This window comes from Bacillus cereus group sp. BfR-BA-01523, from assembly GCF_022662615.1.
Taxonomy (GTDB): Bacteria; Bacillota; Bacilli; order Bacillales; family Bacillaceae_G; genus Bacillus_A; species Bacillus_A mycoides.
In genome coordinates this window covers 631,378-687,914 of record NZ_JAKUDX010000003.1, presented here as the reverse complement: position 1 = coordinate 687,914, position 56,537 = coordinate 631,378, and the positions used below count along the sequence as shown (strand labels likewise).

Sequence of the window (56,537 nt, the reverse complement as noted above, 5' to 3'; positions counted from 1 at the left end):
ATAATGGATAACAATCAAATGCCAAACATGATGCCGATAATGGATAACAATCAAATGCCAAATATAATGCCGATAATGGATAACAATCAAATGCCGAACATGATGCCGATAATGGATAACAATCAAATGCCAAACATGATGCCGATAATGGATAACAACCAAATGCCAAACATGATGCCATATCAACAGCCAATGATGCCGCCATATCCGCCGTATCAGCAACAAAATCCATACAATCAAATGCCGTATCAACAAATGGCGCCGCAATATACTTCTATGCCAAATCCAAATATGATGCCAATGGATAATAATATGCCGCCACTCGTGCAAGGTGAAGAAGATTGTGGATGCGGAGGAGAAAGTAGGTTATATAGTCCGCAACCGGGTGGACCACAATATGCTAATCCTTTATATTATCAACCAACTCAGCCAGCATATGCACCACAGCCAGGAACGATGTATTATCAGCCGGACCCACCAAACGTATTTGGAGAACCAGTTTCAGAAGAAGAGGACGAAGAGGAAGTTTAAAAAAAGGTGGGGTTATTCCCGCCTTTTTTGTATTCGTGATAGTCAGGAATATGGTGAATTTACATTAAGTGCTAGAAAATTCCTAGTGAAATATTAACAGTGTAAAAAACCTCTCTGTTACTCATCATAAGGGGGAGCTTTTCGAAAGAGAAGTTCATTCTAACAGAGGGGGTTTTTGTATTGAATACGAAAGTAAAAGTTATTGCTGCTTCTTTGTTAGTTACCAGTGCATTAGCTGCATGTGGTACACCAAAAGATAATAATGCGATGGATGGACGTAACTACAATTACGAGCGCACATCTTATAATGATACACACCAGTATCGTGATAATGTAGCGCGTAACGATCGTTCTACAGATTATGTAACATATAGAAACGGTCGTAACGATACAGGATATAATAATTATTACCGTGATGTAAATTACAATGGGCAAATTGCTAATCCACATCCAACTCGTAATATTACAATGAACAATTCATACATTAACAATGATGGTAAAACTGCGGAGAAAATTACGAATCGTGTGAAACGTATGAATAACGTAGACCGAGTTTCTACAGTTGTATATGGGAACGATGTAGCGATTGCGGTAAAACCACGTAATACAGCGACGAATGAAACAGCGATGGCGAACGAAATTCGTCAAGCTGTTGTGAATGAAGTTGGAAATAGAAACGTATATGTTTCTGTAAGAAATGACATGTTTACTCGTGTCGATGCAATGAGTACGCGTTTACGTAACGGCACAGCTACAAACGATTTTAATCGTGACATAACAAATATGTTCCGAGACATTCGTTACGGTCTGACTGGTACTATGCGATAACAAATTAAAGAGGAAGGGCTAGCCCTTCCTCTTTATTCATCGTCGTCTTGTAAACGTCGTTTTTTTATAAAATAACTAACGGAGTAAGACGCTAAAAAGCATATGAAGAGAATACCACCTGTTAAAATAGCTTCAAATAGAGGTCTTTCTGGACTGAAAATGATATAAATAATAGCCATGATAATTCCTACAATAAGAGAGCGTAAAATAATTTTGTAATAAGGAGTTAACTTTATTTCATTTTCGCTTTCTTCTACATCGATAGAAACGCTTAACTGTAAATAACTAAGTACAATACTTGTAAGAATAAATAATAACCACAATGGAGATTTCGTAATTTGATCCATTCCTTTTGTGAATCCGATATAGCCTAAAATTCCGATTATACCAATTGATTGAAAAAGAAAGGCAATACGTATGTTTTTTAACATTTGAAGTATGAGGCGTTCATCTTTAATTTTTTTCAAGGCATTCATCCCCTGTTTATATTTATAACATTAATTGTAACATATATATTACATTAATCAATTTATAATTTACATAAATTTCAATTGGTTGAAAGAGGAAGAAAAATATATTTAGAAATATATTGCGCTTCTACCTTGTTAATGTTATATTAGCAAAGCGATGAGCTAATTTACGTAAGTCGAGAGATATGCTTAAGTGCTAAACACGCGAATGTGGTCGCCTGGTCTTTCGCCGTAAACGCATCAGACGCCTGCTTTGCAGGCGTCTTTCATTTTATATAAAAGTAAATGATACATGCAGATGAGGATTAACCCTTATCTGCATTTTTTATTTTCCTTAGAAATTTAATGCTATTGTTTATATGGATAAAACCCCCATTTCCGGAAAAGCTACAAATGAAAGTATGATTTTGCCTAGAAGAGGTGAACGGAAATGAAATGGATGCTAATTGCAGTGCAAGCTTTCGTTGTGATGTTTTGCTTAGCTTATGGATCCGATGTGAGGGCAGAAGTAGTAGAAAAAGAACCTCAAGTTACAATTTTATTAGAGCGCATGTATGTTGATGGAGAAGTAAGTGAGGAAATACTGACAGAAAAAGTAGCGGATTTAGAAAAGTTTTTGCAGCAATATAAAGAATGGCAACTTGTTGATCGTGATGATGTGCAAATCGTATTACAAAGGAAAGTTGATGATATTTCTCCTTTACTGAAAACGAGCGGTTATTTTGGTGTTTCAGAGGAAGGGATATTGCAAATTTTTAAAGGGGTACCGAAAAGTGATAACGCGATCCATTCCTTCTTTCAAATTGATATGAAAAAGCTTGAGAGTTATGAGCGAGCAAAACTAAAGCGTGGTATTCGTATTAAGTCAAAAGAAGGATTCGTGAAGACAATCGAAAAAATGAAGCAATACGCAGTGCAAAATAAGAAAAAAAGCAGCTCAGGGTGAGCTGCTTTTTTTCTTATTTATTCTTAGCTAAAATCTCTTTTGCGATTTCATCAATTAGCATATCTTTTCCGATTGGATTGAATGCTTTCGTATTGAAGATTTCATTCGATACTTCATATACGTGATTGTTTTTTACTGCTTTATTATCTTTCCAAACCGCACTGTTTTTATAGTCTTCGTACACTTTATCAGCTTCTCCGCCGAAGTTTACAATAAACATTTGATCAGGCTGGAATGCAACAAGACCTTCTAGTGATACTTGTGCCATCGTTTGTTTTAAATCTGTACCTTTTGTTGCTGGAAGCTTTAAGTCGTTAAAGATGATGTCACCGTATCCGAAGCTACCGTATACACGGAAGTTTTGTGGTGTTACTGCAACGAACATAAAGTTCTCATCTTTTGTTTTTTCTTTAATTTTTTTAGATAAAGAGTCTGCTTTTTTATCGTAATCTGCAATCCATTTGTCGGCTTTCTTTTCTTCGCCAAATAGTTTACCTACTTCTTTAAACTTACCGCGCCAGTCTTCTAGATTTGTTTCTAGAACAACTGTCGGTGCCACTTTTTCTAGTTGATCATAAATTTTCAATTGACGATTGTTTAAAATAATTAAGTCTGGTTTTAAAGCGGTAACAGCCTCTAAATCAACTTTAGGTGCCCAGTACCAGCCGACTGCCTTTACCCCGTCTAGCTTGTCCGTTAAGTGATTTTGGATTTTATCTTTATATGTGTTTGCTGTGCCAACAGGTTTATGTCCAAGGATTAATAATTCCTCTGTTGATCCAGATAAATCAACAATTCTCTTTGGATTAGCTGGAATTGTTGCTTCCCCTTTAGCATGTTTTACAACTTTTGTTTTCGGTTGTTCTTTTGCTTTTGCTTCTTCTTTTTGAGAAGAACAGCCAACGATAGAAAGAACAACTAGCATAATAGTAAATAAAATAAATAGCTTTTGTTTCATCCTGATGTAACCCCTTTAATTAATATTGATAATCATTATCGACTTCTGTATATTAATGTTCTTTTTGTATTTATGTCAATAGAAAAAAACGGAAATTGTAAACGGGGAACATTTGTTGGGGCAGTCTCGCTTTTCTATTGTTAAATATGTTAAAATGGAATACATGATTTGAGAGGGAGAGATCGTATTTTGTTTGAATATGTTACAGGTTACGTGGAGTATGTAGGACCGGAATATGTCGTAATTGACCATAATGGAATTGGTTATCAAATTTTCACACCAAATCCGTATGTATTTCAAAGAAGTAAGCAAGAAATCCGTGTCTATACATATCATTATGTGAGAGAAGATATTATGGCACTTTACGGGTTTAAAACACGTGAAGAGCGTTTATTATTTACAAAATTGTTAGGTGTATCGGGGATTGGACCAAAAGGTGCTCTTGCAATTTTAGCTTCTGGTCAAACCGGACAGGTCGTTCAAGCGATTGAACATGAAGATGAGAAGTTCTTAGTGAAGTTCCCAGGCGTCGGAAAGAAAACAGCGCGCCAAATGATTTTAGATTTAAAAGGAAAACTAGCAGATGTTGTACCAGATGCGTTTGTTGATTTGTTCTCAGATACTGAAAGTTTTGATACGAAGAAAGGTTCATCAGTTGAACTTGATGAAGCACTGGAAGCACTGCGTGCACTTGGCTATGCAGAACGAGAAGTCTCTCGCGTTGTACCAGAGTTATTAAAAGAATCACTAACGACGGATCAATATATTAAAAAGGCACTTAGTCTTTTACTAAATGGTAAGAGGTGAGTATAATGGACGAACGTCTCCTTTCAGGGGAATCTGGATACGAAGATGCGGATTTAGAGTATTCATTACGGCCACAGACGCTCCGTCAGTATATTGGCCAAGATAAAGCGAAACATAATTTAGAAGTGTTTATTGAAGCGGCGAAAATGCGTGAAGAAACGTTAGATCACGTACTTTTATATGGCCCACCTGGACTTGGTAAAACGACGCTTGCGAATATTATTGCCAATGAAATGGGTGTTAACATTCGAACGACGTCAGGTCCTGCAATTGAAAGACCAGGAGATTTAGCGGCTGTATTAACAGCACTTCAGCCTGGGGATGTATTATTTATTGATGAAATTCATCGTTTGCATAGATCTATTGAAGAAGTGTTATACCCAGCGATGGAAGACTTTTGCCTTGATATCGTTATTGGGAAAGGACCGTCAGCTCGCTCTGTACGTCTAGATTTACCTCCATTTACGCTAGTTGGGGCAACGACGCGTGCAGGTGCATTATCAGCACCACTTCGTGACCGTTTCGGTGTACTTTCACGATTAGAGTACTATACAGTAGATCAGCTTTCTGCGATTGTAGAACGTACAGCAGAAGTGTTTGAAGTTGAAATAGATTCGTTAGCTGCATTAGAAATTGCAAGACGTGCTCGTGGTACACCTCGTATTGCGAATCGTCTATTACGACGTGTACGTGACTTCGCACAAGTTCGCAGTGACGGAACGATTGCGATGGAAATTACACAAATGGCGTTAGAACTATTACAAGTAGATAAATTAGGACTTGATCATATCGACCATAAATTACTGCTTGGTATTATTGAAAAGTTCCGCGGTGGTCCAGTTGGATTAGAAACTGTTTCAGCAACGATTGGGGAAGAATCTCATACGATTGAAGATGTGTATGAGCCGTATTTATTACAAATTGGCTTTTTACAAAGAACGCCAAGAGGCCGGATCGTAACACCGCTCGCATATGAGCATTTCGGAATGGAGATGCCAAAAGTATGACGGAGATGCCAAAGCTGCTTATTACAGCTGGTATTTTGCTCATTGTTGTTGGATTAGCTTGGAAGTTCATAGGAAGGCTTCCAGGCGATATTTTTGTGAAAAAAGGTAACGTTACCTTTTATTTTCCTATCATTACATGTATTGTGTTAAGTATTGTATTATCTTTTATTATGTATATAATAAATCGATTTAAATAAGAAATAGGTGGATACAGTTATGGATATTAATCTGTTTGATTTTCATTTACCAGAAGAACTTATTGCACAAATCCCATTAGAAGATCGTGAAACATCAAGATTAATGGTGTTAGATCGTGAAACAGGCGATATTGAGCATAAACATTTTACAGACATTCTTTCTTACTTACATGAGGGGGATTGCTTAGTTTTAAATGAAACGAAAGTTATGCCTGCTCGTTTGCACGGTGTGAAAGAAGATACAGGCGCGCACATTGAAGTACTTCTTCTAAAACAAGAAGAAGGCGATAAGTGGGAAACGCTTATAAAGCCAGCGAAGCGTGTAAAAGAAGGAACTGTCATCTCTTTTGGTGAAGGAAAGTTAAAAGCAACTTGCATTGGAACAGCAGATCAAGGTGGGCGTCAACTTGAGTTTTCATATGACGGCATCTTTTATGAAATTTTAGACGAGCTTGGAGAAATGCCACTTCCTCCGTATATTAAAGAGACGCTAGAAGATCGCGATCGTTATCAAACGGTATATGCGAAGGAAATCGGTTCAGCAGCAGCACCGACGGCTGGCCTTCACTTTACAGAAGAGTTACTTGAGAAATTGAAGCAAAAAGGCGTCGGGTTAGCATTCATTACACTCCATGTAGGACTTGGAACTTTTAGACCAGTTTCTGCAGATACTATTGAAGAGCATCATATGCACGCAGAGTATTACCATATGTCTGAAGAGACTGCGGCGTTATTAAACCGCGTGAAAGAGAGTGGCGGCCGTATTATTACTGTAGGTACGACATCAACTCGTACGTTAGAAACGATTGCGACAGATAATAGTGGTAAGCTTTGCGCAGCTTCTGGCTGGACAGATATTTTTATGTACCCAGGATATGAATTTAAAGCAATTGATGGTTTAATTACAAACTTCCATTTGCCGAAATCAACATTAATTATGCTTGTAAGTGCATTTTCAAATAGAGATAATGTACTTCATGCTTATAATGAAGCAGTAAAAGAAAAATATCGTTTCTTTAGTTTCGGTGATGCGATGTTCGTTGCATCTCACGCTAAAATGAGAAACAAATAAAAGGAGTAAATTATGACAGCAATTCGTTATGAATTTATTAAAACTTGTAAACAAACGGGTGCGCGTTTAGGTCGAGTGCACACGCCACACGGCTCATTTGATACACCGACATTTATGCCAGTTGGTACACTTGCAACAGTTAAAACAATGTCACCAGAAGAATTAAAAGCAATGGATTCTGGCATTATTTTAAGCAATACGTATCATTTATGGCTACGTCCAGGCCACGAAATTATTCGTGAAGCAGGTGGCTTGCATAAGTTTATGAACTGGGATCGTGCAATCTTAACGGATTCAGGTGGATTCCAAGTATTTAGCTTAAGTGATTTCCGACGTATTGAAGAGGAAGGCGTTCATTTCCGCAATCACTTAAATGGCGATAAATTATTCTTATCTCCAGAAAAAGCGATGGAAATCCAAAATGCATTAGGTTCAGATATCATGATGGCATTTGATGAGTGTCCACCGTTCCCAGCTACTTTTGAATACATGAAAAAGTCGGTAGAGCGTACAAGCCGCTGGGCAGAGCGTTGCCTAAAGGCGCATGAACGTCCACAAGATCAAGGTTTATTCGGTATTGTACAGGGCGGGGAGTTTGAAGAGCTTCGTCGTCAAAGTGCGAAAGATCTTGTTTCAATGGACTTCCCTGGCTATGCTATAGGCGGTCTATCTGTTGGTGAACCGAAGGATATTATGAATCGTGTTCTTGAGTTTACAACACCACTTCTTCCTGATGATAAACCACGTTACTTAATGGGTGTAGGTTCTCCTGACTCGTTAATTGATGGTGCGATTCGCGGTGTTGATATGTTTGACTGTGTACTTCCGACTCGTATCGCTCGAAATGGTACATGTATGACAAGTGAAGGCCGCTTAGTTGTGAAAAACGCGAAATTCGCTAGAGACTTCGGGCCGCTTGATCCGAACTGTGATTGCTACACATGTAAAAACTATTCTCGTGCGTACATTCGTCACTTAATGAAATGTGATGAAACGTTCGGAATTCGTTTAACGTCTTATCACAACCTTCATTTTCTGTTAAACTTAATGGAGCAGGTGAGACAAGCTATTCGTGAAGACCGTCTTGGCGATTTCCGCGAAGAGTTCTTTGAACAGTATGGCTTTAATAAACCGAATGCTAAAAACTTCTAATACATAATTTAAAAGGAGGAACACAAGATGAATGCAGGTATGATGAATATCGTTATGATTGTTGCGATGTTTGCGATTTTCTATTTCTTATTAATTCGCCCACAACAAAAGCGTCAAAAAGCAGTTGCTCAAATGCAAAATGAAATCAAAAAAGGTGATGCTATCGTAACAATCGGTGGTTTACACGCTACAATCGAATCAGTGGATGAAACAAAAATTGTTGTTAAATCTGGTGGTGCACACTTAACTTTCGATCGCAATGCGATTCGTGAAGTTGTGAAAAACTAATGATGAAGGCCCTGCATGAAATGTGCAGGGCCTTTTTTTTAACTATTTTGTTTTGACATATTTACACCGAAAATACCTCCGAGTGTACTCGCACCCATTAATGCTAATTGGTAGAGTAACTGTGAGTTCGATAAAGTTTGAGAGAAGCCTAAATAGTTAACGAGAAAGACGAGAATAGCGAATGTAAGGCCTGTTGTGAAACCTACTAGCCATCCTTTTCCTTGTGCCTTTTTACCAGCAATAAATCCAGACATAAGCATAGATAGAAGGGCTATTATAAAAATAATAATTACTAATGTCCCTTCATTAATATTCGTAAATTTTAATAAAAGAGCCATGATCATACTTGTAATAGATGCGAGGATTAATAAGGTAATAATACCGAAGCCGATTGCGCTCGATAATTTTTTCGTTCCATCCATTATGCATTCCCCCTTTTTAATACAAGCATATTTTCATTTTGTTTAAGTTAGACTAGTTTCTTTTTTGTAGGGGAGCCTATAAGTAAAAAAAGGGGATGTAGAAATGGAATGGGTATCAATAATCGGACGAACAATGCTTTTGTATATAATCATTTTAATTATTTTTCGTCTTATGGGTAAACGTGAAATTGGAGAATTAAGTGTATTAGATTTAGTTGTATTCATTATGCTCGGTGAAATGGCTGTAGTGGCAATCGAAAATACAGATAAATCACTTTGGCATCAATTAGTTCCAATGACTTTTCTTATGTGTATACAAATCATTTTGTCGGTCATTTCTTTAAAGTTTCAGCGTTTTCGGCATTTAATAGAAGGGGAGCCTGCGATTCTTGTGAATGCAGGTAAAATTGATGAAAAAAAGATGCGGAAGCAGCGATATAACATAGATGATTTATTGATGCAGCTACGTGAGCAAGGAATCGGAGATGTGCGTGATGTAGAATACGCTATTTTAGAACCATCTGGAAAGTTATCTGTCTTTCAAAAACAAAAAAGTAAAAAGAGCAAAAATGATACACCAATTTTTACACTCCCACTAATTATTGATGGAGAAATTCAATACAATCATTTGCAAATGATCGAACATACAGATGGGTGGCTCGTTGAGAAAATGAATAACTTAGGTTATAAAGATGTGAAACGGATTTTATATTGTAGTTTTCAAAATGGACAGTTTTTCGTTGATTTGAAAGAAAATTAGAGGCTTACCATTTTGAATGGCAAGCCTGCTTACTTCAAAAATGAAAGTTTCCGAATGATAGGGAGACGACTTAATTCTTCTTTTCGAATGAGTTTGAAAACGAAGAGGAGAACGATATAAACGATTGTTGTTAAAGTGATTTCCCATAATGTTTGTATGCCAAGTGAATGAGAAAAAACGATATACTTATGAAGATAAAAACCGAAGGTACCAGCAATCCCGATAGCAATTCCGCCGAAAATATAGTCTTTTGCATAAATGGTAAATGCAATTTTCTTTAAAACAGTGGCGTAGTGAAGGAATGTTACGGTTACTATATTTGCTGCGATGGCGAGGGCAACCCCCATCATTTGGAACTCTGGGCGTGAAGCGAGTACAAAGATAACGATTAATTTTACGATAGCGCCAATGAATGTGTTCATCATAGCAGCGCGTGCTAAGTTTAAAGCTTGCAACACAGACGTAAGGGGACTTTGGAAATAATGAAATAAAAAGCAAGGTGCAAGAAGCTGGATGAACGCGGCCGCGTTGTCTGATCCGTACATGAGAGTTAAAACTGGAGAAGCAAATACATATAATATAACGACTGACCATCCGCCAGTTATTAAGGAAATTCGAAGTGCTTGTTGTAATCGGTGTTCCACTAATTTGTGTTGTCTCTTTGCCATTGCCTCGCTAATTGATGGGACGAGTGCTGTAGAAAGAGCGTATGTAATAAAGGCTGGCAGTGATAGAAGCGGGAACGCATATCCGTTTAATATACCGTATTGCTGAGTTGCGACAGAAGCAGCAACGCCGGCGATCGCTAAGCTTTGCATAACGACGATAGGTTCAAAGAAATAAGAAACGGAACCAATTAAACGGCTTCCTGTAGTTGGTAAAGCAATGTCCATAAGGGAATAAAACGTATTTTTGCTCTCCTTTACAGTAGTGAAAAATCCAGAGCGTATAGATAAATGTTTTTCGCGTTGGAATAAAGTAAGTAAAAATAATAAAGATGCAACTTCACCTAGAACAGCTGATAGCATGGCACCGGCTGCAGCATATTCTACGCCGTAAGGTAAAAATAACCGAATGCATACAGCGATAATTGTAATGCGGACAACTTGTTCTATGACTTGAGCGTAAGCGCTCGGCTTCATGTTTTGTTTCCCTTGGAAATAACCACGTAAAACGGAAGAAACTGCAATAACGGGGACGACAGGTAAAATAGCCATTAATGGATAGTAAGTTCTTTCATCTGTTAATAATGTTTTTGCTAAAATAGGTGTGAGTAGCATAATCCCAATTGTTAAAATGATGCTAATAATGGATGTAACGGCTAGCGAGACAGTTAATATTTTTTTAACTCTTTGTTTATCGTTCACTGCTTCCGCTTCTGCTACAAATTTTGCGATTGCAACAGGAAGGCCAATTTGTGTTAGTGTAATTGCTAAAATGAAGGTGGGGACAGCCATCATATAAAGGCCAACGCCTTCTTCGCCTAAAATACGTGCCATTACAATGCGGTTAATAAATCCAAGGATTTTTGTAATAAAGCCAGCTATCATTAAAATAAATGCACCTTTTAAAAAGCTTTGTCTCGTCATACTCTTCTCCTACCTTCTCAAAATCAATGGAATGATTTACAATAATTTATATGCACGTATGAGACAAGAATGACAAGCATTTAAGAGAGTGAAGTATGAATGGTACTCTTGAAAGAAGTTATTACTGTCCATTAGAGCGGGATTAAAAGCGACTTTTTGTGCTGAAATAAGAAGGAGATGTTATATATGTTGGATAATGAGGCTTTGGTAGAATCATACCGCGGACAGTTACAAGTCGTTTTAGAAAGTAAAGTAGAAGAGTTTCACATGTTTGGCTATGACCGAGTGACAGATAATGATATTTGGAAGTTTCTCAAGGTGAAAAAGTGGAAAAAGATAGACAGTGATGTTAGGTTGTATGCATTAGTAAATGATGTATTAAGAGTAAGTACTAATGAATATATGAATTATTTAACTGTTGAAGCATATCAGGCGCCACTTTGGTCGTTTGATGAATATGAAAATAAATAACCGACTGTAATTGGTTTGTTCTTCCTTTTGCAGTATAATGATAGGTATTGATAAAGAGGAATTAATTATGTCTAAGATTATATATAAAGGAGGTAGTGAAGAGAAAAAATAAATAATGAAAGTGTAGGTATTGTGAAAAGCTTACCGACACAGCTAGTGATGAACTAGCGGAAATACATGTATTTTATAGAAAGTAAGTCTACTAACTAGGCGTATGCACACGTGCGAAAATGAATCGTAAGAGATTTATTGAAAGTGTTAGTAGCAGAAAGAGGGTACATATGGCAAAGCGTGGTACAAGAATTGCCGCCTTTTTCCTCATCGTTTTATTAATTGGTGGAGTAATTGGTGCGGCAGGAAAAGACATAGCAAAAGGAATTAGTCTAGGACTAGACCTTCGCGGTGGTTTTGAAATTCTGTATGAAGTAAAACCAGCCAAAAAAGGTGATAAAATCGATCGTGATGCACTTGTAAGTACAGTAGGTGCTCTTGAAAATCGTGTCAATGTTCTTGGTGTAAGTGAGCCGAACATTCAAATCGAAGGGGAAGATCGAATTCGTGTACAGCTTGCTGGTGTACAAGATCAGCAAAAAGCACGTGAAATGTTATCAACACAAGCGAAACTAACATTCCGTGATGTGGATGATAACCTTCTTATGGACGGAACGGATTTAAAAGGCGGCGGAGCGAAGCAAACATTTGATGAGCAAGGCCGTGCGAGCGTAGGTCTTACACTAAAAAGCGCTGAAAAATTCCGTGAAGTAACTGAAAAGATTTCAAAAATGCCACCACCAACGAATTTAATGGTAATTTGGCTTGATTTTGAAGAAGGAAAAGATTCATATAAAGCAGAATCTGCAAAACCGAATCCGAAGTTTTTATCAGCAGCAACAGTAAGCCAAGTATTTAACCAAGCTGAAGTATCTATCGTAGGTGGAAACTTTACAGTTGAAAGTGCGAAAGAGCTTTCATCTTTATTAAATGCAGGTGCACTTCCTGTTGATTTAAAAGAAATGTATTCAACATCTGTTGGAGCGAAATTTGGTCAACAAGCATTAGAGCAAACGATTTTCGCTAGTGCGATCGGTATTGCTATTATCTTCTTATTCATGCTTGTATTCTACCGTTTACCAGGACTTGTAGCGGTTATTATGTTAGGTTTATACATTTTCGTTACATTACTTGTCTTTAACTGGATGCATGCAGTTCTTACGTTACCGGGTATTGCGGCATTAGTGCTCGGGGTTGGTATCGCAGTTGATGCGAATATCATTACGTACGAGAGATTGAAGGAAGAGCTTAAAATTGGTAAGTCGATGATGTCAGCATTCCGTGCTGGTAACCATCGTTCATTAGCGACAATTTTAGATGCGAACATTACAACAATTGCAGCAGCTGGTGTATTATTCGCTTACGGTAATAGCTCTGTAAAAGGATTCGCAACAAGTTTAATCGTAAGTATTTTAGTTGGTTTCATTACGAACGTATTCGGTACTCGTTTCTTACTAGGTTTACTTGTAAAGAGCCGTTACTTTGATAAGAAACTATCTTACTTTGGTGTTAAGGAAAAGGATATTATTCCATTAACAAAAGGTGTAGTACATCCACCGACGAGATTTGATCGTATTAACTTCGTAAATATCGGTCATAAATTTTTCTTATTCTCAATTGTAGTTGTAATTGCTGGGGCAATTATATTACCGATTTTCAAAATGAATCTTGGTATTGACTTTGCAAGTGGTACACGTATCGACTTGCAATCAAAACAAGCAACTACTGTTTCTAATGTTCATAAAGATTTGAAAGAATTGAACATCGATGTGAAGGAAGAAGATATTGTACCGACCGGAGATGACAATAAAGGTTTCGCAGTTCGTACAGTAGGTGTTCTATCGAAAGATGAAATTGCGAAAACAAAAACATTCTTCCACGATAAATACGGTACAGATCCGAATGTAAGTACAGTTTCGCCGACAATCGGTAAAGAGATTGCACGAAATGCATTTATCGCAGTACTAATTGCTTCTGCAGTAATCGTTTTATACGTAAGTATTCGTTTCCGTCTTACGTACGCAGTATCTGCAGTAATCGCATTATTACATGATGCATTCGTTATGATTGTTGTATTTAGTCTTTTCCAGATAGAGGTAGACTTAACGTTTATCGCTGCGGTATTAACGATTATTGGTTACTCTATCAATGACTCGATTGTTACGTTTGATAGAAACCGTGAGTTATACAAACAGAAAAAACGAGTTCGCGACATAAAAGATTTAGAAGAAATCGTAAACTCAAGTATTCGTCAAACAATTGGTCGTTCAATTAATACAGTGTTAACAGTGTTATTCCCAGTAATCACACTACTTATTTTCGGTAGTGAATCACTGCGTAACTTCTCACTTGCATTATTAATTGGATTAGTTGTAGGTACGTACTCTTCTATTTTCGTTGCTTCTCAAATTTGGTTAATGCTTGAAAACCGTCGTTTGAAAAAGGGAAAAAACAAGAAGAAGGTTGAGAAAGAAGAACCTGAACCGCAAGTATAAAAAGATGATGTCTCATTATGGGGCATCTCTTTTTTCGTTTGTGGATACAATAAGATAGCAACTTTTGAAAGAATGAAATGGAATAAAGTGGTGATGTTATCGCTGATTTTGTTAAAATAAAGTGAAACTTTAATAAGTGGGGGTTTTGTTCATCCCTACTTATTATTAGCCCTCACCAATCGGGCTTTTACGGGCAGTTGATCTCCCACCTAACTTCCTTGTATTTGCCGGATTTTGAGGTGGGGGGCTTACTGCTCGCAAATAGCGGGATAAAAAGATAGGTTAAGAAAAGAAGGGATTTCAATTATGGAAAAAGATGAACGTTTTAAACAGGCCGAGTTTGGTGCTATTGTCGGAATCGTTGGTAATATTATATTAGCGATTGTAAAAGCCGCAATTGGTTATATTGGAAACAGTAAGGCACTTTTAGCGGATGCAGTGCATTCTGGATCAGATGTAATTGGCTCGTTAGCTGTACTTTTTGGATTACGAGCGGCAAAGCAACCGCCTGATGAAGATCATCCGTATGGTCATGGTAAAGCGGAATCGATTTCAGCGATTATTGTTGCGGTATTATTATTTATTGTTGGAATAGAGATAGCGATTTCGTCTATAAAAGCTTTTTCACAAGATTTGGAACCACCAAAAGGAATTACGATTTTTGCAGTTATTCTTTCGATTGTAGTGAAAGAAGGGATGTTTCAGTATAAATATCGATTAGGGAAGAGGATAAATAGTGCTGCAATTATTGCAAATGCATATGAACATCGTTCGGATGTGTTTTCTTCAATTGCAGCTTTAATCGGCATTTGTGCAGCTATTATCGGCGGTAAGTTAGGTATAGATTGGCTTGTATATGCCGATCCAATTGCGGGATTATTTGTTTCAATTCTCGTTGCTAAGATGGCGTGGAGTATTGGAGCAGAAGCTATTCATGCAACGCTCGATCATGTTCTGCATGAAGAAGATGTTTTTCCGCTTAGGGAGGCAGTTTTTCAAGTGGAAGGTGTGAAAAAAATTGGCTCTTTATATGCAAGAGAACATGGCCACTATGTTATTGTCGATATTAAAGTATCTGTAGATCCATATATCACTGTAGAAGAAGGTCACCGCATCGGAAAACATGTAAAAGAAAAACTTATGAAACAAGATAACGTACAAAACGTTTTTGTACATATTAATCCGTATTCCCCAAATTAAACATAACGGATATTTAATTATATAGATATCGAATCGTAGTTTGCATTATATTGTCACCCCTTAATCTGTCTTGTATAATGGATAGGTTAAGGGGTGATTTCGTGTTACAACCGAAGACGCGTTGGAAAGAAAAAGAATATAATGAGGAACTAGTGAGTGAATTAGCAAATAAATTGCAACTATCACCTCTTGTGACTTCATTATTTCTTGGCAGAGGCTTAAATACAGAAGATAAGATTGTAGACTTTTTAAATACAGCAGATCAAGAATTTCATGATCCATTTTTACTTGAAGGAATGGATCGGACTGTAGAACGTGTGAAAAAAGCTATTGAAAATGGAGAACAGATATTAATATTTGGCGATTACGATGCGGACGGAGTAAGTAGTACGACTGTGTTATATCTTGCTCTCAAAGAATTAGGTGCAGAAGTAGAGTTTTATATTCCAAATCGTTTTACTGAAGGCTATGGACCGAATGAAGAAGCGTTTCGTTGGGCGCACAGTGCAGGGTTCTCACTAATTATTACTGTCGATACTGGTATCGCAGCGGTACATGAAGCGAAGGTAGCGAAGGAACTTGGAATAGATCTTATTATTACAGATCATCATGAGCCATCACCAGAATTACCAGAGGCACTTGCGATTATTCACCCGAAATTAGAAGGCGGTGTTTATCCGTTTCATTATTTAGCGGGTGTTGGTGTTGCATTTAAAGTTGCACATGCACTTTTGGGCCGTGTGCCAGAGCATTTGTTGGAAATTGCAGTAATCGGTACGGTAGCCGATTTAGTATCGCTTCACGGTGAAAATAGATTATTAGTACAGCGTGGACTGAAGCATATGCGAATGACTCGAAATATCGGTTTAAAGGCGTTATTTAAAGTCGCTAACGTTTCGCAAAGCGAAATTACAGAAGAAAGCATCGGGTTCGCACTCGCACCTCGTATTAATGCAGTTGGTCGTTTGGAAGATGCAACACCTGCTGTACATCTTTTATTATCAGAAGATCCAGAGGAAGCGAAAGAGCTAGCTGAAGAAATTGATGAGCTGAACAAACTTCGAAAAGATATTGTAAAGCAAATTACTGAAGAAGCTATCGCTGAAGTCGAAAATAATTTCCCGCCAGAAGAAAATAAAGTGTTAGTCCTTGCAAAAGAAGGTTGGAATCCAGGGGTAATTGGAATTGTCGCTTCTAAGTTAGTTGAACGTTTTTATCGTCCGACGATTGTATTAAGCATTGATCCTCATAAAGAAACAGCAAAGGGATCGGCTCGTAGTATTGCAGGATTTGATTTGTTTGCAAACCTTTCAGATTGCCGTGAATTGTTACCGCATTTCGGAGGTCATCCGATGGCAGCGGGAATGACACTTAATATGAATGATGTGGATGAATTAAGACGCAGGTTAAATGAGCAAGCAGATGTAATTTTAACAGCAGAAGATTTTATTCCGATTACAGCAGTGGATGCATTTTGTAAAGTAGAGGATGTAACGCTTGCCGCGATTGAGGATATGCAAAAGTTAGCGCCATTTGGCGTAGGAAATCCGAAACCGCGTATTGCGGTGAAAGATGCCGAATTAGAAAGTATCCGTGCAATTGGATCTGATGGTTCGCATTTAAAAATGGCTCTTCGTGATGGACAAGCAACACTGGACACGATTGGATTTGGATTTGGTACTTATGCGAAAGAAATCTCTCCAGTTGCGAAGGTTTCTGTAGTAGGAGAAGTGTCCATTAATGAATGGAATAACTTTAAAAAGCCGCAATTAATGGTGCAAGATATTGCTGTAGAGGCATGGCAATTATTTGACTGGCGTAGTATGCGTAATGTAGAAGTAAATTTAGCAGAACTTCCGAAAGAAAAAATAACATTGGTGTATTTTTCTGAAGAGGTATTGAATAAATTTTCTTTAGAAGGCTATAAAGAGCATATCGTGCATGCATCAGAGGTAGCTCATTTTGATGATCAATACATTGTGCTACTTGATTTGCCGAAAGGAACAGATGAATTAGGTGATGTATTTAAGGCTGGATTCCCAGCTCGAATTTACACGCTATTTTATCAAGAGAATAATCATTTATTTAGTACGGTCCCAACGAGGGAACATTTTAAATGGTACTATTCTTTCTTAAGCCAAAAAACACCATTTTCTTTAAGGCAATATGGGGAACAACTGTGTCGTCATAAAGGTTGGTCAAAAGATACAGTAAATTTCATGACACAGGTGTTTTTTGAGTTAGAATTTGTTACAATAAAAGACGGTGTCATTTTTATGGCAGACAAAAAACAAAAGCGTGATTTAATTGAATCGAACACATATCGTGAGAAAATGAACCACTTACAATTAGAGAAAGAATTGGTTTATAGCACATATCAGCAACTATATACATGGTTTGAAACGATTCGTGATCATAAATAAGTAGAACAGTTAGGGTAAAGGATTTGTATTTACAAACCTTTTATATCTGAGGAGGATTCAGAAATATGGATTTCAAGCAACATATCGCAATTGTACCAGATTATCCGAAAGAAGGTATTGTGTTTAAAGACATTACACCTTTAATGAACGACGGAAAAGCATATAAAGCAGCAACAGATGCAATCGTTGAGTATGCAAATAAAAGAGACATTGATGTTGTAGTAGGACCAGAAGCTCGTGGTTTTATTATTGGTTGCCCAGTTTCTTATGCATTAGAAGTAGGTTTCGCACCAGTTCGTAAATTAGGAAAATTACCACGTGAAGTAATTACAGTTGACTACGGTAAAGAATATGGAACGGATGTTTTAACAATCCATAAAGATGCAATTAAGCCCGGCCAACGTGTATTAATTACAGATGACTTATTAGCTACAGGTGGAACAATCGAAGCGACAATTAAACTAGTTGAAGAACTTGGTGGAGTTGTAGCAGGAATTGCATTTTTAGTAGAGCTTACTTACTTAGATGGTCGTAAAATGTTAGATGGTTACGATGTATTAGTATTAGAAAAATACTAATCATTATATAGGTGAAACTACGGTGATAAAAAAGTACCCGTGAATCTCTTGGAGAGGAACGGGTACTTTTGTATAATTGCACAAAAAAACATGGTGAAATGTCAGTAAAATCTTTTCCTTTTCACAATTCACAATCATTGGGTTATAATGATAGAATATAATTTATTCTATTCAATAAAGATAAAGTCAATTTTCAATAAAAGGTGATTCGATGGCAAATGAGCAAGTACTAACAGCTGAACAGGTACTCGAGAAAGCAAGTCAATATTTAGCGGATGGAGATATTGAGCTAGTGGCACGTGCCTATGAATATGCGCGTGATGCACATAGCGAACAATATAGAAAATCGGGTGAACCATATATTATTCACCCAATTCAAGTTGCAGGTATTTTAGTTGATTTACACATGGATCCGGCTACAGTATCGGCAGGTTTCTTACATGATGTAGTGGAAGATACAGAAATTACATTAGAAGACATTGAACGGGAATTTAATAAAGAAATCGCTATGCTTGTCGATGGTGTTACAAAGCTTGGAAAGATTAAATATAAATCCCATGAGCAGCAACAAGCAGAAAACCATCGCAAAATGTTTATCGCAATGGCTCAAGATATTCGAGTTATTTTAATTAAACTAGCTGATCGTCTTCATAACATGCGTACATTGAAACATTTGCCTCAAGAGAAGCAGCGTCGCATTGCGAATGAAACGTTAGAAATCTTTGCACCTTTAGCACATAGACTCGGAATTAGTACTATTAAATGGGAGTTAGAGGATACGTCACTTCGCTATTTAAACCCGCAGCAATATTATCGTATTGTGAATTTAATGAAGCGTAAACGTGCAGAGCGTGAAGAATATTTAGATGAAGTAATGACTGGCATTCGCGAGAAATTAAAAGAGGTTTCAATTCAACCTGAGATTTCTGGAAGACCAAAACATATTTACAGTATTTATCGTAAAATGGCATTGCAAAATAAACAATTCAATGAAATTTACGATTTACTAGCTGTACGTGTCGTTGTGAATAGTATTAAAGATTGCTATGCGGTGCTTGGAATTATTCATACGTGCTGGAAACCAATGCCAGGTCGTTTTAAAGATTATATTGCAATGCCGAAAGCAAATTTATATCAATCTCTTCATACGACTGTAATTGGACCAAAAGGTGATCCGCTAGAAGTGCAAATTCGTACGAAAGAAATGCATGAGATCGCAGAATTCGGAATCGCGGCACATTGGGCGTATAAAGAAGGTAAAGCAGCAGAAACAACGGGTACATTAGAGAAGAAACTAACTTGGTTCCGTCAAATATTAGAATGGCAAAATGAAGCTTCTAATGCAGAAGAATTTATGGAGTCATTAAAAATTGATTTATTCTCTGACATGGTATTCGTCTTTACACCAAAAGGCGATGTAATGGAATTACCACTTGGCTCTGTTCCAATTGATTTTTCGTATCGTGTCCATTCGGAAATTGGAAACAAGACAATTGGTGCAAAAGTAAATGGGAAAATGGTGACGCTTGATTATAAGTTGAAAACTGGTGACATCATTGAAATTTTAACATCGAAACATTCGTATGGTCCAAGTCAAGATTGGGTAAAGCTTGCTCAAACATCTCATGCGAAAAATAAAATCCGTCAATTCTTTAAGAAACAACGTAGAGATGAAAATATTGAAAAAGGCCGTGAACTTGTTGAAAAAGAAGTGCGTGGCTTAGAGTATGAGATGAAAGAAGTATTAGCGCTTGATAATTTAAAACGTGTCGCTGAGAAGTTTAACTTTGCAAATGAAGAAGATATGTTTGCAGCAGTTGGATATAACGGAATTACAGCAGCGCAAATTGTTACGCGACTAACGGACAAGTTCCGTAAACAACGTGAAGAAGAAGACATCGTTGAAGTTAAAGAAGTTCGTAAACCGATGAAAATTCGAAAATGGGATTCTGGTGTAAAGGTAAGTGGTGCAGATAATTTGTTAATTCGTTTATCAAAATGCTGTAACCCAGTTCCAGGAGATGATATCGTTGGGTATATTACGAAAGGTCGAGGCGTATCAATTCACCGTTGCGATTGCGTCAATGTGCATACAGAAGAAGCGGTGGAGCGTTTACTAGAAGTAGATTGGGAAGGTAGTCCTGAAAAAGAAATTGAGTACAATGTTGATATTGAAATTTCAGGCTATGATCGTCGTGGTTTATTGAATGAAGTATTACAAGCTGTTACAGAAACGAAGACGTATATCTCAGCTGTTTCTGGTAGAAGTGATCGTAATAAGATGGCAACGATTAACATGTCGATTTCTATTCGAAACTTACAACACTTGAAAAAAGTAGTAGAGCGCATTAAACGTGTTCCAGAAATTTATGCCGTACGACGCATGATGCATTAATAGGGAGTGTAGAAAAGATGAGAGTTGTTTTACAACGATCAAAGGAAGCGTCTGTCACAGTAGATGGCGAGATTGTAGGACAAATTCCATTCGGTTTAACATTACTAGTTGGCATTACGCATGAAGATACAGAAAAAGATGCAACTTATATCGCAGAAAAAATTGCAAACCTACGTATTTTTGAAGATGAGAGCGGAAAGATGAACCACTCTGTACTTGATATGAAGGGACAAGTTCTATCTATTTCGCAATTTACATTATACGGAGATTGCCGTAAAGGAAGACGTCCAAACTTTATGGATGCTGCGAAACCTGATTATGCAGAACATTTATATGATTTCTTTAATGAAGAAGTTCGTAGACAAGGACTGCATGTGGAGACAGGACAGTTCGGAGCAATGATGGACGTTTCTTTAATCAATGATGGTCCGGTGACCTTAATTGTAGAAAGTAAATAGTGTTGCCGAAGAAGAGAGGATTATAGGTCCTCTCTTTTTTCATACATTGTTGTATGTTTTGTTCATTTATCCCGCTATTTGTGGGAGATCCACTGCTCGTAAAAGCCTGATTAGTGAGGGCTAATAATGAGTGGCGATGGACAAAACCCCTATTCATTAAAGTTTCACTTTATTTGGAATCAATAGCTGTTTCGGTTATGTATAACTCTTTCATCAATATGGAACAATAAAAAGTAAAACATCTATATTGAATGTGAGGGATATACGTATGCGTATGAATGAAAAAGGGCATTCTGTTACAAATGGTGCAAATCAACTGTTTAACGTAAATTTTCATGATTTTATTTCAAAAGAACAAAACAATACTTCAATGGAGCTTGCTTCTGAGTTTGGAATTTCACTACAAGATGTAAAGCGCCTAAAGAAGCAAATTGAGCGCTCTTAGAGCACTTGACAATCCTACTCAACAAACGTATAGTAATTTTATATTTACATATGAATATAGCCGTTGATAGAGGAGAGTAAATGAGATACACATGGAAAGAGAAGAAATGTCCTAGGCTGAAAACATTTCTACATGATGACTGATTGAATGACACTCTGTAGGTTTCAACTTGAAAGGCTTATACGCTTAGTAGAGATGAACGCAAATTTAAGCGTTATTAAAAAAGTGGAAGCATACGTGCTTCAATTAGGGTGGCACCACGGGTATAATACTCTCGTCCCTACTGTTCAAACAGTAGAGGCGGGAGTTTTTTTATTTTTATTAAGATTAAAACAATTTGAGGAGGAACTGAATATGTCTATTCAAATCCCACGCGGAACGCAAGATATTCTTCCAGGTAGTGTTGAGTTATGGCAGTATATCGAAGGGCAAGCGCGCGACATTTGCCGTCGTCACAATTATAAAGAAATTCGTACACCAATTTTTGAGCATACAGAGCTATTTTTACGTGGTGTTGGTGATACGACAGATATCGTACAAAAAGAAATGTATTCATTCCAAGACCGTGGAGAGCGTAGTTTAACATTACGTCCAGAAGGTACTGCACCTGTTGTACGTTCTTACGTTGAAAACAAAATGTTCGGTGATGCAACACAACCAACGAAATTATACTATATCGGTCAAATGTTCCGTTACGAAAGACCACAAGCAGGTCGCTATCGTCAATTCGTACAATTCGGTATTGAAGCAATTGGTAGTAACGATCCAGCAATTGATGCAGAAGTAATTGCACTTGCTGTAGAGTTTTACCGCGGCATGGGCTTAAAAAATATTAAAGTTGTATTAAATAGCTTAGGTGATGCAGCGAGTCGTCAAGCGCACCGTGATGCGTTAATTGCTCACTTTGAGCCGCACATCGGAGAATTCTGTTCTGATTGCCAATCTCGCTTAGAAAAAAACCCTCTTCGTATTTTAGACTGTAAGAAGGACCGTAATCATGAATTAATGAGCACGGCACCATCTATTACAGAATACTTAAACGAAGATTCAGCAGTATACTACGACAAAGTACAAGAACTACTAACGATGATGGATGTTCCATTTGAGAAAGATCCGAATTTAGTACGTGGTTTAGATTACTACCAACACACTGTTTTTGAAATTATGAGTGAGGCAGAAGGTTTCGGTGCTATCACAACATTAAGTGGCGGTGGCCGTTATAACGGACTTGTACAAGAAATCGGTGGACCGGAAATGCCAGGTATCGGTTTTGCGATGAGTATTGAGCGTTTAATTATGGCGCTGAAGGCTGAAAATATTGAGTTACCAATTGAACATAGTATTGATTGTTACGTTGTAGCACTTGGTGAAAAAGCGAAAGACCGTGCTGCAAAAGTTGCGTTCGATCTTCGTAAAGCTGGATTATCAGTTGAAAAAGATTATTTAGATCGCAAAATGAAAGCACAATTTAAATCTGCAGATCGTTTAAATGCGAAATACGTAGCTGTATTAGGGGAAGATGAGTTAGATAAAGGCATCATTAACTTAAAAGATATGGCAACAGGCGGACAAGAAGAAGTAGCGTTAGATGTATTTGCTTCATATGTAGCAGAGAAATTAATATAGGGGGAACTTAAAGTGGCTGAAAGAACACATGCATGCGGAAAAGTAACAGTAGAAGCGATTGGACAAACAGTTCAATTAAAAGGTTGGGTACAAAAACGCCGTGATTTAGGCGGATTAATCTTTATCGACTTACGTGACCGTACAGGTATCGTACAAGTTGTATTTAATCCAGAAACATCAAAAGAAGCATTAGAAGTAGCAGAAACGATTCGTAGCGAATACGTATTGCACGTAGAAGGTACAGTTGTTGAACGTGGTGAAGGCGCAATTAATGATAATATGGCAACTGGTCGTATTGAAGTACAAGCATCGAAAGTAAATGTATTAAACGCAGCGAAAACAACGCCAATCATTATTGCTGATGATACAGATGCATCAGAAGATGTGCGTTTAAAATATCGTTACTTAGACTTACGTCGTCCTGCAATGTTCAACACATTCAAAATGCGTCATGACGTAACGAAAACAATTCGTAACTTCTTAGATACAGAAGAGTTCTTAGAAGTTGAAACACCAATTTTAACGAAGAGCACGCCAGAAGGAGCTCGCGACTATTTAGTACCAAGCCGTGTGCATGATGGTGAATTTTATGCATTACCTCAATCTCCGCAGCTATTTAAACAGCTTCTTATGGTCGGTGGATTTGAGCGTTACTATCAAGTAGCACGTTGTTTCCGTGACGAAGATTTACGTGCGGACCGTCAACCGGAATTCACGCAAATTGATATCGAGGCATCATTCTTAACACAAGATGAAATTTTAGAAATGATGGAGCGTATGATGACGAAAGTCATGAAGGATGCAAAAGGTGTAGAAGTTAGTGCACCATTCCCTCGTATGAAATATGCTGATGCAATGGCTCGCTTTGGTTCTGATAAGCCGGATACACGCTTTGAAATGGAACTAAAAGACCTATCTGAATTTGCAGTAGGTTGTGGATTTAAAGTATTTACAAGTGCTGTAGAAAACGGCGGACAAGTAAAAGCGATTAACGCAAAAGGTGCAGCGAGCAAATACTCTCGTAAAGACATCGATGCATTAACTGAATTCGCCAAAGTATACGGTGCAAAAGGTCTAGCTTGGCTTAAAGTTGAAGAAGACGGCTTAAAAGGACCGATTGCGAAATTCTTCGGTGAAGAAGAGGCAAACGTGTTAATGAGTACATTAGAAGCGGATGCTGGTGACTTATTACTATTCGTAGCAGATAAGAAAAGTGTTGTTGCAGATAGCTTAGGTGCACTTCGTTTACGTCTAGGTAAAGAACTTGAGTTAATTGACGAAAGTAAATTTAACTTCCTATGGGTAACTGATTGGCCACTTCTTGAGTACGATGAAGATGCAGATCGTTACTTCGCAGCTCACCACCCATTCACAATGCCATTCCGTGAAGACGTTGAGTTATTAGAAACAGCACCAGAAAAAGCACGTGCACAAGCATATGACCTTGTATTAAACGGTTATGAGCTTGGTGGTGGATCACTTCGTATTTACGAGCGTGACGTACAAGAAAAAATGTTCAAAGCACTTGGATTCTCACAAGAAGAAGCACAAGAACAATTCGGATTCTTATTAGAAGCATTCGAATACGGTACACCACCACACGGCGGAATCGCATTAGGTTTAGACCGTCTTGTTATGTTACTTGCAGGTCGTACGAACCTTCGTGATACAATTGCATTCCCGAAAACAGCAAGCGCAAGCTGCTTATTAACAGAAGCGCCAAGCCCAGTTGCAGAAGCTCAGCTTGAAGAGCTAAGCTTAAAATTGAGCTTGAAAGAAGAGAAGTAAGAATAGAGTCTAGATGGTTATACTATAGCCGTCTAGGCTTTTTTTGAGGGGAAGTTTAAAAAGTCCGGTTCAGATAACTGTCGCATCTCATCGTTACGTATGCTAGTCCGGTGCTCGAGTAGTACTCCTACACTGCGCTCCTCCTAGCATACGTGCCTCAATCTGCTAGGTTCTCTAAATCCTCCTTTTTAAACGTATACGTAAGAAAAAGGTCCGGTTTTACATTATGTTTTCCTTGTTTGAAATACGTATTTTTAGGAATTATATAACTTTTTCTATACAAATAGTCGGAAAAACGCTAGAATACATGGTAGACCATTTTTGTAATAGGAGTGTAGAGCTGAATGTTACATCAATTTTCACGTAATGAATTAGCCTTTGGAAAAGAAGGCCTTGAAATATTAAAAAATAGTACAGTCGGTATTTTAGGTATTGGCGGCGTAGGATCATTTTCGGCAGAAGCGTTAGCACGTTCTGGCGTAGGACGTCTCGTATTAGTTGACAAAGATGTTGTAGATATTACAAACGTAAACCGTCAAATTCACGCGTTAGTATCTACTGTAGGACGTTCAAAAGTAGAATTAATGAAAGAGCGTATTGCAGATATTAATCCAGAGTGTGAAGTAATTGGACTAGAGATGTTTTATACAGATGAAACATATGAAGAGTTCTTTAAACACGGTTTAGATTTCGTAGTAGATGCATCTGATACGATTACGTTCAAAATTCATTTAATTAAACAATGTTTACGTCGTAAAATCAAAATTATCTCATGTATGGGTGCGGCAAATAAAATGGACCCAACTCGTTTCCGTATTGCGGACATTTCTAAAACACATACAGATCCAATTGCGAAAGTAATTCGTACGAAGCTTCGTAAAGATGGTATTAAAAAAGGTGTAAAAGTTGTCTTCTCTGACGAAAACCCAATCGTAATTCGTGAAGAAGTACGTAAAGAAATCGTACCAGACGAAAATGCAAAAATTCGTAAAGCGAAATTACCACCTTCATCAAATGCATTCGTACCATCTGTGGCAGGCCTAATTATGGCAAGTCACGTTGTACGTGAACGTATTAAAAACGTAGAAGTGAAGCGTGTAGGGCAAGAATAAAAGGAAAGCATATATCCGTCTAGGATATATGCTTTTTGTATGTTTTAAAGAAATATCGATGTCGAATCGTTAATATAATTTCATTTACTGTGGTGCTTTTTCACTAAGGGAAAATAAACAGGGATGTCACTTAGTTGAAAAAGTGGCATCCCTGTTTTTAGTTTTCTGCAGAATAAATAATATCTAAATTACCATTTTGATCTGTCTTGAAAATTGGAGCGATCTGTTCTTCTTGTTCTTCAACTGAAACAAGTTTTCGAGCACGATCCATAATTCTAACAAGCATTGCATAATCTTCTTCGATTGCTTGTTGTTTTTTTGTGAGAACAGCTAATTTTGCTTCAAGTTCATTATTCATTTTTTGCAGGGAAGTGAGCTGATCTTGTAATACGTCATTTTCAGTTTGTAACTTTGCGAGTGAAGGGTTATTGTGCTCCAAGTTTTGCAAAAATGAGATGACATTTTGCATTGTAAGATCTTGTTTATTTGGGACAATATCTTCTGAAAACTCGGCATCGATTACGAGCTGCCGAGTTTGTGTGAACTGCTCTTTTTCTATTTTAGCTTCCGAACGCTTTAATTCTTTACGTTGTTTTTTTGCGATTTGCACCGCATCTTCATAATATGGTCTTACTTCAGCATTCCATCTAAAGCCACAAGCTGCTGAAGTTCGGTTTAATGTATCACCAACTTCATCGAATGCTTTTATTTGTGTACTTCCGCTACGAATATGTCGTAAAACAGTTTCTGCTAAAAGGAGATCGTCTTCTTTTGTCCATGCATCTTGACGTGTTTTCATAAGCGAACCCTCCGTAATGGTGACGTTTTCGCTTATATTACCCTTTATTTTTCGTTTTATGCGAACTTTGTAATCTTTCATAAACAGTAGAAAGTGCTTGTTCAAATTTTCCTGTCGTTTTCGGTTTATAATATTGCTTGTTTTTAATTTTATCAGGTAAGTATTGTTGTTGTACCCAACCGTTTGGGTGATCGTGTGGGTATAAGTACCCGATGCCTCTTCCTAACGATTCGGCTCCTTTATAATGACTATCTTTTAAATGACTTGGAATATCGCCTGTTTGACCATTACGTAAATCGTGTAGTGCGGCATCGAGTGCTTTATAGGCCGAGTTTGATTTCGGTGATAGACAAAGTTCAATAACAGCATTTGCAAGTGGTATGCGTGCCTCTGGGAAGCCGACCCGTTCAGCTGATTCAATCGCTGCAAGTGTACGTTGTCCAGCTTGTGGGCTAGCAAGTCCGATATCTTCATATGCCATAATAAGTAGACGTCTACCGATGCTTTGTAAGTCACCAGCTTCAATAAGACGTGCTAAATAATGAAGTGCGGCGTTCACATCACTTCCGCGTACTGATTTTTGAAAAGCAGATAAAACGTCATAGTGAGCATCGCCACCTTTGTCGTGAACGAAACTCTTTTTCTGTAAGCATTCTTCTGCGATTTCAAGTGTAATTTCCACGGCTTTGTCGTCAGTTGTAAAGCTAGATAAAACAGCTAGTTCAAGTGCATTATAAGCTGAGCGCATATCTCCGCCTGACGCATTTGCAAAGTGATGTAATGCTTCATCCGTAACAGTTACATCATATTCCCCAAGCCCTTTTTCTTTATCTTCAAGCGCTCGTTTTAAGCCAATTAAAATATCATCTTCTGTTAATGCGTGTAATTCGAAGATTTGACAACGGCTTCGAATAGCAGAATTAATAGCATGGAACGGATTGCTTGTCGTTGCACCAATTAAAGTAAGAAGTCCGCTTTCTAAATGGGGTAATAGAAAGTCTTGCTTCGCTTTATCTAGCCTATGAACTTCATCCAAAATTAAAACGAGGTGCCGATGCATCTTCGCTTCTTGTACGACAACTTCCATATCTTTTTTATTATGAGTAACAGCGTTTAAGAGGCGAAACAGGGTTCCAGTACTTCCTGCAATTGCGCTAGCGATTGATGTTTTTCCTGTGCCTGGAGGACCGTATAAAATCATTGATTGAAAATGATTTGCTTGGACCATTCGCCATAAAATCTTGCCTTCACCAACTAAATGCTGTTGTCCGATAATTTCTTGAATATTTGTAGGGCGCATTCGATGTGCGAGTGGTTGTTTCATTTGACCCTCTCCCTTAATGTATAATCTCATTCTATCGTATCATTTTTTTTGATGAAATTTGAAATAGGATGCTGTTTTGTGGGGAAAATGAATATGAATATTCCTATTTTTCTTTCAATTGTAATAATTCCCGAGTTTTTCAATGTGATTTTATGTTATCATTTTGATACACAAGTTGAAATTTCTTATAATACTATATTATGCTATAATTTCATAGGATTTTAAATTGTGTTCTTTTATAAAGTGAAACTTTAATTAGTGGGGGTTTTGTTCATCCCCCACCTAACTTCTTTGCTCCAGCCGAATTTTGAGGTGGGAGTTTTACTGCCCGCAAATAGCGGGATAAATAAGATATAACCAATAGAAGTGAAAATTTGAAATGAGGTGCAAATAGATGAAGATTTCAACGAAAGGCCGCTACGGCTTAACAATTATGATCGACCTTGCAAAAAAGTTTGGTGAAGGCCCAATTTCATTAAAATCAATTGCGCAGGCGCATGACCTATCTGAGCATTACTTAGAGCAATTAATTTCACCACTTCGTAACGCTCGTCTTGTAAAGAGTACGCGTGGTGCATATGGTGGATATGTATTATCTGATCAGCCAGTCAACATTACAGCTGGAGATGTAATCCGTGTACTAGAGGGTCCAATTAGTGTTGTAGAAATGATAGAAGAAGAAGAACCAGCACAACGCCAATTATGGATGCGTGTTCGTGATGCGGTGCAAGAAGTATTAGATAGTACAACTTTAGAAGATTTAGTACGTTATGAGGAAGAAAATCACGGGGGCTATATGTTTTACATTTAATTCCTTGTGAAACGATTTGGAAAGAAGGAGATTTAATGGAACGCATTTACTTAGATCATGCTGCGACATCTCCGACTCACCCAGAAGTGGTCGAAAAGATGATTCCATATATGACAGAAACATTTGGAAACCCGTCTAGTATTCACTTTTATGGGCGTCAAACGCGCCATGCGGTAGATGAGGCGAGACGTGTGTGTGCACGTAGCATTCACGCGAGTCCAAATGAAATTATATTCACGAGCGGTGGTACAGAAGCTGATAATTTAGCACTTATAGGTGTAGCGCGCGCGAATCGTCATAAAGGTAACCATATTATTACAACGCAAATTGAACATCATGCGATTTTGCATACGTGTGAATTGTTAGAGCGTGAAGGATTTGAAGTGACGTATTTACCTGTTGATGAAACAGGGCGTGTTCAAGTTTCTGACATACAAAAGGCACTAACGGAAGAGACGATTCTTGTATCTATTATGTTCGGGAATAATGAAGTAGGGACAATACAACCAATTGTGGAAATAGGTAAGTTGTTAAAAGAGCATCAAGCTTATTTCCACACAGATGCTGTACAAGCTTACGGTTTAATAGAAATAGATGTGAAAGAGTTTGGTATTGATTTATTATCGATTTCCGCTCACAAAATTAACGGCCCAAAAGGTGTAGGGTTCCTATATGCTGGTGCAAATGTGAAATTTGAACCGTTATTAATAGGCGGAGAGCAAGAAAGAAAACGTCGTGCTGGTACTGAAAATATACCTAGTATTGTTGGACTTCAACATGCAGTTTCGCTAGCTGAAAAAACTCGTGAGCAAAAAAATGCCCAATATGAAGAGTTTAAAGATATAATGGTATCTGTCTTCAAAAATGAGGACATTCATTTCGAGGTAAACGGAGACTTGGAATATCGCTTACCACATGTGTTTAATATAAGTTTTACAGGAATGAATATTGAACCGTTTCTTGTAAACCTAGACTTAGCTGGTATTGCAGTATCAAGTGGTTCTGCTTGTACAGCTGGTTCGATTGATCCATCACATGTATTAGTGGCGATGTTCGGAAAAGACTCCGATCAAATACGTTCATCCGTACGCTTTAGTTTCGGACTTGGAAATACGAAAGAGCAAATTGAAAAAGCGGCGTACGAAACAGTGAAAATCGTGAAGCGATTAACACAAAATTAGCATGGGAGGTGACATGATGAACAAACTACCTCAAGAAACACGCGTTGTCATCGGGATGTCCGGTGGCGTCGATTCATCTGTAGCAGCTCTTTTATTAAAAGAGCAGGGTTATGATGTAATCGGAATTTTTATGAAAAACTGGGATGATACAGATGCAAATGGTGTCTGCACAGCAACAGAAGATTACAATGATGTAATTGAAGTGTGTAACCAAATCGGCATTCCGTATTATGCAGTAAACTTTGAAAAACAATACTGGGATAAAGTATTTACGTACTTTTTAGATGAGTACCGAGCTGGTCGTACACCAAACCCAGATGTAATGTGTAACAAAGAAATTAAATTTAAAGCATTTTTAGAGCATGCAATTGCACTTGGTGCTGATTATGTAGCAACAGGTCATTATGCACGCGTTGCTTATATGGACGGCGAATATAAAATGCTTCGCGGCGTTGATGACAATAAAGATCAAACATATTTCTTAAATCAATTAAGCCAAGAGCAACTATCAAAAACAATGTTCCCATTAGGTGAATTAAAGAAACCACAAATTCGCGAAATGGCGACAGAAGCTGGTTTAGCGACAGCGGCGAAGAAAGATAGTACTGGTATTTGCTTCATCGGTGAGCGTAACTTTAAAGATTTCTTAAGTAACTATTTACCGGCGCAACCAGGTGTGATGCAAACATTATCTGGTGAAGTGAAAGGGAAACATGATGGTTTAATGTATTATACAATTGGACAACGTCATGGCCTTGGTATTGGTGGTAATGGTGATCCGTGGTTTGCTGTTGGAAAAAACTTGAAAGAAAACATTTTATATGTTGATCAAGGATTCCATAACGAACTTCTATATGGTGATGAAGTTATTGCTACGAATGTAGGCTGGGTAAGTAATAAAGCGAAGGAAAAAGAATTTACGTGTACAGCGAAATTCCGTTATCGTCAAGCAGACAATAAAGTAACGGTTCAAATCGTTGATGAAAATACAGTTCGTATTCTTTGTGATGAGCCAATTCGTGCGATTACGCCAGGCCAAGCAGTTGTTTTCTATGATGGAGATGAGTGCTTAGGCGGCGCTACAATTGATGAAGTATATCATAGTGGTAAGAAATTAGATTATTTAGGATAACACGAGAAGCCTCTGCCGATTAGCGGTTAGAGGTTTCTTTTACATAAAGCGAATTTTCGTTCGCTTGGAAAATACATTCTTTGTTATAATTTGTTGTAGAGGTGAAGGATATGTCAAACAAACTTGAAACAGGTATTAAATATATGCAAGAAGGAAACTGGGAAGAAGCAGCTAAAAATTTCACAGAAGCAATCGAAGAAAATCCGAAAGATGCGCTTGGATACATTAACTTTGCGAATTTATTAGATGTATTAGGTGATAGTGAGCGAGCAATTGTATTTTATAAACGTGCATTAGAATTAGATGGTAAATCTGCTGCTGCTTATTATGGCTTAGGAAATGTATATTACGGTCAAGAGCAATTTGCAGAGGCGAAGGCTGTATTTGAACAAGCGATGCAAGTGGGATTACAATCAGCTGACGTAACATTTATGTTAGGTATCACACATGTGCAACTTGGAAATGATCGTCTTGCACTTCCATTTTTACAAAGAGCAACGGAATTAGATGAAGGCGATGTAGAAGCTGTTTTCCAATGCGGACTTTGCTTCGCACGACTAGAACATATTCAAGAGGCAAAACCTTATTTTGAAAAGGTGTTAGAAATGGATGAAGAGCATGCAGATGCGTATTATAATTTAGGTGTTGCGTACGTATTCGAGGAGAATAACGAGAAAGCTCTTACTTTATTTAAGAAAGCGACTGAAATTCAAGCAGACCACTTTTTAGCTGGTAATGGTATTCGTTTATTAGAGCAAGAAGCTGAATAAAGTGAAATTATAGTTTAATGCGCAGTTACCCCTCATCTAAAGATTGTGAAAGAGGTGGGGGATGTACTGCTCATTAAAGTGAAAAGAACTCGGAAAGGAGAGGAAATATGGGAAATCAACATGCAATGGATTTGTTTGAGGAAGAAAAAAGATTTATAAAAGCGCAAGTTCTTCATACCATTTTCCACAACGAAGAAAACCTCTATTCCGTTGTCAGTATGAAAGTCATTGAAACGAATGAAACATACGACGAAAAAAAAGTAATGATAAACGGTCATTTTCCCCGTATGCATGAAGATGAAGTGTTTACATTAACAGGTCATTTTAAAGACCACCCAAAGTATGGAAAACAATATTTAGTTGAAACGTTTAAAAAAGAACTGCCACAAACAAAAGCAGGTATGGTGCAATATTTAGCGAGCGATTTATTTAAAGGGATTGGAAAGCGTACAGCCGAAAAAATCGTGGACCATCTTGGTGAGCATGCGATTTCTAAAATTATGGATGATCCGGATGCGTTAAGTGGTGTTGTAAACAAGCAAAAAGCGCAGGAAATATATGAGACGATTATTGAGCATCAAGGGCTCGAGAAAGTGATGAGTTTTTTAAATGGTTACGGTTTTGGAACAAAACTTTCTATTAAAATTTATCAGCAATATAAAGAGATGACATTAGAAGTGATTCGTAATAATCCGTATAAACTTATTGAAGAAGTAGACGGAATTGGATTTGGAAGAGCAGATGATATAGGGCGTGCAATCGGAATAACGGGCAATCACGACGACCGTGTACGTGCAGGGTGTTTTTATACGTTAGAGAATATTTCATTACAACTCGGTCACGTGTATATGGAAAAAGGTCAGCTTGTAAGAGAAACGATGTCACTTTTAAATAATCAAGAAGGCAGAGTGACTGAGGAAGATATTGTAGGCTGCGTTGAAATGATGCAAAGCGAAGGGAAAGTCATTATAGAAGAAGAGCGAGTGTATTTAGCTTCTTTATTCTATTCTGAGAAAGGCGTTGTAAAGTCAATTCGTCGTCTTATGAATCAAGAAGAAACCCCTGCATTCCCTGAAGCAGAAGTGTTAAAAACATTAGGAGAAATTGAAGAACAGCTCAAGGTACAGTATGCGCCGCTTCAGCAAGAAGCAGTTCAAACTGCACTTCATAAGCCGATGATGTTGTTAACAGGTGGACCAGGGACGGGGAAAACAACAGTTATTAAAGGAATTGTTGAAATGTATGCGTCACTTCACGGAGTATCATTAAATCCGAATGAATATAGTGATGATAATCCATTTCCAATATTATTAACGGCCCCAACTGGAAGAGCGGCGAAGCGCATGAGTGAATCGACAGGACTTCCAGCTTGCACAATTCATCGTCTGCTTGGATGGACGCCAGAAGGATCTTTTCAGCGCAATGAAACAGACCCTGTACAAGGGAAGCTCCTTATTATTGATGAGTTTTCGATGGTAGATATTTGGCTTGCAAATCAGCTATTCAAGTCACTTCCGACAAATATTCAAGTTATCGTTGTAGGTGATGAAGATCAGTTGCCATCTGTAGGACCTGGACAAGTGTTAAAAGATTTACTGAATGCAGGTGCGGTTCCAACGGTCAAGCTTACAGAAATTTATCGTCAAGCGGAAGGGTCATCTGTTATTCAACTTGCCCATGCGATAAAGGACGGAACACTTCCGCCAGATTTAGCACAAAATAAAAAAGATCGTTCATTTATCAGCTGTGCAGGTGCTCAAATTGTTGAGGTTGTTAAAAAGGTTTGTGAAAATGCTAAGACAAAAGGCTTTAGTGCAAGAGATGTACAAGTGTTGGCACCAATGTACCGCGGACCAGCAGGTATTAATGTGTTAAATGAAGCTCTTCAAGAAGTGTTTAATCCGAAAAAAGAAAAGAGTAAAGAAATTGCCTACGGTGACGTTGTATACCGCAGAGGTGATAAAGTACTTCAATTAGTCAATCAGCCGGAAAGCCAAGTGTTTAATGGTGATATTGGAGAAATTGTTTCAGTATTTTATGCGAAAGAAAATGTCGAGCAACAAGATATGATTATCGTTTCATTTGATGGAATTGAAGTAACATATACAAAGCCGGATTTAAATCAAATTACGCATGCCTATTGCTGCTCGATTCATAAATCACAAGGTAGTGAATTCCCAATAGTTATTATGCCAATTGTAAAGAGCTACTACCGTATGTTACGTCGTAATTTAATTTACACGGGTATTACAAGGAGTAAGAAATTCCTTATTATTTGCGGGGAGGAAGCAGCGTTTCAATCCGGTGTAAATCGCCTTGATGATGCAATGCGTCAAACGACTTTAGCTGGCCGATTGCAAGAATCACAAGGAGAAGTGCAGATGGTGACGGTTAATGGTGAAGAAATGGACGTGGAAAACATTTCACCGTATGATTTCATGTAACAAGGTGAAATTATATAGTGAACCTTTCAAACGTATAACGTTGAAAGGTTCTAGCAATGTATAAATGAATGCAGTTTGGACATAATGGCGAATAGAATCTGGGAGACTGTAAGGAGATGAAAGCCATATGTTCAGTTGTCCAAATTGCAAAGGGAAAGACATCGGAAAAATAGGTGTCAACCAATTTTATTGCTGGAATTGTTATATCGAATTATCGGTTTCAAAGGGGAAAATCCATACACATCAAGTAGAGGAAGATGGTTCATTAAGCTCTCTTGATGATTTATTTGATGATAATGAAAGAACGATCGGATAACGAAAAGGGGGATTTACTTTGAATCTACGCAATTCATTAATCGCATTAGGTGTTGGAGCTGCAGCGTATCAATATGCTCGCAAACAAGATGTATTCTCAAAACGCAATGTGAAAAAAGCACGTAAGATGATTAAGTCTTATTTATAAGGCGTAAAAAACTCCCTTTATGATAAGGGAGTTTTTTTATGCGCTTGTATGCAAATATAAAAGTCCGATTTCAGAGAAGAGATAAGATAAACCGTAGCATCCAACGCCAAGCATTCCATAATGCCATAAGTGCTTAGCTCTTTCCTTTCGTGAGGAACGAATAAAGAAGCCTTTCCAAATACCAAACCCGATACAAATCCATTCAAGAAGCATAAAAAGTGCGGATAATGCAAGCATAAATAAGATCATTATGAGCCCTCCTGATTATATTTTGACATTTTGTATTTTCAGGGGTGGTTGTCCTTATTATGTTAAATATATGTATGTCTTTAAAAAACAGTATGGTCTGTATAAAAAGATTTTAAAACTTTTGCACATAACCTAACCTATTTATTTTCAAAATAAAGGTGGAGGAGGTTTTTCGTGTGAAGAATCTTAAAATCATTTGGATATATCGTTTAGGATTATTGTTACTCGTTTTTCTTTGTTTGCTCGTCTTTTTAAAAATTAAGCCACTATGGGCACCGATTATTTTTGTATTTAAAGTGGCGATCACACCGTTCTTTATTGCTTGTTTTATTGCTTATTTATTACACCCTTTAATTGAAAAAATCCATAAGGAAGGAATGCCACGCACACTTGCTATTTTGCTCATTTATATTCTTTTCTTTGGCGGAATTGGCTATGGAATTTATAAAGGAACGCCAGTTGTTATTAAACAGTTACAAGAAATTAATGAACAATTTCCGCAGTTTACAAAAATGTACGATTCTTGGATGGATGGAGTTACAGAACAAACAGCGAATTTCCCATCATTTATTCATGAAAAGGTGAAACAAATTTTTGGTGGTGTAGAAACGAAGATTCAAGCGCTTTTAAATAAAGTCATGAGCACAGCTCGTGGTGTACTGGATTCGTTACTCATTATTTTCTTAATTCCGTTCATTGTATTTTACATATTAAAAGATTACGGTGAGTTTTATCATATATTTTGGAAATTAGTCCCGAGTAAGTGGCGTAGTACGGGGCAAATGCTTGCGAAAGAAATTGATAAATCACTCGGAAGTTATATTCGAGGGCAGTTATTTGTTTGCTTAGTATTAGGGGGAGTATCTGTTCTTTCTTTTTGGTTTATCGGTATGAAATATCCATTGCTGCTCGGCATTATTATTGGGGTAACGGATATAATCCCGTACTTTGGTCCTATTTTAGGGGCGATTCCGACGTTGATGATTGCGGCAACGGTATCAACGAGTTTACTCATTAAGGCGGGGATTACAATTGCTATTTTGCAATTTTTGGAAAGTAACATTTTATCGCCTTACATCGTTGGTAAGTCGCTTCGTATGCATCCTGTGATCATTATGTTTGCATTACTAGTAGGGGGAGAAGTTGCGGGGATTGTAGGATTACTAATATCGGTTCCTATTTTAGCGGTCATTCGGACAGTGGTCGTTCATGTGAGACCTCTTTGGAAAAAAGAAGATGTGTAATATGATAGCCCTCTACTTATAAAAGTAGAGGGCTATCATTATTTAGAGAGTTGCTCGTGTATTTGTTGAACGAGAGAGCTTACATCATTTGTTTGAATATGTTTTATTTTTTTCCATTCATTATCGTACATAAATATAATTTGATTGCTGAAAAGACGCTTTTGCTCTTGTAGATTAGAAATGTTTGCAAAAGAGTACTCTTCAAATATTGGGTTCTTACTTACATCTGGTCCATAAAAGAAGAGCCGTTTGTTCGTTAAAATTAACAGTCCTGGTCTTGCGACGGAACGATATATAAATATATTTAATGAGCATGCTGCATAAAAAAGGATTTTTTCATCAGTTGTTAACATTTCTTTAGCTTGATTCAATAAGGTTGTCATTGTAATCGCTCCTTTATTGTTAATAATTTAATTATAACAAATAATGTAATATTTAGAAATTTGCATAAAGTATTTTTTGAGAGAAGATTCCTATTTAGTAATAAATGCATAATATATTTAAAGGCTGTTAAGAATGAATAGTAGAATAACTATGATTAATAAGCAATTGATACAATATAAATGATTATCTACATTGACAAACTTAAGAGAATTCTATTATATTTAGTCATATAATACATTAAATCAATGACGGAACAAGTACGTTACAGTCCATTTATAGAGAGAAGCTTCCAATGGCTGAAAGAAGCTTTAAATGAAGGGTAACAGAAAGCTAATCCTGAGAGCAGCTAACCACTGCCGTCTTGCCACGTTACGGCACCATGAGGTGATGAATTGATTGTTATAATAATCAATTCATAATTAGGGTGGTATCGCGAGTTAACTCTCGTCCCTTTTATTAGGGGCGGGAGTTTTTTATATTTAAGGAGGAAAATACAATGAAACAACTAACAGGCGCACAAATTCGTCAAATGTTTTTAGACTTTTTCCAAGAAAAAGGACATGCAGTAGAACCAAGTGCATCACTAGTTCCTCATGAAGATCCATCTCTGTTATGGATTAATAGTGGTGTAGCGACATTAAAGAAATATTTTGATGGTCGTGTAATCCCACAAAATCCACGTATTACAAATGCACAAAAATCAATTCGTACAAACGATATTGAAAACGTTGGGAAAACGGCTCGTCACCATACATTCTTTGAAATGTTAGGGAACTTCTCAATCGGTGATTACTTCAAAGAAGAAGCAATTACTTGGGCTTGGGAATTTCTAACGAGCGACAAATGGATCGGATTCGATAAAGAATTACTATCTGTTACAATTCATCCGGAAGATGAAGAAGCATTCACAATTTGGAATGAGAAAATGGGTGTTCCAAAAGAACGCATCATCCGTTTAGAAGAAAACTTCTGGGATATCGGTGAAGGACCAAGTGGACCGAATACAGAAATTTTCTATGACCGCGGTGAATCTTACGGTAATGACTTTAGTGACCCAGAATTATATCCGGGCGGAGAAAACGAGCGTTACTTAGAAGTATGGAACCTTGTATTCTCTCAATTTAACCATAATCCAGACGGTTCATATACGCCACTTCCTAAGAAAAACATCGATACAGGAATGGGTCTAGAGCGTATGACATCTATCGTTCAAGATGTACCTACAAACTTTGATACAGACCTATTCATGCCGATGATTGGTGCAACAGAATCAATTTCTGGTGAGAAATATCGTAATGGCGATTTAGAAAAAGATATGGCGTTTAAAGTAATTGCTGACCATATCCGTACAGTAACATTCGCTGTTGGTGACGGTGCTCTTCCATCTAACGAAGGCCGTGGTTATGTATTACGTCGTTTATTACGCCGTGCTGTTCGTTATTCTAAGAAATTAAACATCAACCGTCCGTTCATGTTTGAATTAGTACCGGTTGTTGGAGAAGTAATGAAAGACTTCTATCCAGAAGTACTTGAAAAGAAAGATTTCATCGCAAAAGTTGTGAAGAATGAAGAAGAGCGTTTCCATGAAACACTTCATGATGGTGAATCAATTTTAGCTGAAGTAATTGCAAAAGCGAAAGAAGAAAAAACAACTGTTATTTCTGGCGTAGATGCGTTCCGCCTATACGACACGTACGGTTTCCCAATTGAATTAACAGAAGAATATGCAGAAGAAGCTGGTATGACAGTTGATCAAGCGGGCTTTGAAAATGAAATGGAGAAACAACGTGAGCGTGCACGTGCTGCTCGTCAAGACGTTGATTCTATGCAAGTTCAAGGCGGTGTACTTGGTGAAGTTAAAGTAGCGAGCGAATTCGTTGGTTACGGTACAGTTGCAACAGAAAGTAACGTTGTTGCACTTGTGAAAAATGGTGAGTATACAGATAGCTTACAAGCAGGTGAAGAAGGACAATTAATGCTTGATGTAACGCCATTCTACGCTGAGAGCGGTGGGCAAATTGCAGACCGTGGTTATCTTCTTGCTGACGGCGTGAAAGTTGTTGTAAAAGACGTACAAAAAGCACCAAATGGTCAAAACTTACACAAAGTTGTTGTTGAAGAGGGTACATTAACGAAAGAAGCAGCTGTAAAAGCTCTTATCGATACGAAAAACCGTAGTAGCGTTGTGAAAAACCATACAGCAACTCACTTACTACACCAAGCATTAAAAGATATACTTGGAACGCATGTTAACCAAGCGGGTTCTCTTGTAACATCTGAACGTTTACGTTTTGACTTCTCTCACTTCGGTCAAGTACAAGCTGATGAATTAGAAAAAATTGAGCGTATCGTAAACGAAAAAATTTGGGAAAGTATTGATGTTGCGATTTCTCAAAAAGCAATCGAAGAAGCGAAAGAAATGGGCGCAATGGCATTATTCGGTGAAAAATACGGTGATGTTGTACGCGTTGTACAAGTAGGCGATTACAGCTTAGAGCTTTGCGGTGGTTGTCACGTTGATAACACAGCGTCTATCGGTATTTTCAAAATCGTTGCTGAGTCTGGTATCGGTGCAGGAACTCGTCGTATTGAGGCGATAACTGGTAAGTCTGCATACGAATTAATGAACGATCAAGTAGGTTTATTAAAAGAAGCAGCAGGAAAAATGAAAACAAATCCGAAAGATATTTTAACAAGAGTTGATGGTTTATTTGCTGAAGTAAAACAACTTCAAAAAGAAAACGAATCTCTTGCTGCGAAATTAAGCAATATCGAAGCTGGAAACTTAACTGATTCAGTAATGACAGTTGATGGCGTGAACGTATTAGCGGCAAAAGTAAATGTTGCAGATATGAACAACTTACGTACAATGATGGATGACCTTAAAAATAAATTAGAGTCTGCAGTTGTTGTATTAGCGTCTGTAAATGACGATAAAGTAAATATTTTAGCTGGCGTAACGAAAGATTTAATTAGTCAAGGTTACCATGCGGGTAAACTTGTGAAAGAAGTAGCTTCTCGTTGTGGAGGCGGCGGCGGTGGCCGTCCTGATATGGCACAAGCAGGCGGTAAAAACCCAGCGCAAGTAGAGGAAGCTTTAGCGTTTGTACAAGAGTACGTTAAATCTGTTTCAAAATAAAGAGATAGTAGTGTACAATGGTAGGGAGAGGAGAAGTTCTTCTCCCTATACTTACTACTTACAAGTGAGGTGCTTGAAATGGACGGTTTTGATAAGACAATGAAGTTTAGCATTCAAGATGAAAAACAGAGTGTCCATGTAAATGATGTACTTTTAACTGTGTATGATGCACTTCAAGAAAAAGGTTATAATCCGATTAACCAAATCGTCGGTTATTTATTAAGTGGAGATCCAGCATACATACCTCGCCATAAAGATGCACGAAGCATCGTTCGCAAGCTTGAACGTGATGAGATAATTGAAGAGCTTGTGAAGTCTTACTTGAAACATCATCGTGAGGAGTAGTTTATGCGGATATTAGGTTTAGATGTTGGTACTAAAACAGTCGGTGTTGCAATGAGCGATGAGATGGGCTGGACAGCACAAGGGCTGGAAACAATCAGGATTAACGAAGAACGAGGCCACTTTGGTTTTGACCGTATTTCTGAGTTGGTAAAACAGTACAATGTGGACAAAATAGTAGTAGGTTTACCTAAAAATATGAATGGTACAATCGGCCCTCGTGGTGAAGCGTGCCAGCAATTTGCAGAAAACCTGCGAAATCTGTTACAATTAGAAGTTGTAATGTGGGACGAGCGTTTGTCGACGATGGCAGCGGAACGTCTGCTCATTTCAGCTGATGTGAGCCGTAAGAAGCGAAAACAGGTAATCGATAAGATGGCTGCAGTCGTGATCTTACAAGGATTTTTAGATAGTAAATAAGAGGTGACCAAAATGGAAGAAAATCAAATTACAATTGTAGACGAAAAAGGAAACGAACATTTATGTGAAATTATTTTCACTTTTGATGCTGAAAAATTCGGCAAAAAATCTTACGTAGTCTTCTCTCCAATCGGTGAAGTAGACGAAGATGGAGACCAAATCTTCGATGCAATGGCATACGAGCAAAGCGAAGAAGAGGGCGGAACATTACTTTCAATTGAATCTGAAGAAGAGTGGGAAATGGTACAAGAAATGTTTAACACTCTTGCTGATGAGCAAGAAGAATAGTAATGGATAAAAAGGCGAACTGTGTACACAGTTCGCCTTTTTTGTATTCATATGCAAAATGACAGATTTTTTGTCGAAACTACTTAATTGTTTATAGTATAATAAGACGGGTTGTATGAAAAAAGGCTTTAAATAAGTAGCTGTCACCGATTATTTAGAAATGATTGGTTTTGCTTTATGTTTGTAGGGCATTGTATAGAGGAAGTGTATACGGTCTACAATTAAATAAGGAGGAAGAATTTTGGTAGAGAATCAAGTGAAGAAGAAGCGTAGACGCATTTTTTTAATTTCGATTATCGCACTGCTTTTAGTTTGTGGATCAGTCTATGCGTATATTTCATCTGCATTAGGGCCAGTTGATAGTGGAAATAAAAAAGAGATTGAGGTAGAGATTCCAAAGGGGTCATCTACAAGTAAAATCGGTGAGATTTTAGAAGGAAAAGGTGCTGTGAAAAGCAGTACAGTTTTTAGTTTTTATACGAAATTTAAGTCGAAAAGCTTACAAGCAGGTACATATTTATTAAATCCTTCGATGAGTGCTAACGATGTCATTGAACAAATGTCATCTGGCAACGTACATCGTCCGGCTCTTTATAAAGTGACGATTAAAGAAGGGGCGCAAGTAACTGAAATTGCTGAAGTGATTGCGGCAGAATTAAAGTGGAATAAAGATGATGTTGTGCGTCAATTAAACGATAAAGCATTTATTCAAAAAATGCAGCAAAAGTATCCGAAGCTATTAACGGATAAAATTTTTGATAGCAACATTAAATATCCACTAGAAGGATACTTATATCCAGCAACGTATTCTTTCTATAAAAAGGATACGAAATTAGAAGAAATTGTAATCCCGATGCTTGAGAAAACAAATGCAATTATTGTTCAAAATGAGGCGAAAATGAAAGCGAAGAACTGGGATGTTCATCAACTTCTCACGTTGTCTTCACTTATTGAAGAAGAGGCTACTGGCTTTACTGATCGCCAAAAAATCTCTAGTGTTTTCTATAATCGTTTAGCGAAAGGCATGCCGCTTCAAACGGATCCGACGGTATTATACGCGCTTGGAAAGCATAAACAACGTGTATTATACGAAGACTTGAAAATAAACTCACCGTACAATACGTATGTTGTGAAAGGGTTGCCAGTTGGACCGATTGCAAACTCTGGTAAACATTCAGTGGAAGCAGCGTTAGATCCTGCGCAAACAGATTATTATTATTTCTTAGCTGCACCAAGTGGTGAAGTGTATTATGCGAAAACATTAGAAGAACATAATGCATTAAAGCAAAAATACATTACGAAAAAACAGTGAAATGGGGAGGGATAGCGAAAAGGGTCGCATATCCCTCTTTTTTGTGGTAAAATATATCGGGTTAAAAACTGGCAGAAGAATCGTTTTTAATATCAAAACGGGACGTACAAGCTAAGGGTGAAACTGGCTTGTATTTTTATTGCATTCTATGTGTGAAAAGACAAAGGTTGACGCGTCATAGAGGCACTTCTCCATGTAAATAAGGAGGACCAATTATGGAGGATGCAGTTAACGAGTACCTATTATCATTTATTGATCCAAAAGATAAATTAATTCTTGAAATGGAAGAGTATGCAACTGAAAACCATGTGCCGATTATGGATCGACTTGGAATGGAATTTATGCTGCAATTTTTACGTTTAGTTGGACCGGAAAGTATTTTAGAACTTGGAACAGCAATCGGTTATTCTAGTATTCGTATGATGCAAGCTATTCCGAACTCTCGCATTGTGACAGTAGAGCGCAATCGTGAACGATATGAAAAGGCACTTGAATATATAGAATGTTCCTCGGTAACAGACCGTATTTCTGTTATTTACGGTGATGCTTTAGAAACGGGCGAACAAGTGAAAGAACGTGGAACATTTGATGTTATTTTTATTGATGCAGCGAAAGGGCAGTATCGTCGCTTTTTTGACTTATACGAACCGTTATTAAATCCTGGTGGCGTTATTATTTCAGATAACGTTATGTACCATGGTCTTGTGACGACAAAAGAGAAAATTGAAAATAGACGTACCCGTGGTTTGATTCGTCGTATTAAGACGTACAATGAATGGCTTATGAATCATGAAGGATATGATACAACGATTTTCCCAATTGGCGATGGAGTGGCTGTAAGTAAAAAGAGAGGGTGACAAAAGTATGAAGAAACCTGAATTGTTAGTAACGCCTAGAGCGGTGGCGGATATTGAACCTCTTGCGAAAGCAGGGGCAGATGCAGTAATGGTTGGTGAACAAAAGTTTGGTTTACGTTTGGCAGGAGAGTTTTCACATGAAGATGTGAAACAAGCTGTAAACATTGCACATGAAAATGGTGTGAAAGTATACGTTGCAATGAATGCGATGTTCCACAATGATAAAGTAGAAGAATTAACGGACTATGTTGCCTTTTTAAATGAGGTAAATGTAGATGCGATTGTTTTCGGAGATCCAGCGGTATTAATGGCTGTTCGTGAAGTTGCACCAAATATGCAACTTCACTGGAATACAGAAACGACAGCAACAAACTGGTTTACTTGTAACTATTGGGGGCAAAGAGGAGCGAAACGCGCTGTATTAGCTCGTGAGCTTAGTTTAGATGAAATTGCTGAATTAAAAGAAAATGCTGAAGTGGAACTTGAAGTGCAAATTCACGGTATGACTTGTATGTTCCAATCGAAGCGTTCACTAGTAGGAAACTACTTTGAGTATCAAGGGCGTAATCTCGACATCGAAAAGAAAAAGTATGAAGAGAATATGTTCTTATACGACCCAGAACGTAATAACAAATATCCAATTTATGAAGATGAAAATGGTACTCACATTATGAGTCCGAATGATATTTGTTTCATCGATGAGTTAGAGGAACTAATCGATGCTGAAGTCGATAGCTTAAAAATTGATGGTGTCCTAAAAAGTTCTGAGTACATTATTGAGGTGACGAAGAAATATCGTAAGGCGATTGATTTATGTGTAGAAGATCGTGATGCGTATTATGACGTGAAAGATGATTTATTTAAAGAGATAGAAGAAATACAACCGGTAAATCGTCCGTTAGATACAGGATTCTTCTTTAAAGAAACAGTTTACTAAACGAGGAGGGTGTAGGAAATGACTGTACAAGAAATTTCACGAGTGATCGATGGCAAACGCGTTATTGTGAAAAAACCTGAACTGTTAATCCCTGCGGGTAACTTAGAAAAATTAAAAGTAGCTATCCATTATGGGGCAGATGCTGTATATTTAGGTGGACAAGAATTTGGTCTTCGTTCTAATGCAGGTAACTTTACGCTGGAAGACATGGCAGAAGGCGTTGAATTTGCAAAGAAATATGGAGCAAAAATATACGTGACAACAAATATTTTTGCACATAATGAAAATATGGATGGGCTAGAGGAATATTTAAAAGGGATTGAAAAAGCTGGCGTAACGGGAATTATCGTTGCCGATCCGCTTATTATTGAGACATGTAAACGTGTAGCTCCTTCTGTTGAGGTGCATTTAAGTACACAACAATCACTATCCAACTGGAAAGCAGCACAGTATTGGAAAGAAGAAGGTTTACATCGTCTTGTATTAGCTCGTGAAGCAAGCTATGAAGAAATGAAAGAAATTAAAGAAAAAGTTGATGTTGAAATTGAAGCATTCGTCCATGGTGCAATGTGTATCGCGTATTCAGGGAGATGTACATTAAGTAACCATATGACAGCGCGTGACTCTAACCGTGGTGGTTGTTGTCAATCTTGCCGCTGGGATTATGATTTAGTTCAAACGGTATCACAACATAAAGATGCAAAAGAGCTTCCTCTATTCCAAGAAGAAGATGCTCACTTTGCGATGAGCCCAAAAGATTTAAATTTAATCTTATCAATTCCGAAAATGATTGAAATTGGAATTGATAGCTTAAAAGTTGAAGGACGTATGAAATCTATCCATTACGTAGCGACTGTAGCAACTGTATATCGTAAAGTAATTGATGCGTATTGTGCGGATCCGGATAACTTTGAGTTTAAACAAGAATGGTTAGATGAACTTGATAAATGTGCAAATCGTGATACAGCTCCTGCATTCTTTGAAGGGGTTCCAGGACATCAAGAGCAAATGTTTGGAAATCATAGTAAGAAAACAACGTATGATTTTGCTGGTTTAGTGTTAGATTATAATGAAGAAACGGGCATCGTAACGCTTGAGCAACGTAATCACTTCAAACCAGGACATGAAGTGGAGTTCTTTGGGCCAGAAATAGAAAACTTTACGCAGACGGTGGAGAAAATTTGGGATGAGGATGGAAACGAATTAGATGCAGCGAGACATCCGTTGCAAATCGTGAAATTCAAAGTGGATCAACCAGTGTATGTGAATAATATGATGCGCAAAAACATACTTCAATAAGAAAGAGTGGTAGTCGAATGGGGACGAATAAGCCTGTTGTAATTGGAATCGCTGGTGGTTCAGGATCAGGAAAAACAAGTGTAACGAAAGCGATTTTTGACCATTTTAAAGGTCATTCCATTTTAATCTTGGAGCAAGATTATTATTACAAAGATCAAAGCCATTTACCAATGGAAGAACGTTTAAAAACAAATTACGATCATCCGTTAGCGTTTGATAATGATTTGTTAATTGACCATTTGCAGCAGTTGCTTGCATATGAGCAAGTGGAAAAGCCTATATATGACTATACATTGCATACGCGTTCAGAAAAAATTATTCCAGTTGAGCCGAAAGATGTAATCATTTTAGAAGGAATTCTTATTTTAGAAGACCCACGTCTTTGTGAGTTAATGGATATTAAGGTGTTCGTTGATACAGATGCAGACCTTCGTATTTTACGCCGCATGCAGCGCGATATTGAAGAGCGCGGTCGTACAATGGATTCAGTTATCGACCAATACGTAAACGTTGTACGTCCAATGCATAATCAATTTATTGAGCCTTCTAAGAAATTCGCGGATATTATTATCCCTGAAGGTGGACAAAACCATGTTGCAATTGATATTATGGTTACAAAAATTGCAACAATTCTTGAACAAAAAGTAAATTTGTAATAGCATAGTAAAAGATATACGATAAGAAGGGATTTTTTCCCTTCTTATCGAATACAATGAAACATGAAACCTCACCTACCAATAGGTGAGGGCATATTTATATCAACTTTCCATACATACCTTCTTTATATAAGGAAGAATTGGAGAATAAGGGGTTGTATGTGACAACTCCACTAGTGCTACGTGTGCTAGAAACCTCCGCTATATAAGCGGAGGAGTTTTCATATGGAACTCCTCTTTTTTTCGGGGGATTGGTATATAAAAGGAGTGGAAAACATGGCAACAGAAAAAACATACCCTATGACGCAAGAGGGTAAGCAAAAACTAGAGAACGAAGTTGAACAATTAAAAACAGTAAGACGTAAAGAAGTTGTAGAGCGTATTAAGATCGCACGTAGCTTCGGAGATCTTTCAGAGAACTCTGAGTATGATGCAGCGAAAGATGAGCAAGCATTCGTAGAAGGACGTATTACACAACTTGAAAACATGATTCGTAATGCGGTTATCATTGAAGACAATGGTGAAGAGTCTACAGTTGTAACATTAGGTAAAACTGTAATATTTAAAGAGTTACCAGGTGGAGACGAAGAAGCATACATAATCGTAGGTAGCGCAGAAGCCGATCCATTTGAAGGAAGAATTTCTAACGATTCTCCAATCGCAAAAAGCTTATTAGGTAAGCAAATTGGTGAGAAGGTAGCAATCCAAACACCAGGTGGAGAAATGCAAGTAGAGATTATCTCTGTAAAATAACGTAAAAAATCACTCGTGTAAAAACGAGTGATTTTTTATTTGTATAAAAGGTGAAACACCTCGTCTAAACTACAATAGACGAGGTGTTTTTTATGAAAATGAAACGGAGAATTATAATTGTTTTAATTTGTTTTATGGGTGTGATTTTTTTATTACTTTGTCGTTTAATCCAAATACAGATTATAGATACGGAATCATTTACTGACCGAAATATCAATCTGATTGAAAAAAGTGTTACGCAACGAACACAATCACTTACAGTAGATAATGGAAGAGGGCATTTTACAGATCGAAATGGTAAGGAAATTGGTGAAGAGAAATATCCAGTCTTAATTGTTTTTCCATTTTTACAAATAAAAAATGACATGTTAGAGAAAATTGCGCATATCATTGGTGTGTCGAGACAAGAGATAAGACTGCAAATGAAAAATAAGAATCAAGCATTTATATTACGAAGGGAGAATACCCCATTTCAATTAACGCTCGAGCAGATGAAGAAGGTAAATCAATTAGATATTTTAGGTATTGTAGCAGCAGAATTTCGACTGAAGCAAATGGGAGAGGCAGATCATTTAATTGGTGATGTGGGAGAGAATGAACAGGAATTTCAAAAGCGTTATGGAGAAATGAAAAAAACTTCGAAACAAACGCCAATTGGTATTTCTGGATTGCAACAATCATTTGATGAATTTTTACTGACTGATGGAGAAGCGAAAGTACTATATCAAGTGGATCGACAAGGAGAACCGATTTTTGGGAAGCAGGCGAAATACACTTCACCAGGAAATCCATTTTATCCAGTTACTATTCAAACAACAATACATAAAACGTTGCAACGACGAGCAGAGAAGATTATAGATGAAAACGGAATAAAAAAAGGTGGGTTAGTATTACTAGACATAAAGAATAGTGAAGTTGTAGCAATGGTAAGTAGGCCTTCTTTACAGATGAATGATAGGAGGATATATAAAGCTACACTTGAAAATCAAATGTTAACTCCTCATTTTCCGGGGTCTGTTTTTAAAACAGTAGTTGCAGCAGCAGGAATTGATGAGAATTTGGTGCGGTTTAATCGTACATTTAACTGTAATACGGATTTATACGGTGAAAATCTTCCACAAGTTATGATGGGGTCATTAAACTTTAAGGAAAGCTTTGCTAGAAGCTGTAATCGAACGTTTGCCGTATTAGGTGGTGAACTAATGCAAAAGGATAGGGAAGTATTAGAAACGTATTTAGAGGCCTTAGGAGCACGTGAGAAGGTAGGTTGGAAAGGTTCGGTATTTCATACACCAGAATTTGAGCAATTGCCAGAAGAAAAGAGTGCTATTATTTGGGAAAGCGAAGAAAATAAAGATAGTAGAAAAGCGATTGCTCAAACGATGGTCGGACAAAAAGATGTACGTGTGTCACCTCTAGCTATAGCGAATATGATGGCGACAATTGCTAGAGGTGGAGAGAAGATGGAAGTGAAAGCTGTGAAAAAAATAGTGTATAAAAATGGAACCGACTTTTTTACATTTGAAAATCATAAATTAAATGGGAAACAGCTTTCTTATGAAACGATGAAAAAATTACAACAGTTGTTAAGAGCCGTTGTAACGATGGAGAAAGGAACGGGAACCGCATTCCGTTCGTTGCCACTAACTGTCGCTGGAAAATCTGGGACGGCACAAACAGGAAAAGGAGAGAGGGTGAATCGCTGGTTTGCAGGTTATTTTCCATATGAAAACCCAAGATATGCTTTAGTTGTAGTTGATATAGAAACAGATAGTAATGAAAATGTAGTCACACCAGTTTTTGCAGAAATGGTAGAGGCAATTCATCAATTAGAAATTGAAAAGTAATCTTGCAATTATTTATGAAATGTTTTCATTTCGTGAAAATATTATTGTAAATGTTCAACCTTTCTAGATTTAATGTTACAATAGCAAGTATGAAAAACTGCATGGAGGTTTGAAGAATGGCAGGAGGATCTAGATTCCAACAGAAACAACAAAAACGTCGTCAAAACGGTGTTTTAAATATTGCAATCGCTATTGTATTAGTAGCAGTAGCTATTGTAGCATATCAATTGTTTGTTCCTGACACAAAAGAGCAAGCGTCTTCTAATGATAAAAAGGTAGCTCAGCAAACAACAAAAGAGAATAAAGCTGAGAAAGCTAAAGGTAAAGAAGAGCCGAAGAAGAATGCGCAAGATAAGACAGAGGCTAAGAAGAAGGAAGAAGAAGAGAAGCAAAAGGCTGAGGAAGAAAAGAAAAAAGCTGAAGAAGAAGCGAAAGCTAACGAGAAAGCACCAGCTGAAAAAACACAGTCACAGGCAACAGATGCTTATACGAAATCTTCTTGGAAGCCAGTAGGTACAGAGCAAGGTGCAACACCTGCGATGACGTTTAAAAAAGGTACAGCAGATTGGAATGAGATGAATCAAGCGATTTCAGCTGCAATTGACGTTCCAGTAAATCAATTAGTTATCCATAGAATTGGAAATAACGGTAAGAATAAAGCTTACGGTAACGTACAAGATAAACAATCAGGTAAAAAATATTATGTAAATATTGATTGGGTAGACAATGAGGGCTGGAAACCAGTACTCGTTCAAACTCTAAACTAAAAAAAGAGAGGCTCTTAAGAGCCTCTCTTTTTCTAGTTAGCGTAATTTCTTTAATTTAAAATGAACAACCGCACTATAATAAGGTCTTTTGCTTTCAGGATCCATAATCATTTGGTGAGAAATATGATGAACTTCGAGCATAAGTGCTTTATTATTATCAATTTGTTCGTTAATTTTTTTTTCTAGAGAAACTAAGTTTGCAGCCTCGAAAAATTCTACTTTATCTTCTAACATTTCAAAGGTAAATGACACGAAGATGCCCCCTCTCCTATGATAATCACCTATAGTGTAACAAAGAAAAGAAGGAAATACTACGTACATTTCAATTGACATTTTTAGAAAGAGAGAATATCATACTGATAAAACCGATAAGAAAAAGGGGAATTTTTATGGGAACAGAATTTAATGGTTTATTTGATGAATGGGCTCATACGTACGACTCATTTGTACAAGGCGAAGATATACAATATAAAGAAGTTTTCGCCCATTATGAGGACATTTTAGAGGATGTAGTTAACAAGTCATTTGGCAACGTATTAGAATTTGGTGTTGGTACTGGCAATTTAACAAATAAATTATTACTTGCTGGTCGCACAGTTTACGGTATAGAACCGTCACGCGAAATGCGTACTATTGCAAAAGAGAAATTACCAAAAGAGTTTTCAATTACAGAGGGTGATTTTCTTTCATTTGAAGTCCCAAATTCAATCGATACTATTGTGAGCACTTACGCATTTCATCATTTAATAGATGAAGAAAAAGACGTAGCAATTGCGAAGTATAGTCAATTGCTAAACAAAGGTGGTAAAATAGTGTTTGCTGATACGATATTTGCAGATCAAGATGCATATGATAAAACTGTCGAAGTAGCAAAACAAAGAGGTTTTCATCAGTTAGCAAACGATTTGCAAACAGAATACTATACACGTATTCCGATCATGCAATCTATTTTTGAAAACAATGGCTTCCACGTAACGTTTACGAGATTAAATCATTTCGTTTGGGTAATGGAGGCAACTAAGCAATAGAAAGAGGGATTAGATTGAGAATTGCTGTAATTGGAGCAATGGAAGAAGAAGTACGTATTTTACGTGACAAACTAGAACAAGCAGAAACAGAAACTGTTGCAGGTTGTGAATTTACGAAAGGGCTATTGGCAGGGCATGAAGTAATCTTGCTAAAGTCTGGTATTGGTAAAGTAAATGCAGCGATGTCAACGACAATTTTATTAGAAAAATATAAGCCTGAAAAAGTAATTAATACTGGCTCAGCTGGTGGATTCCATCACTCTCTAAATGTTGGTGATGTAGTTATTTCAACAGAAGTTCGTCACCATGACGTAGATGTAACAGCATTTAACTACGAATATGGTCAAGTGCCAGGAATGCCACCTGGATTTAAAGCTGATGAGGCATTAGTTGCATTAGCTGAGAAATGTATGCAGGCAGAAGAAAATATTCAAGTTGTAAAAGGTATGATTGCAACAGGTGATTCATTTATGAGTGATCCGAACCGAGTTGCAGCAATTCGTGATAAATTTGAAGATCTTTATGCAGTAGAAATGGAAGCAGCAGCTGTTGCGCAAGTATGCCACCAATATGAAGTTCCGTTTGTTATTATTCGTGCACTTTCTGATATTGCTGGTAAAGAATCAAATGTTTCATTTGATCAATTTTTAGATCAAGCAGCTCTTCATTCTACAAACTTTATCGTAAAAGTACTAGAAGAGTTAAAGTAATGTAACAAAAAGGCAACTGTCTCATATAAAGAAAATACATACAGTTGCCTTTTCTTTATTGGCAAATAAGGGGGAGAACACGATGAATGTATATCGTGGAGTTCATGAGTTGATTGGCCATACACCAATCGTAGAAATTACTCGTTTTTCACTTCCGAAGGGAGTCCGTTTATTTGCAAAGCTTGAATTTTACAACCCAGGCGGAAGCGTTAAGGATCGTTTAGGAAGAGAATTAATTGAAGATGCACTAGAAAAAGGGCTTGTTGCAGAGGGCGGAACAATTATTGAACCGACGGCTGGGAATACTGGCATTGGACTGGCACTTGCAGCGTTAAAACATGATTTACGCGTCATTGTTTGTGTACCAGAGAAATTTAGTATTGAAAAACAAGAATTAATGAAAGCGCTAGGTGCAACGGTCGTGCATACACCGACTGAGCAAGGAATGACCGGCGCAATTGCAAAGGCAAAAGAATTAGTAAATGAAATACCGAATTCATACTCTCCAAGTCAGTTTGCGAATGAAGCAAACCCTCGTGCTTATTTCAAAACATTAGGTCCTGAACTTTGGGATGCATTGAATGGAGAAATTAACATATTTGTTGCAGGGGCAGGAACTGGCGGTACGTTTATGGGAACTGCGTCTTATTTAAAAGAAAAAAATATTGATATTAAAACGGTTATTGTAGAACCAGAAGGATCTATTTTAAATGGCGGTAAAGCTGGTTCACATGAAACAGAAGGGATTGGTCTTGAATTCATCCCGCCATTTTTAAAAACATCTTATTTTGATGAAATTCATACAATTTCTGATCGACATGCATTTTTACGAGTGAAAGAGTTAGCGCAAAAAGAAGGCCTTCTCGTTGGAAGCTCTTCAGGAGCGGCATTTCATGCAAGCTTACTTGAGGCAGAAAACGCAGCACCAGGTACAAATATTGTAACGATTTTTCCGGATAGCAGTGAGCGCTATTTAAGTAAAGACATATACAAAGGATGGGAATAAAAAATGAGAGCAAAGACAAAGTTAATTCATGGTATTCGCATAGGAGAACCTTCAACTGGATCTGTAAACGTGCCGATATATCAAACGAGTACGTACAAACAAGAAGCAGTTGGTAAGCATCAAGGATATGAATATTCACGAACAGGTAATCCAACACGTGCAGCTTTAGAAGAAATGATTGCTGTATTAGAAAATGGTCATGCTGGATTTGCATTTGGTTCAGGAATGGCTGCTATTACAGCAACAATTATGTTGTTCTCAAAAGGAGATCACGTCATTTTAACAGATGATGTTTATGGCGGAACGTACCGTGTTATTACGAAAGTATTAAACCGCTTCGGTATTGAGCATACATTTGTAGATACAACAAACCTAGAGGAAGTTGTAGAAGCGATTCGTCCAAATACGAAAGCGATTTATGTGGAAACACCAACGAATCCATTACTGAAAATTACTGATATTAAGAAAATATCCGCTCTTGCTAAAGAGAACGATTTATTAACAATTATTGATAACACATTCATGACGCCATATTGGCAGTCGCCAATTTCTTTAGGAGCAGACATTGTACTTCATAGTGCAACGAAATATTTAGGTGGGCATAGTGATGTAGTTGCAGGCCTAGTAGCTGTAAATAGCCCGCAACTAGCAGAAGACCTTCATTTCGTACAAAACTCAACAGGAGGTATTCTTGGACCACAAGACAGCTTCTTACTACTTCGTGGTTTAAAAACATTAGGAATTCGTATGGAGGAGCATGAAATAAATTCACGCGCAATTGCTGAGTTTTTAAATAACCATCCGAAAGTAAATAAAGTATATTATCCAGGTCTTGAATCACATCAAAATCATGAATTAGCAAAAGAACAGGCGAACGGATTTGGTGCAATCATCTCATTCGATGTAGATGGTGAAGAAACATTAAATAGAGTACTTGAGAAGTTACAGTACTTTACACTTGCTGAAAGCTTAGGAGCAGTAGAAAGTTTAATTTCCATTCCATCACAAATGACACATGCATCAATCCCAGCAGATCGCCGTAAAGAATTAGGAATTACAGATACATTAATTCGAATCTCTGTTGGTATTGAAGATGGAGAAGATTTAATTGAAGATTTGGCACAAGCACTAGCATAATAAAAATGCACTGCTAATATAGAGCAGTGCATTTTTATTATATTAATTTGTGAAACGTTTCACAAATTAGACATACACAAATGAAATGATTTCATGTATATTAAATTCATGAAATGTTATTCACGAACAAACTTGTGAAACGTTTCACAAACAATAGGATTCATGTAGGAAGGTAACTCTATTTTTTTACGCTAATCGGGACTTTTTATGACCTATAGGGACTTATAAAGTCCAAGATAGCAGAATAGGAGGAAATTTACATGGTAGTCAAAGAGAAAGTTGTAAATGAAATGCAAGAGGTAAAAGAGATGATTGATACGTTAGTAGATAACGGTCAAAAAGCTTTACAAGCATTAGAAAGTTTTACACAAGAGCAAATTGACAACATTGTTCATGAAATGGCGCTTGCGGGTGTCGATCAACATATGCCGCTTGCGAAGTTGGCTGTTGAAGAAACGGGCCGTGGCGTATATGAAGATAAATGCATTAAAAATATTTTTGCCACTGAATATATTTGGCATAGTATAAAGAAAGATAAAACGGTAGGAATTATTCATGAAGATCCTCATGAAGAAATAATAGAAATCGCAGAACCTGTCGGTGTAGTAGCTGGGGTAACGCCAGTAACGAACCCAACATCGACAACAATGTTTAAAGCATTAATCGCGATAAAAACGAGAAATCCAATTATTTTCGCATTTCATCCTTCTGCACAAAACTGTTCCGTTGCAGCGGCAAAAACAGTATATGATGCAGCAGTGAAAGCTGGTGCACCAAAGCATTGTATTCAATGGATTGAAAGACCTTCTGTGGAAGCAACGAAACAATTAATGAACCATGATGGTGTCGCACTCGTTCTAGCAACTGGAGGGGCTGGTATGGTGAAATCGGCTTATTCTACTGGTAAACCGGCGCTAGGTGTAGGGCCAGGTAATGTACCATGTTATATAGAGAAATCGGCACATGTAAAACGTGCTGTTAATGATTTGATTTTATCGAAAACATTTGATAACGGTATGATTTGTGCGTCAGAACAAGCCATCATTGTAGATAAGGAAATCTATAATGATGTTAAAGCGGAAATGATTGCAAATAATTGTTATTTTGTAACAGAGGAAGAGAGAAAGAAATTAGAAAAGCTTGTTATTAATGAAAATACATGTGCAGTAAATAGTGATATTGTTGGGAAATCAGCACAGTATATTGCTGAATTAGTAGGAATTACTGTACCTGAACATACAAAAATGCTTGTAGCTGAAATTAAAGGCATCGGAGCAGCGTATCCACTATCTCGTGAGAAACTGAGCCCAGTGTTAGCTTGTGTAAAAGCAAATTCATTAGAAGAAGGATTTACATATTGCGAAGAAATGTTAGAGCTTGGTGGCCTAGGGCATTCAGCGGTTATCCATTCTACAAATAAAGAAGTACAAAAACAATTTGGGTTACGTATGAAAGCCTGCCGTCTCATTGTAAATGCACCTTCATCACAAGGTGGAATTGGTGATATATATAATGGATTTATTCCATCACTTACGCTTGGTTGTGGCTCCTACGGGAAAAACTCAGTTTCCCAAAACGTAACGGCGACTCATTTATTAAATATAAAAAGGTTGGCAAATAGAAAAAAGAATATGCAGTGGTTCAAATTACCACCCAAAATTTATTTTGAAAAACATGCGACAGCATATTTAGCAAACATGCCTAACATTTCCCGCGCATTTATTGTAACGGATCCAGGGATGGTTGAGCACGGTTATGTAGATACAGTTACGCACTATTTACGTAAGCATGCAAATGATGTGAAAGTTGAAGTTTTCTTTGAAGTTGAGCCAGATCCATCAGATGAAACTGTATTTAAAGGTGCGGACATGATGAAAAGCTTTAAACCAGATGTAATTATCGCGCTTGGTGGCGGTTCAGCTATGGATGCAGCAAAAGGGATGTGGCTATTCTATGAGCACCCAGAAACGACATTCTATGGAATAAAACAGAAGTTTTTAGATATAAGAAAACGTACATGTAAGTATCCGAACTTGGGAAATAAAGCACAATTTGTTGCCATTCCAACAACATCAGGGACGGGATCAGAAGTGACGCCATTTGCGGTTATTACAGATAAGAAAAATAATATTAAATACCCGCTTGCGGATTATGAATTAACACCAGATGTAGCGATTGTTGATCCGCAATTTGTAATGACAGTACCACCTCATGTGACGGCAGATACTGGTATGGACGTATTAACACATGCAATTGAAGCGTATGTGTCTGTTCTGGCAAATGACTATACTGATGGTTTAGCATTAAAAGCAATTGATCTCGTATTTAAATATTTACCGAGAGCGTATAAAGATGGAAATGATGAAGAAGCACGAGAAAAAATGCATAATGCTTCCGCAATCGCAGGGATGGCATTTGCAAATGCTTTCCTAGGTATTAATCATAGTTTAGCGCATAAAATTGGACCGGAATTCCATATTCCGCATGGACGTGCGAATGCAATTCTTATGCCGCACGTAGTTCGCTATAATGCTATTAAGCCAAGAAAACACGCATTGTTCCCAAAATATGAGCACTTTGTGGCTGATGAACGCTATGCACATATTGCGAGAATGCTCGGGCTTCCAGCAAGCTCAACAGCGGAAGGTGTGGAATCACTCGTCCAAGCAATTATTGAGCTTGGAAAAAGCTTAAATATAAATATGAGTATTGCAGGACAAGGAGTTGCTAAAGAACAATTTGAAGGGGTTGTTGGATTATTAGCAGAAAGAGCTTTTGAAGATCAATGTACAACAGCTAATCCAAAATTACCGCTCATTTCAGAGCTGAAAGAAATCTATATGGAAGCATATAAAGGCGTATAATAGATAAAAAAGAGCCGCGAGTAAGCGGCTCTTTTTTACTTTGGAAAACATCTCCCAGATTGGTTCCATTTACTTGTCTTTAAGCTTGATAGAATGTGATAAAGTGAGGATGGGAGTGATAAGCAGATGAAAGAATTACAAGAAAAAATAGCAGATTATACCCGGTTTGCACAAGTACTTTTAGCTATAAGTACATTTTTAATGATCGGTTTATTAATTCCAAGTGGAATAAAAAGTATGGTACAGTCTTTTGTTATGATGGGGAGTATTATTGTATTTTTAGTTCTTGCTTTTTTCTTCTTTAA

The 56,537-nt window shown here is 37.4% G+C and carries 55 protein-coding genes, 1 pseudogene and 2 other annotated features (1 of these 58 running past the window's edge); of the genes and pseudogenes, 47 read left to right on the top strand and 9 right to left on the bottom strand.

The genetic code is table 11. From position 1 onward, the window contains the following. Nucleotides 1-531: pseudogene (gene exsA, locus MR066_RS11965) on the top strand (spore coat assembly protein ExsA); the annotation flags it as partial. A 180-nt stretch (nucleotides 532-711) separates the two neighbouring features. Beyond that, entirely contained in the window at nucleotides 712-1,359 is a 648-nt protein-coding gene (locus MR066_RS11960; protein WP_002034140.1) for a YhcN/YlaJ family sporulation lipoprotein, read from the top strand. Nucleotides 1,360-1,391: 32 nt separating this feature from the next. Here MR066_RS11960 and MR066_RS11955 read toward each other — a convergent pair whose 3' ends face one another. After that, nucleotides 1,392-1,826 (bottom strand): branched-chain amino acid ABC transporter substrate-binding protein, encoded by a 435-nt coding sequence (locus MR066_RS11955; protein WP_242247255.1) that lies wholly within the window; start codon nucleotides 1,824-1,826, stop codon nucleotides 1,392-1,394. Between the two features lie 433 nt (nucleotides 1,827-2,259). Here MR066_RS11955 and MR066_RS11950 point away from each other — a divergent pair, with 433 nt between their 5' ends. Next, nucleotides 2,260-2,775 carry a BofC C-terminal domain-containing protein gene (locus MR066_RS11950; protein ID WP_002015325.1) on the top strand — a complete coding sequence of 172 codons (516 nt, stop codon included), beginning with the start codon at nucleotides 2,260-2,262 and terminating at the stop codon, nucleotides 2,773-2,775. A 13-nt stretch (nucleotides 2,776-2,788) separates the two neighbouring features. Here the strand turns inward: MR066_RS11950 and MR066_RS11945 are convergent, their stop codons facing one another. Further along, a complete protein-coding gene (locus MR066_RS11945; RefSeq protein WP_113935638.1) occupies nucleotides 2,789-3,733 on the bottom strand; it encodes an iron-hydroxamate ABC transporter substrate-binding protein in 945 nt (314 codons plus the stop codon). A gap of 189 nt (nucleotides 3,734-3,922) precedes the next feature. On the opposite strand from MR066_RS11945, the gene ruvA reads away from it, so the two are divergent. The 6 genes from ruvA to yajC are packed head-to-tail and all read left to right on the top strand — an operon-like array spanning nucleotide 3,923 to nucleotide 8,256. Further along, the gene (gene ruvA, locus MR066_RS11940; protein WP_002088786.1) at nucleotides 3,923-4,540 is read left to right on the top strand and encodes a Holliday junction DNA helicase RuvA; all 618 of its coding nucleotides are present in this window, start codon (nucleotides 3,923-3,925) and stop codon (nucleotides 4,538-4,540) included. Nucleotides 4,541-4,545: 5 nt separating this feature from the next. Then, the gene (gene ruvB, locus MR066_RS11935) at nucleotides 4,546-5,547 is read left to right on the top strand and encodes a Holliday junction branch migration DNA helicase RuvB (RefSeq protein WP_000344470.1); all 1,002 of its coding nucleotides are present in this window, start codon (nucleotides 4,546-4,548) and stop codon (nucleotides 5,545-5,547) included. Then, nucleotides 5,544-5,744, top strand: a complete 201-nt coding sequence (locus tag MR066_RS11930; RefSeq protein ID WP_000138162.1) for a DUF2905 domain-containing protein — start codon at nucleotides 5,544-5,546, stop codon at nucleotides 5,742-5,744. Before ruvB ends, MR066_RS11930 begins: the two co-directional genes overlap by 4 nt. Nucleotides 5,745-5,763: 19 nt before the next feature. Further along, a complete protein-coding gene (gene queA, locus MR066_RS11925) occupies nucleotides 5,764-6,816 on the top strand; it encodes a tRNA preQ1(34) S-adenosylmethionine ribosyltransferase-isomerase QueA (RefSeq protein WP_242247253.1) in 1,053 nt (350 codons plus the stop codon). A gap of 12 nt (nucleotides 6,817-6,828) precedes the next feature. Then, nucleotides 6,829-7,968 (top strand): tRNA guanosine(34) transglycosylase Tgt, encoded by a 1,140-nt coding sequence (tgt, locus tag MR066_RS11920; protein ID WP_002015319.1) that lies wholly within the window; start codon nucleotides 6,829-6,831, stop codon nucleotides 7,966-7,968. A 27-nt stretch (nucleotides 7,969-7,995) separates the two neighbouring features. Next, entirely contained in the window at nucleotides 7,996-8,256 is a 261-nt protein-coding gene (yajC, locus tag MR066_RS11915; RefSeq protein ID WP_002015317.1) for a preprotein translocase subunit YajC, read from the top strand. 38 nt (nucleotides 8,257-8,294) lie between these two features. Here the strand turns inward: yajC and MR066_RS11910 are convergent, their stop codons facing one another. After that, complete coding sequence (locus tag MR066_RS11910) at nucleotides 8,295-8,678, bottom strand: TIGR04086 family membrane protein (RefSeq protein WP_002015315.1); 384 nt, start codon at nucleotides 8,676-8,678, stop codon at nucleotides 8,295-8,297. 103 nt (nucleotides 8,679-8,781) lie between these two features. Between MR066_RS11910 and MR066_RS11905 the strand changes: the two genes are divergently transcribed. Further along, on the top strand, nucleotides 8,782-9,438 hold the full coding sequence (locus MR066_RS11905) for a DUF421 domain-containing protein (protein ID WP_242247245.1): 657 nt from the start codon (nucleotides 8,782-8,784) through the stop codon (nucleotides 9,436-9,438). 29 nt (nucleotides 9,439-9,467) lie between these two features. Here the strand turns inward: MR066_RS11905 and spoVB are convergent, their stop codons facing one another. Next, nucleotides 9,468-11,027, bottom strand: a complete 1,560-nt coding sequence (gene spoVB / locus MR066_RS11900) for a stage V sporulation protein B (protein WP_002015313.1) — start codon at nucleotides 11,025-11,027, stop codon at nucleotides 9,468-9,470. A gap of 186 nt (nucleotides 11,028-11,213) precedes the next feature. On the opposite strand from spoVB, the gene MR066_RS11895 reads away from it, so the two are divergent. The 11 genes from MR066_RS11895 to MR066_RS11845 all read left to right on the top strand — a co-directional run bounded on the left by MR066_RS11895 (nucleotide 11,214) and on the right by MR066_RS11845 (nucleotide 26,069). After that, nucleotides 11,214-11,498, top strand: a complete 285-nt coding sequence (locus MR066_RS11895; protein WP_002143227.1) for a post-transcriptional regulator — start codon at nucleotides 11,214-11,216, stop codon at nucleotides 11,496-11,498. 281 nt (nucleotides 11,499-11,779) lie between these two features. Continuing rightward, a complete protein-coding gene (gene secDF, locus MR066_RS11890; RefSeq protein ID WP_003191552.1) occupies nucleotides 11,780-14,044 on the top strand; it encodes a protein translocase subunit SecDF in 2,265 nt (754 codons plus the stop codon). Nucleotides 14,045-14,350: 306 nt separating this feature from the next. Beyond that, nucleotides 14,351-15,244: a cation diffusion facilitator family transporter gene (locus tag MR066_RS11885; protein ID WP_242247243.1), complete on the top strand. Its 894-nt coding sequence runs from the start codon at nucleotides 14,351-14,353 to the stop codon at nucleotides 15,242-15,244. 101 nt (nucleotides 15,245-15,345) lie between these two features. Next, nucleotides 15,346-17,667, top strand: coding sequence for a single-stranded-DNA-specific exonuclease RecJ (recJ, locus tag MR066_RS11880; protein WP_242247241.1), 2,322 nt, complete (start codon nucleotides 15,346-15,348; stop codon nucleotides 17,665-17,667). Between the two features lie 65 nt (nucleotides 17,668-17,732). Beyond that, nucleotides 17,733-18,245, top strand: coding sequence for an adenine phosphoribosyltransferase (locus MR066_RS11875; RefSeq protein WP_002015305.1), 513 nt, complete (start codon nucleotides 17,733-17,735; stop codon nucleotides 18,243-18,245). Between the two features lie 211 nt (nucleotides 18,246-18,456). Beyond that, the gene (relA, locus tag MR066_RS11870; RefSeq protein WP_002015304.1) at nucleotides 18,457-20,640 is read left to right on the top strand and encodes a GTP diphosphokinase; all 2,184 of its coding nucleotides are present in this window, start codon (nucleotides 18,457-18,459) and stop codon (nucleotides 20,638-20,640) included. 17 nt (nucleotides 20,641-20,657) lie between these two features. Further along, nucleotides 20,658-21,098, top strand: a complete 441-nt coding sequence (locus MR066_RS11865) for a D-tyrosyl-tRNA(Tyr) deacylase (RefSeq protein ID WP_242247239.1) — start codon at nucleotides 20,658-20,660, stop codon at nucleotides 21,096-21,098. 268 nt (nucleotides 21,099-21,366) lie between these two features. Continuing rightward, nucleotides 21,367-21,543, top strand: a complete 177-nt coding sequence (locus MR066_RS11860; RefSeq protein WP_001242605.1) for a hypothetical protein — start codon at nucleotides 21,367-21,369, stop codon at nucleotides 21,541-21,543. A 54-nt stretch (nucleotides 21,544-21,597) separates the two neighbouring features. Then, nucleotides 21,598-21,828: a binding site (T-box leader), on the top strand. Nucleotides 21,829-21,897: 69 nt separating this feature from the next. Continuing rightward, nucleotides 21,898-23,169 (top strand): histidine--tRNA ligase, encoded by a 1,272-nt coding sequence (gene hisS / locus MR066_RS11855; protein ID WP_242247231.1) that lies wholly within the window; start codon nucleotides 21,898-21,900, stop codon nucleotides 23,167-23,169. Between the two features lie 12 nt (nucleotides 23,170-23,181). After that, entirely contained in the window at nucleotides 23,182-24,957 is a 1,776-nt protein-coding gene (gene aspS / locus MR066_RS11850; RefSeq protein WP_242247222.1) for an aspartate--tRNA ligase, read from the top strand. 344 nt (nucleotides 24,958-25,301) lie between these two features. After that, on the top strand, nucleotides 25,302-26,069 hold the full coding sequence (locus tag MR066_RS11845) for a tRNA threonylcarbamoyladenosine dehydratase (protein WP_000903181.1): 768 nt from the start codon (nucleotides 25,302-25,304) through the stop codon (nucleotides 26,067-26,069). A gap of 157 nt (nucleotides 26,070-26,226) precedes the next feature. Here the strand turns inward: MR066_RS11845 and MR066_RS11840 are convergent, their stop codons facing one another. Then, complete coding sequence (locus tag MR066_RS11840; protein ID WP_002034101.1) at nucleotides 26,227-26,868, bottom strand: RsfA family transcriptional regulator; 642 nt, start codon at nucleotides 26,866-26,868, stop codon at nucleotides 26,227-26,229. Nucleotides 26,869-26,905: 37 nt separating this feature from the next. Next, complete coding sequence (locus MR066_RS11835) at nucleotides 26,906-28,192, bottom strand: replication-associated recombination protein A (protein WP_002015295.1); 1,287 nt, start codon at nucleotides 28,190-28,192, stop codon at nucleotides 26,906-26,908. A 394-nt stretch (nucleotides 28,193-28,586) separates the two neighbouring features. Between MR066_RS11835 and cymR the strand changes: the two genes are divergently transcribed. The 7 genes from cymR (at nucleotide 28,587) to MR066_RS11800 (ending at nucleotide 34,993) form a co-directional block, all read left to right on the top strand. Continuing rightward, on the top strand, nucleotides 28,587-29,003 hold the full coding sequence (cymR, locus tag MR066_RS11830) for a cysteine metabolism transcriptional regulator CymR (RefSeq protein WP_000704117.1): 417 nt from the start codon (nucleotides 28,587-28,589) through the stop codon (nucleotides 29,001-29,003). Between the two features lie 35 nt (nucleotides 29,004-29,038). Further along, complete coding sequence (locus tag MR066_RS11825) at nucleotides 29,039-30,184, top strand: cysteine desulfurase family protein (RefSeq protein WP_002143221.1); 1,146 nt, start codon at nucleotides 29,039-29,041, stop codon at nucleotides 30,182-30,184. Between the two features lie 16 nt (nucleotides 30,185-30,200). After that, nucleotides 30,201-31,316 (top strand): tRNA 2-thiouridine(34) synthase MnmA, encoded by a 1,116-nt coding sequence (gene mnmA / locus MR066_RS11820; RefSeq protein ID WP_002088752.1) that lies wholly within the window; start codon nucleotides 30,201-30,203, stop codon nucleotides 31,314-31,316. 110 nt (nucleotides 31,317-31,426) lie between these two features. Next, the gene (locus MR066_RS11815) at nucleotides 31,427-32,086 is read left to right on the top strand and encodes a tetratricopeptide repeat protein (RefSeq protein ID WP_002143220.1); all 660 of its coding nucleotides are present in this window, start codon (nucleotides 31,427-31,429) and stop codon (nucleotides 32,084-32,086) included. 107 nt (nucleotides 32,087-32,193) lie between these two features. Then, nucleotides 32,194-34,530, top strand: coding sequence for an SF1B family DNA helicase RecD2 (gene recD2 / locus MR066_RS11810; RefSeq protein WP_242247220.1), 2,337 nt, complete (start codon nucleotides 32,194-32,196; stop codon nucleotides 34,528-34,530). A gap of 127 nt (nucleotides 34,531-34,657) precedes the next feature. Then, a complete protein-coding gene (locus MR066_RS11805; protein WP_002015288.1) occupies nucleotides 34,658-34,846 on the top strand; it encodes a hypothetical protein in 189 nt (62 codons plus the stop codon). 18 nt (nucleotides 34,847-34,864) lie between these two features. Beyond that, a complete protein-coding gene (locus MR066_RS11800) occupies nucleotides 34,865-34,993 on the top strand; it encodes a YrzQ family protein (RefSeq protein ID WP_002015286.1) in 129 nt (42 codons plus the stop codon). 36 nt (nucleotides 34,994-35,029) lie between these two features. On the opposite strand, the gene MR066_RS11795 is transcribed toward MR066_RS11800, so the two are convergent. Further along, complete coding sequence (locus tag MR066_RS11795; RefSeq protein WP_002015285.1) at nucleotides 35,030-35,242, bottom strand: hypothetical protein; 213 nt, start codon at nucleotides 35,240-35,242, stop codon at nucleotides 35,030-35,032. 176 nt (nucleotides 35,243-35,418) lie between these two features. Here MR066_RS11795 and MR066_RS11790 point away from each other — a divergent pair, with 176 nt between their 5' ends. After that, nucleotides 35,419-36,486 (top strand): AI-2E family transporter, encoded by a 1,068-nt coding sequence (locus tag MR066_RS11790; protein ID WP_002129216.1) that lies wholly within the window; start codon nucleotides 35,419-35,421, stop codon nucleotides 36,484-36,486. A 38-nt stretch (nucleotides 36,487-36,524) separates the two neighbouring features. Here the strand turns inward: MR066_RS11790 and MR066_RS11785 are convergent, their stop codons facing one another. Beyond that, the gene (locus MR066_RS11785; RefSeq protein ID WP_002034108.1) at nucleotides 36,525-36,869 is read right to left on the bottom strand and encodes a PH domain-containing protein; all 345 of its coding nucleotides are present in this window, start codon (nucleotides 36,867-36,869) and stop codon (nucleotides 36,525-36,527) included. Nucleotides 36,870-37,106: 237 nt separating this feature from the next. Next, nucleotides 37,107-37,325, top strand: a binding site (T-box leader). A gap of 41 nt (nucleotides 37,326-37,366) precedes the next feature. On the opposite strand from MR066_RS11785, the gene alaS reads away from it, so the two are divergent. The 12 genes from alaS (at nucleotide 37,367) to MR066_RS11725 (ending at nucleotide 49,487) form a co-directional block, all read left to right on the top strand. After that, nucleotides 37,367-40,009, top strand: a complete 2,643-nt coding sequence (gene alaS / locus MR066_RS11780; RefSeq protein ID WP_242247218.1) for an alanine--tRNA ligase — start codon at nucleotides 37,367-37,369, stop codon at nucleotides 40,007-40,009. Nucleotides 40,010-40,087: 78 nt separating this feature from the next. Next, nucleotides 40,088-40,354 carry an IreB family regulatory phosphoprotein gene (locus MR066_RS11775; protein WP_000348591.1) on the top strand — a complete coding sequence of 89 codons (267 nt, stop codon included), beginning with the start codon at nucleotides 40,088-40,090 and terminating at the stop codon, nucleotides 40,352-40,354. A 3-nt stretch (nucleotides 40,355-40,357) separates the two neighbouring features. Next, nucleotides 40,358-40,771 carry a Holliday junction resolvase RuvX gene (gene ruvX, locus MR066_RS11770; RefSeq protein ID WP_001221204.1) on the top strand — a complete coding sequence of 138 codons (414 nt, stop codon included), beginning with the start codon at nucleotides 40,358-40,360 and terminating at the stop codon, nucleotides 40,769-40,771. Between the two features lie 12 nt (nucleotides 40,772-40,783). Then, nucleotides 40,784-41,059 (top strand): DUF1292 domain-containing protein, encoded by a 276-nt coding sequence (locus tag MR066_RS11765; protein WP_063226543.1) that lies wholly within the window; start codon nucleotides 40,784-40,786, stop codon nucleotides 41,057-41,059. Nucleotides 41,060-41,300: 241 nt separating this feature from the next. Further along, nucleotides 41,301-42,371, top strand: coding sequence for an endolytic transglycosylase MltG (gene mltG / locus MR066_RS11760; RefSeq protein WP_201064347.1), 1,071 nt, complete (start codon nucleotides 41,301-41,303; stop codon nucleotides 42,369-42,371). 215 nt (nucleotides 42,372-42,586) lie between these two features. After that, nucleotides 42,587-43,228, top strand: coding sequence for an O-methyltransferase (locus MR066_RS11755; protein ID WP_242247216.1), 642 nt, complete (start codon nucleotides 42,587-42,589; stop codon nucleotides 43,226-43,228). Nucleotides 43,229-43,235: 7 nt separating this feature from the next. Next, nucleotides 43,236-44,165, top strand: a complete 930-nt coding sequence (locus MR066_RS11750; protein ID WP_242247215.1) for a peptidase U32 family protein — start codon at nucleotides 43,236-43,238, stop codon at nucleotides 44,163-44,165. 18 nt (nucleotides 44,166-44,183) lie between these two features. Next, nucleotides 44,184-45,464 (top strand): peptidase U32 family protein, encoded by a 1,281-nt coding sequence (locus MR066_RS11745; protein ID WP_002015275.1) that lies wholly within the window; start codon nucleotides 44,184-44,186, stop codon nucleotides 45,462-45,464. Nucleotides 45,465-45,481: 17 nt separating this feature from the next. Further along, the gene (gene udk / locus MR066_RS11740) at nucleotides 45,482-46,120 is read left to right on the top strand and encodes a uridine kinase (protein ID WP_002015274.1); all 639 of its coding nucleotides are present in this window, start codon (nucleotides 45,482-45,484) and stop codon (nucleotides 46,118-46,120) included. Nucleotides 46,121-46,396: 276 nt separating this feature from the next. Beyond that, nucleotides 46,397-46,873, top strand: a complete 477-nt coding sequence (greA, locus tag MR066_RS11735) for a transcription elongation factor GreA (protein WP_078213491.1) — start codon at nucleotides 46,397-46,399, stop codon at nucleotides 46,871-46,873. 92 nt (nucleotides 46,874-46,965) lie between these two features. Further along, complete coding sequence (locus MR066_RS11730; protein WP_242247207.1) at nucleotides 46,966-48,720, top strand: peptidoglycan D,D-transpeptidase FtsI family protein; 1,755 nt, start codon at nucleotides 46,966-46,968, stop codon at nucleotides 48,718-48,720. Nucleotides 48,721-48,836: 116 nt separating this feature from the next. Beyond that, a complete protein-coding gene (locus tag MR066_RS11725; protein ID WP_061689587.1) occupies nucleotides 48,837-49,487 on the top strand; it encodes a YrrS family protein in 651 nt (216 codons plus the stop codon). Between the two features lie 36 nt (nucleotides 49,488-49,523). Here MR066_RS11725 and MR066_RS11720 read toward each other — a convergent pair whose 3' ends face one another. Continuing rightward, a complete protein-coding gene (locus MR066_RS11720; protein ID WP_002015268.1) occupies nucleotides 49,524-49,739 on the bottom strand; it encodes a YrzA family protein in 216 nt (71 codons plus the stop codon). 137 nt (nucleotides 49,740-49,876) lie between these two features. Here MR066_RS11720 and MR066_RS11715 point away from each other — a divergent pair, with 137 nt between their 5' ends. From MR066_RS11715 to MR066_RS11690, 6 genes are all read left to right on the top strand, one after another. After that, nucleotides 49,877-50,515, top strand: a complete 639-nt coding sequence (locus MR066_RS11715; RefSeq protein ID WP_002015267.1) for a class I SAM-dependent DNA methyltransferase — start codon at nucleotides 49,877-49,879, stop codon at nucleotides 50,513-50,515. Nucleotides 50,516-50,529: 14 nt separating this feature from the next. Continuing rightward, on the top strand, nucleotides 50,530-51,225 hold the full coding sequence (gene mtnN / locus MR066_RS11710; protein ID WP_002015266.1) for a 5'-methylthioadenosine/S-adenosylhomocysteine nucleosidase: 696 nt from the start codon (nucleotides 50,530-50,532) through the stop codon (nucleotides 51,223-51,225). Nucleotides 51,226-51,307: 82 nt separating this feature from the next. Then, nucleotides 51,308-52,231, top strand: coding sequence for an O-acetylserine dependent cystathionine beta-synthase (locus MR066_RS11705; RefSeq protein WP_242247205.1), 924 nt, complete (start codon nucleotides 51,308-51,310; stop codon nucleotides 52,229-52,231). A 3-nt stretch (nucleotides 52,232-52,234) separates the two neighbouring features. Continuing rightward, on the top strand, nucleotides 52,235-53,368 hold the full coding sequence (locus MR066_RS11700; RefSeq protein WP_242247203.1) for a bifunctional cystathionine gamma-lyase/homocysteine desulfhydrase: 1,134 nt from the start codon (nucleotides 52,235-52,237) through the stop codon (nucleotides 53,366-53,368). A gap of 260 nt (nucleotides 53,369-53,628) precedes the next feature. After that, nucleotides 53,629-56,232: a bifunctional acetaldehyde-CoA/alcohol dehydrogenase gene (gene adhE / locus MR066_RS11695; RefSeq protein ID WP_242247194.1), complete on the top strand. Its 2,604-nt coding sequence runs from the start codon at nucleotides 53,629-53,631 to the stop codon at nucleotides 56,230-56,232. A 126-nt stretch (nucleotides 56,233-56,358) separates the two neighbouring features. Continuing rightward, a protein-coding gene (locus MR066_RS11690) for a YrhC family protein (protein WP_002034123.1) crosses the window boundary here: on the top strand, nucleotides 56,359-56,537 show its 5' portion. It continues 58 nt past the right edge of the window; 179 of the gene's 237 nt are visible here — the first part of the coding sequence; it begins with the start codon at nucleotides 56,359-56,361; its stop codon lies off the right edge, out of view.

Bases quoted from the DNA above. Each gene is read 5' to 3' on its own strand.
- MR066_RS11700 (WP_242247203.1), top strand. From the start codon at position 52,235: ATGAGAGCAAAGACAAAGTTAATTCATGGTATTCGCATAGGAGAACCT.
- MR066_RS11805 (WP_002015288.1), top strand. From the start codon at position 34,658: ATGTTCAGTTGTCCAAATTGCAAAGGGAAAGACATCGGAAAAATAGGT.
- recD2 (WP_242247220.1), top strand. From the start codon at position 32,194: ATGGGAAATCAACATGCAATGGATTTGTTTGAGGAAGAAAAAAGATTT.
- MR066_RS11875 (WP_002015305.1), top strand. From the start codon at position 17,733: ATGGATTTCAAGCAACATATCGCAATTGTACCAGATTATCCGAAAGAA.
- alaS (WP_242247218.1), top strand. From the start codon at position 37,367: ATGAAACAACTAACAGGCGCACAAATTCGTCAAATGTTTTTAGACTTT.
- MR066_RS11705 (WP_242247205.1), top strand. From the start codon at position 51,308: ATGAATGTATATCGTGGAGTTCATGAGTTGATTGGCCATACACCAATC.
- MR066_RS11750 (WP_242247215.1), top strand. From the start codon at position 43,236: ATGAAGAAACCTGAATTGTTAGTAACGCCTAGAGCGGTGGCGGATATT.
- tgt (WP_002015319.1), top strand. From the start codon at position 6,829: ATGACAGCAATTCGTTATGAATTTATTAAAACTTGTAAACAAACGGGT.
- secDF (WP_003191552.1), top strand. From the start codon at position 11,780: ATGGCAAAGCGTGGTACAAGAATTGCCGCCTTTTTCCTCATCGTTTTA.
- MR066_RS11905 (WP_242247245.1), top strand. From the start codon at position 8,782: ATGGAATGGGTATCAATAATCGGACGAACAATGCTTTTGTATATAATC.
- MR066_RS11950 (WP_002015325.1), top strand. From the start codon at position 2,260: ATGAAATGGATGCTAATTGCAGTGCAAGCTTTCGTTGTGATGTTTTGC.
- mnmA (WP_002088752.1), top strand. From the start codon at position 30,201: ATGAACAAACTACCTCAAGAAACACGCGTTGTCATCGGGATGTCCGGT.
- MR066_RS11795 (WP_002015285.1), bottom strand. From the start codon at position 35,242: ATGATCTTATTTATGCTTGCATTATCCGCACTTTTTATGCTTCTTGAA.
- yajC (WP_002015317.1), top strand. From the start codon at position 7,996: ATGAATGCAGGTATGATGAATATCGTTATGATTGTTGCGATGTTTGCG.
- MR066_RS11885 (WP_242247243.1), top strand. From the start codon at position 14,351: ATGGAAAAAGATGAACGTTTTAAACAGGCCGAGTTTGGTGCTATTGTC.
- MR066_RS11730 (WP_242247207.1), top strand. From the start codon at position 46,966: ATGAAAATGAAACGGAGAATTATAATTGTTTTAATTTGTTTTATGGGT.
- ruvX (WP_001221204.1), top strand. From the start codon at position 40,358: ATGCGGATATTAGGTTTAGATGTTGGTACTAAAACAGTCGGTGTTGCA.
- udk (WP_002015274.1), top strand. From the start codon at position 45,482: ATGGGGACGAATAAGCCTGTTGTAATTGGAATCGCTGGTGGTTCAGGA.
- MR066_RS11895 (WP_002143227.1), top strand. From the start codon at position 11,214: ATGTTGGATAATGAGGCTTTGGTAGAATCATACCGCGGACAGTTACAA.
- MR066_RS11945 (WP_113935638.1), bottom strand. From the start codon at position 3,733: ATGAAACAAAAGCTATTTATTTTATTTACTATTATGCTAGTTGTTCTT.
- MR066_RS11835 (WP_002015295.1), bottom strand. From the start codon at position 28,192: ATGAAACAACCACTCGCACATCGAATGCGCCCTACAAATATTCAAGAA.
- MR066_RS11910 (WP_002015315.1), bottom strand. From the start codon at position 8,678: ATGGATGGAACGAAAAAATTATCGAGCGCAATCGGCTTCGGTATTATT.
- ruvB (WP_000344470.1), top strand. From the start codon at position 4,546: ATGGACGAACGTCTCCTTTCAGGGGAATCTGGATACGAAGATGCGGAT.
- MR066_RS11815 (WP_002143220.1), top strand. From the start codon at position 31,427: ATGTCAAACAAACTTGAAACAGGTATTAAATATATGCAAGAAGGAAAC.
- hisS (WP_242247231.1), top strand. From the start codon at position 21,898: ATGTCTATTCAAATCCCACGCGGAACGCAAGATATTCTTCCAGGTAGT.
- relA (WP_002015304.1), top strand. From the start codon at position 18,457: ATGGCAAATGAGCAAGTACTAACAGCTGAACAGGTACTCGAGAAAGCA.
- MR066_RS11825 (WP_002143221.1), top strand. From the start codon at position 29,039: ATGGAACGCATTTACTTAGATCATGCTGCGACATCTCCGACTCACCCA.
- MR066_RS11765 (WP_063226543.1), top strand. From the start codon at position 40,784: ATGGAAGAAAATCAAATTACAATTGTAGACGAAAAAGGAAACGAACAT.
- MR066_RS11725 (WP_061689587.1), top strand. From the start codon at position 48,837: ATGGCAGGAGGATCTAGATTCCAACAGAAACAACAAAAACGTCGTCAA.
- MR066_RS11755 (WP_242247216.1), top strand. From the start codon at position 42,587: ATGGAGGATGCAGTTAACGAGTACCTATTATCATTTATTGATCCAAAA.
- MR066_RS11715 (WP_002015267.1), top strand. From the start codon at position 49,877: ATGGGAACAGAATTTAATGGTTTATTTGATGAATGGGCTCATACGTAC.
- MR066_RS11785 (WP_002034108.1), bottom strand. From the start codon at position 36,869: ATGACAACCTTATTGAATCAAGCTAAAGAAATGTTAACAACTGATGAA.
- MR066_RS11745 (WP_002015275.1), top strand. From the start codon at position 44,184: ATGACTGTACAAGAAATTTCACGAGTGATCGATGGCAAACGCGTTATT.
- greA (WP_078213491.1), top strand. From the start codon at position 46,397: ATGGCAACAGAAAAAACATACCCTATGACGCAAGAGGGTAAGCAAAAA.
- MR066_RS11865 (WP_242247239.1), top strand. From the start codon at position 20,658: ATGAGAGTTGTTTTACAACGATCAAAGGAAGCGTCTGTCACAGTAGAT.
- MR066_RS11775 (WP_000348591.1), top strand. From the start codon at position 40,088: ATGGACGGTTTTGATAAGACAATGAAGTTTAGCATTCAAGATGAAAAA.
- cymR (WP_000704117.1), top strand. From the start codon at position 28,587: ATGAAGATTTCAACGAAAGGCCGCTACGGCTTAACAATTATGATCGAC.
- MR066_RS11840 (WP_002034101.1), bottom strand. From the start codon at position 26,868: ATGAAAACACGTCAAGATGCATGGACAAAAGAAGACGATCTCCTTTTA.
- MR066_RS11860 (WP_001242605.1), top strand. From the start codon at position 21,367: ATGCGTATGAATGAAAAAGGGCATTCTGTTACAAATGGTGCAAATCAA.
- adhE (WP_242247194.1), top strand. From the start codon at position 53,629: ATGGTAGTCAAAGAGAAAGTTGTAAATGAAATGCAAGAGGTAAAAGAG.
- queA (WP_242247253.1), top strand. From the start codon at position 5,764: ATGGATATTAATCTGTTTGATTTTCATTTACCAGAAGAACTTATTGCA.
- MR066_RS11930 (WP_000138162.1), top strand. From the start codon at position 5,544: ATGACGGAGATGCCAAAGCTGCTTATTACAGCTGGTATTTTGCTCATT.
- spoVB (WP_002015313.1), bottom strand. From the start codon at position 11,027: ATGACGAGACAAAGCTTTTTAAAAGGTGCATTTATTTTAATGATAGCT.
- MR066_RS11845 (WP_000903181.1), top strand. From the start codon at position 25,302: ATGTTACATCAATTTTCACGTAATGAATTAGCCTTTGGAAAAGAAGGC.